General features: G+C 62.7%; 49 protein-coding genes, 1 tRNA gene and 1 riboswitch. Of the genes, 25 read left to right on the forward strand and 25 right to left on the reverse strand.

Annotation, left to right across the window (positions count from 1 at the left end; genetic code table 11):
• Positions 1-73 precede the first annotated feature (73 nt).
• From FJ548_RS26300 to phaC, 8 genes are all read right to left on the reverse strand, one after another.
• Complete coding sequence (locus FJ548_RS26300) at positions 74-316, reverse strand: hypothetical protein (protein ID WP_140610163.1); 243 nt, start codon at positions 314-316, stop codon at positions 74-76.
• A 415-nt stretch (positions 317-731) separates the two neighbouring features.
• Complete coding sequence (locus tag FJ548_RS26305; protein WP_140779397.1) at positions 732-1,181, reverse strand: GNAT family N-acetyltransferase; 450 nt, start codon at positions 1,179-1,181, stop codon at positions 732-734.
• Positions 1,182-1,418: 237 nt separating this feature from the next.
• Complete coding sequence (locus FJ548_RS26310) at positions 1,419-1,736, reverse strand: hypothetical protein (protein WP_140610161.1); 318 nt, start codon at positions 1,734-1,736, stop codon at positions 1,419-1,421.
• Positions 1,733-1,972: a helix-turn-helix transcriptional regulator gene (locus tag FJ548_RS26315; protein WP_246678774.1), complete on the reverse strand. Its 240-nt coding sequence runs from the start codon at positions 1,970-1,972 to the stop codon at positions 1,733-1,735. The genes FJ548_RS26310 and FJ548_RS26315 overlap by 4 nt, the downstream gene beginning before the upstream one ends.
• A 779-nt stretch (positions 1,973-2,751) precedes the next feature.
• The gene (locus tag FJ548_RS26320) at positions 2,752-3,045 is read right to left on the reverse strand and encodes an adenylate cyclase (protein WP_140610160.1); all 294 of its coding nucleotides are present in this window, start codon (positions 3,043-3,045) and stop codon (positions 2,752-2,754) included.
• A 190-nt stretch (positions 3,046-3,235) separates the two neighbouring features.
• A tRNA-Glu gene (locus FJ548_RS26325) sits at positions 3,236-3,310 on the reverse strand.
• A gap of 248 nt (positions 3,311-3,558) precedes the next feature.
• On the reverse strand, positions 3,559-4,803 hold the full coding sequence (locus tag FJ548_RS26330; protein WP_140779398.1) for a YcbK family protein: 1,245 nt from the start codon (positions 4,801-4,803) through the stop codon (positions 3,559-3,561).
• A 215-nt stretch (positions 4,804-5,018) separates the two neighbouring features.
• Positions 5,019-6,854, reverse strand: a complete 1,836-nt coding sequence (phaC, locus tag FJ548_RS26335; protein ID WP_140610158.1) for a class I poly(R)-hydroxyalkanoic acid synthase — start codon at positions 6,852-6,854, stop codon at positions 5,019-5,021.
• Between the two features lie 98 nt (positions 6,855-6,952).
• Here phaC and FJ548_RS26340 point away from each other — a divergent pair, with 98 nt between their 5' ends.
• From FJ548_RS26340 to recJ, 7 genes are all read left to right on the forward strand, one after another.
• Positions 6,953-7,345: a hypothetical protein gene (locus FJ548_RS26340; RefSeq protein ID WP_140610157.1), complete on the forward strand. Its 393-nt coding sequence runs from the start codon at positions 6,953-6,955 to the stop codon at positions 7,343-7,345.
• A gap of 60 nt (positions 7,346-7,405) precedes the next feature.
• Positions 7,406-8,623, forward strand: coding sequence for an LL-diaminopimelate aminotransferase (locus FJ548_RS26345; protein ID WP_140610156.1), 1,218 nt, complete (start codon positions 7,406-7,408; stop codon positions 8,621-8,623).
• A 42-nt stretch (positions 8,624-8,665) separates the two neighbouring features.
• On the forward strand, positions 8,666-9,979 hold the full coding sequence (locus FJ548_RS26350; protein WP_140610155.1) for a homoserine dehydrogenase: 1,314 nt from the start codon (positions 8,666-8,668) through the stop codon (positions 9,977-9,979).
• A 116-nt stretch (positions 9,980-10,095) separates the two neighbouring features.
• Positions 10,096-10,452, forward strand: coding sequence for a hypothetical protein (locus FJ548_RS26355; RefSeq protein WP_140610154.1), 357 nt, complete (start codon positions 10,096-10,098; stop codon positions 10,450-10,452).
• Positions 10,453-10,518: 66 nt separating this feature from the next.
• Positions 10,519-10,686 (forward strand): Thivi_2564 family membrane protein, encoded by a 168-nt coding sequence (locus FJ548_RS26360; protein WP_140610153.1) that lies wholly within the window; start codon positions 10,519-10,521, stop codon positions 10,684-10,686.
• 190 nt (positions 10,687-10,876) lie between these two features.
• On the forward strand, positions 10,877-11,860 hold the full coding sequence (gene glpX, locus FJ548_RS26365; RefSeq protein ID WP_140779399.1) for a class II fructose-bisphosphatase: 984 nt from the start codon (positions 10,877-10,879) through the stop codon (positions 11,858-11,860).
• 210 nt (positions 11,861-12,070) lie between these two features.
• Positions 12,071-13,852, forward strand: a complete 1,782-nt coding sequence (gene recJ / locus FJ548_RS26370; protein ID WP_140779400.1) for a single-stranded-DNA-specific exonuclease RecJ — start codon at positions 12,071-12,073, stop codon at positions 13,850-13,852.
• 133 nt (positions 13,853-13,985) lie between these two features.
• Here the strand turns inward: recJ and FJ548_RS26375 are convergent, their stop codons facing one another.
• The 3 genes from FJ548_RS26375 to folE all read right to left on the reverse strand — a co-directional run bounded on the left by FJ548_RS26375 (position 13,986) and on the right by folE (position 16,229).
• Positions 13,986-14,960, reverse strand: a complete 975-nt coding sequence (locus tag FJ548_RS26375; RefSeq protein ID WP_181168913.1) for a patatin family protein — start codon at positions 14,958-14,960, stop codon at positions 13,986-13,988.
• Positions 14,961-15,047: 87 nt separating this feature from the next.
• Positions 15,048-15,503 (reverse strand): phosphoribosyl-AMP cyclohydrolase, encoded by a 456-nt coding sequence (gene hisI / locus FJ548_RS26380; protein ID WP_140779416.1) that lies wholly within the window; start codon positions 15,501-15,503, stop codon positions 15,048-15,050.
• A 90-nt stretch (positions 15,504-15,593) separates the two neighbouring features.
• On the reverse strand, positions 15,594-16,229 hold the full coding sequence (gene folE, locus FJ548_RS26385; protein ID WP_140610150.1) for a GTP cyclohydrolase I FolE: 636 nt from the start codon (positions 16,227-16,229) through the stop codon (positions 15,594-15,596).
• A gap of 240 nt (positions 16,230-16,469) precedes the next feature.
• Between folE and FJ548_RS26390 the strand changes: the two genes are divergently transcribed.
• From FJ548_RS26390 to FJ548_RS26415, 6 genes are all read left to right on the forward strand, one after another.
• Entirely contained in the window at positions 16,470-16,916 is a 447-nt protein-coding gene (locus tag FJ548_RS26390) for an iron-sulfur cluster assembly scaffold protein (protein WP_140610149.1), read from the forward strand.
• Positions 16,917-17,180: 264 nt separating this feature from the next.
• Positions 17,181-17,558, forward strand: coding sequence for a membrane protein insertion efficiency factor YidD (gene yidD / locus FJ548_RS26395; protein ID WP_140779401.1), 378 nt, complete (start codon positions 17,181-17,183; stop codon positions 17,556-17,558).
• Between the two features lie 67 nt (positions 17,559-17,625).
• On the forward strand, positions 17,626-17,832 hold the full coding sequence (locus FJ548_RS26400; protein ID WP_140761919.1) for a hypothetical protein: 207 nt from the start codon (positions 17,626-17,628) through the stop codon (positions 17,830-17,832).
• Positions 17,833-17,955: 123 nt separating this feature from the next.
• Positions 17,956-18,774 (forward strand): class D beta-lactamase, encoded by an 819-nt coding sequence (gene blaOXA / locus FJ548_RS26405; protein ID WP_140779402.1) that lies wholly within the window; start codon positions 17,956-17,958, stop codon positions 18,772-18,774.
• A 148-nt stretch (positions 18,775-18,922) separates the two neighbouring features.
• Positions 18,923-20,899 (forward strand): threonine--tRNA ligase, encoded by a 1,977-nt coding sequence (gene thrS, locus FJ548_RS26410; RefSeq protein WP_140761913.1) that lies wholly within the window; start codon positions 18,923-18,925, stop codon positions 20,897-20,899.
• A gap of 85 nt (positions 20,900-20,984) precedes the next feature.
• Entirely contained in the window at positions 20,985-21,923 is a 939-nt protein-coding gene (locus FJ548_RS26415) for a GNAT family N-acetyltransferase (protein ID WP_140610145.1), read from the forward strand.
• A gap of 78 nt (positions 21,924-22,001) precedes the next feature.
• Here FJ548_RS26415 and FJ548_RS26420 read toward each other — a convergent pair whose 3' ends face one another.
• Complete coding sequence (locus tag FJ548_RS26420) at positions 22,002-22,964, reverse strand: hypothetical protein (RefSeq protein ID WP_140610144.1); 963 nt, start codon at positions 22,962-22,964, stop codon at positions 22,002-22,004.
• 154 nt (positions 22,965-23,118) lie between these two features.
• Between FJ548_RS26420 and FJ548_RS26425 the strand changes: the two genes are divergently transcribed.
• A complete protein-coding gene (locus FJ548_RS26425; RefSeq protein WP_140779403.1) occupies positions 23,119-23,703 on the forward strand; it encodes a nitroreductase in 585 nt (194 codons plus the stop codon).
• Positions 23,704-24,312 carry a flavin reductase family protein gene (locus FJ548_RS26430; RefSeq protein ID WP_140779404.1) on the forward strand — a complete coding sequence of 203 codons (609 nt, stop codon included), beginning with the start codon at positions 23,704-23,706 and terminating at the stop codon, positions 24,310-24,312.
• 86 nt (positions 24,313-24,398) lie between these two features.
• On the opposite strand, the gene FJ548_RS26435 is transcribed toward FJ548_RS26430, so the two are convergent.
• A complete protein-coding gene (locus tag FJ548_RS26435) occupies positions 24,399-25,280 on the reverse strand; it encodes a CoA ester lyase (protein WP_140779405.1) in 882 nt (293 codons plus the stop codon).
• A complete protein-coding gene (locus FJ548_RS26440; RefSeq protein WP_140610140.1) occupies positions 25,280-25,732 on the reverse strand; it encodes a MaoC family dehydratase in 453 nt (150 codons plus the stop codon). The genes FJ548_RS26435 and FJ548_RS26440 overlap by 1 nt, the downstream gene beginning before the upstream one ends.
• 151 nt (positions 25,733-25,883) lie before the next feature.
• Between FJ548_RS26440 and FJ548_RS26445 the strand changes: the two genes are divergently transcribed.
• Positions 25,884-27,008 (forward strand): DUF2336 domain-containing protein, encoded by a 1,125-nt coding sequence (locus FJ548_RS26445; RefSeq protein WP_140779406.1) that lies wholly within the window; start codon positions 25,884-25,886, stop codon positions 27,006-27,008.
• Positions 27,009-27,095: 87 nt separating this feature from the next.
• Here FJ548_RS26445 and FJ548_RS26450 read toward each other — a convergent pair whose 3' ends face one another.
• Positions 27,096-29,162 (reverse strand): FUSC family protein, encoded by a 2,067-nt coding sequence (locus FJ548_RS26450; RefSeq protein WP_140779407.1) that lies wholly within the window; start codon positions 29,160-29,162, stop codon positions 27,096-27,098.
• A gap of 45 nt (positions 29,163-29,207) precedes the next feature.
• The gene (gene parE / locus FJ548_RS26455) at positions 29,208-31,262 is read right to left on the reverse strand and encodes a DNA topoisomerase IV subunit B (protein WP_140779408.1); all 2,055 of its coding nucleotides are present in this window, start codon (positions 31,260-31,262) and stop codon (positions 29,208-29,210) included.
• A 237-nt stretch (positions 31,263-31,499) separates the two neighbouring features.
• Between parE and cpaB the strand changes: the two genes are divergently transcribed.
• From cpaB to FJ548_RS26490, 7 genes are all read left to right on the forward strand, one after another.
• A complete protein-coding gene (gene cpaB / locus FJ548_RS26460) occupies positions 31,500-32,426 on the forward strand; it encodes a Flp pilus assembly protein CpaB (RefSeq protein WP_246678775.1) in 927 nt (308 codons plus the stop codon).
• 30 nt (positions 32,427-32,456) lie between these two features.
• A complete protein-coding gene (locus FJ548_RS26465; RefSeq protein WP_140610136.1) occupies positions 32,457-33,896 on the forward strand; it encodes a type II and III secretion system protein family protein in 1,440 nt (479 codons plus the stop codon).
• A 4-nt stretch (positions 33,897-33,900) separates the two neighbouring features.
• Entirely contained in the window at positions 33,901-34,170 is a 270-nt protein-coding gene (locus tag FJ548_RS26470) for a hypothetical protein (RefSeq protein WP_140779409.1), read from the forward strand.
• A gap of 67 nt (positions 34,171-34,237) precedes the next feature.
• On the forward strand, positions 34,238-35,452 hold the full coding sequence (locus FJ548_RS26475) for a response regulator/pilus assembly protein (protein ID WP_140610134.1): 1,215 nt from the start codon (positions 34,238-34,240) through the stop codon (positions 35,450-35,452).
• Complete coding sequence (locus FJ548_RS26480) at positions 35,449-36,870, forward strand: CpaF family protein (protein WP_140610133.1); 1,422 nt, start codon at positions 35,449-35,451, stop codon at positions 36,868-36,870. Before FJ548_RS26475 ends, FJ548_RS26480 begins: the two co-directional genes overlap by 4 nt.
• 4 nt (positions 36,871-36,874) lie before the next feature.
• Positions 36,875-37,840, forward strand: a complete 966-nt coding sequence (locus FJ548_RS26485; protein WP_140610132.1) for a type II secretion system F family protein — start codon at positions 36,875-36,877, stop codon at positions 37,838-37,840.
• Position 37,841: 1 nt separating this feature from the next.
• Positions 37,842-38,810, forward strand: a complete 969-nt coding sequence (locus FJ548_RS26490; protein ID WP_140610131.1) for a type II secretion system F family protein — start codon at positions 37,842-37,844, stop codon at positions 38,808-38,810.
• A gap of 32 nt (positions 38,811-38,842) precedes the next feature.
• Here the strand turns inward: FJ548_RS26490 and FJ548_RS30055 are convergent, their stop codons facing one another.
• Positions 38,843-39,199, reverse strand: coding sequence for a hypothetical protein (locus FJ548_RS30055; protein ID WP_181168914.1), 357 nt, complete (start codon positions 39,197-39,199; stop codon positions 38,843-38,845).
• A 150-nt stretch (positions 39,200-39,349) separates the two neighbouring features.
• Between FJ548_RS30055 and FJ548_RS26500 the strand changes: the two genes are divergently transcribed.
• Positions 39,350-39,823 (forward strand): tetratricopeptide repeat protein, encoded by a 474-nt coding sequence (locus FJ548_RS26500; RefSeq protein WP_140696974.1) that lies wholly within the window; start codon positions 39,350-39,352, stop codon positions 39,821-39,823.
• A gap of 56 nt (positions 39,824-39,879) precedes the next feature.
• Here FJ548_RS26500 and gcvP read toward each other — a convergent pair whose 3' ends face one another.
• Genes gcvP through gcvT form a run of 3 tightly spaced genes read right to left on the reverse strand, consistent with a single transcriptional unit; the run spans position 39,880 to position 44,180 of the window.
• Entirely contained in the window at positions 39,880-42,690 is a 2,811-nt protein-coding gene (gene gcvP / locus FJ548_RS26505) for an aminomethyl-transferring glycine dehydrogenase (protein WP_140779410.1), read from the reverse strand.
• Positions 42,691-42,706: 16 nt separating this feature from the next.
• Positions 42,707-43,075 carry a glycine cleavage system protein GcvH gene (gcvH, locus tag FJ548_RS26510; RefSeq protein ID WP_140696981.1) on the reverse strand — a complete coding sequence of 123 codons (369 nt, stop codon included), beginning with the start codon at positions 43,073-43,075 and terminating at the stop codon, positions 42,707-42,709.
• Between the two features lie 4 nt (positions 43,076-43,079).
• Positions 43,080-44,180, reverse strand: coding sequence for a glycine cleavage system aminomethyltransferase GcvT (gcvT, locus tag FJ548_RS26515; protein WP_140696984.1), 1,101 nt, complete (start codon positions 44,178-44,180; stop codon positions 43,080-43,082).
• Between the two features lie 149 nt (positions 44,181-44,329).
• Positions 44,330-44,416: riboswitch (glycine riboswitch) on the reverse strand.
• A 217-nt stretch (positions 44,417-44,633) separates the two neighbouring features.
• Between gcvT and FJ548_RS26520 the strand changes: the two genes are divergently transcribed.
• Positions 44,634-45,635: a hypothetical protein gene (locus tag FJ548_RS26520; RefSeq protein WP_140779411.1), complete on the forward strand. Its 1,002-nt coding sequence runs from the start codon at positions 44,634-44,636 to the stop codon at positions 45,633-45,635.
• Between the two features lie 50 nt (positions 45,636-45,685).
• Here FJ548_RS26520 and FJ548_RS26525 read toward each other — a convergent pair whose 3' ends face one another.
• The 5 genes from FJ548_RS26525 to gfa all read right to left on the reverse strand — a co-directional run bounded on the left by FJ548_RS26525 (position 45,686) and on the right by gfa (position 49,368).
• Positions 45,686-46,477: a molybdopterin-binding protein gene (locus FJ548_RS26525; protein WP_140779412.1), complete on the reverse strand. Its 792-nt coding sequence runs from the start codon at positions 46,475-46,477 to the stop codon at positions 45,686-45,688.
• 1 nt (position 46,478) lies between these two features.
• Complete coding sequence (locus tag FJ548_RS26530) at positions 46,479-47,360, reverse strand: cytochrome b/b6 domain-containing protein (RefSeq protein ID WP_140610123.1); 882 nt, start codon at positions 47,358-47,360, stop codon at positions 46,479-46,481.
• A 98-nt stretch (positions 47,361-47,458) separates the two neighbouring features.
• Positions 47,459-48,139: a DUF1345 domain-containing protein gene (locus FJ548_RS26535; RefSeq protein WP_140610122.1), complete on the reverse strand. Its 681-nt coding sequence runs from the start codon at positions 48,137-48,139 to the stop codon at positions 47,459-47,461.
• Positions 48,140-48,270: 131 nt separating this feature from the next.
• Positions 48,271-48,738: a YaiI/YqxD family protein gene (locus FJ548_RS26540; RefSeq protein ID WP_140610121.1), complete on the reverse strand. Its 468-nt coding sequence runs from the start codon at positions 48,736-48,738 to the stop codon at positions 48,271-48,273.
• Positions 48,739-48,798: 60 nt separating this feature from the next.
• Positions 48,799-49,368: an S-(hydroxymethyl)glutathione synthase gene (gene gfa, locus FJ548_RS26545; RefSeq protein ID WP_140767499.1), complete on the reverse strand. Its 570-nt coding sequence runs from the start codon at positions 49,366-49,368 to the stop codon at positions 48,799-48,801.
• Between the last annotated feature and the right edge of the window lie 137 nt (positions 49,369-49,505).

A 49,505-nucleotide genomic window follows, 5' to 3' on the forward strand; every position in this document is an offset into this window, starting at 1 on the left:
TCCAGCAGACATGATGAATCAGATATTCTCGCCGATGGGAATCCCTCGCGATTCCGTCAGGTCAGATTATGCTCTAGAGCCCGAAAGAGAAAACCCAAGGGTTGGTTTCGTACCCCAGGCGCGGCTTGGGCTTGCTTGTGTCGGTCTGTGATGAAATGGCGGTGCCGGTTGCCGTACAATCCAATTTTGCTGCCTTTACCGCCTTGATCGACAGACCAGCACATGCATTGGCAGTGACCTTCGCCTTCTTTTCGTGCGCCACGGCGGCACTTGACGCGGCAAGGACAATAGCCGCGCACGCGATAGCAGTTTTCATTAAAATCTCCTATTTTAGGAAAAACTAATGAAAAGTTAACGTAACGTCAGATAGGCGTCAACGGATAGATCGACCCCGGCGGTGCCATCAAGTCCGCGGTCGGTGCACGTGATTTCGGGAACCGAATTGTGCCCCACTCGGTACAACTCGACCCGAGAGCCCTTGGGGCCTCCCAAAGCTTCAGTGCGCCAGATGCGGAGGGGAGGCGGCCCGGCTGCCGGGGGTTTTTCCTTTGGGGGACCAGCAGCCGAGCCATGCCGGAGTTCCTCCCGGCTGATCTGATCATGCCCCTATATTAGCAAGAACGCAAATGCGATTTGGAATCTGAAATGAGCGCTCCGGGAGGCGCCAGCGCGCGCCAGAGGCTTCGGCGATGTAGGACAGCGGCGGCGGGAAACGCATACAGGCGGGGCTGCTACGCTTGCAAATCCGTAAGATAGGTCTTCATCGCCCGATGCGGCATACCAGCTTCCTCGAACGCGTCGCCATAGGCTACGAAGCCGAGCTTCTCGTAGAACGAGATCTTGTCCGCCTGGGACGTGAGATAAAAGCGGCTCTCGCCACGCGACCGCGCGATCTTCATCCCCGCCTGCATCATCCGCGAGGCAATGCCCTTGCCCCGTGCATGGCGCAGCACGGCGACACGGCCGAACTTGGCGTGTTCGGGCAGGAAGACAATCCGCAGCGTGCCGACGACATCGCCGCCGTCGATGGCGACAAGGTGGATGGCCTCGGCGTCATAGGCATCCCGTTCCACCGTCTCGGGCACGTTCTGTTCGACAATGAACACCTTGCGCCGGACTTCGAGTGCGAGGGCACCTAGGTCAGAGGCAATGGAGACGGGGAGGATCGTGAGATCGGACATGGTGAAGTTCAACCATTGGAACGCGAATACGATCGCAGCCGGGATTCGGGATCAGCCCGCGATAGCGGGCCTTAGAGCGATTCCAAAAGTCGATCGCGAACCAAGGACCAAGTTCGCTGCCATCTTGGCGGCAAACGCGCTGTACGGGCTTCCCTGCCTCTTCTGAGGGGTTTTCAAGGCGCTGGCAAGATCATCGAAAGCGATGCAGGTTGAACCACTGTTTTCCCTCGCAGACAATCAGTCATAGATGATCTGGCTGCGCGATCCGTCCAACGTCATGAAGCCGATGTGCCGCCGATCCTGATAGAACTCGCACGAGGCGACCGACCGATGGGGGGCATGCGCCTTGTTGCGGATTTCAAATTCGATCGTCACCTTCAGCGGATCAACTTGCTCCGTGACGCTGATGCGCCTGTAGCTCTCGTGACTCTCACCATGCAGTTCGAAAAACCGCAGAAAGTTCTCACACCGTGCGATCGGAGTCAGCGCCGGCTCCGAGGCTGCCGGCGAAAGCATCAATGCGTAGGCGCACAACGCGGCCAGGATCGCGGTCATTTCCTCAACCTAACGCCGGCGCCGCCGTCGACCATCTGTCCGTCTTCGAGGAAGATAACGCCCGCTTCACGGAGGGCGCGCTCCAGGACTTCCAGTGTGACGTTGCGGGGGGTAGACATTCCGGTCTCGAAATTCTGGAGCGTCGCAACGCCGACCTTGGCCGCGTCGGCGAGGTTCTGCTGCGTCCATGATACGAGCGCGCGAGCGGCGCGGCACTGCGTCATCAATTCGATCATCCCCTTCGATCACCCCCTAGACACCTTCGTGCAAGGCGTTGGTCGCGTCGAGGGGCTTTCGAAAAAACCTCTGTCGCGTTTCGCACTTCGCCAACCAGCGCGGTTTCGACGGCAGCCAGGAATGCGTCTGCGTTGCCAAGTTCATCGTGACGTTCGAAACGATGCTGGCGACGTCGGCGGCGACGGTAAAGCACACCGAGATCAGCGATGAAGAGTTTTTCGGCCCGACTGGCGGGGCGACAGTCAATTAACTCGAAGACCGGCTATTTTTTGGCCCGGCGACTTCGGCTTCCGGATCTTTTGCATTCAACGGAACGAGATGCCGGGAAGCCGGTTAACTGGATATGCCAATCAAGGTCAAAGAACCTCCGGCGAGGCCGGACCCGAAGAAGCCACCTGTCCGTCGTCCCGACGAGGAAGAATCGCCACAGCCCAAACATGTCGATCCACCGCCGCGAGATGTGCGAGAGGCACCAGTACCAAATCCCAACGGCGACAAGAAATCCTAAGCGTTCCGCAAGCGAAAAAGGGCCCGGCTGCTTCGGGGGATGCTATGTCTGTGGCGGAAAAGTCACGCAACTCGAATATCCAGCACTTCAACTGGCGCGAGCTTACTATCCAGCTAAGCGAGGCGTACCGTTGTCCGCGGGTAAAAGGGGACACTCCTCCCGAACTAGCGCCCGCTGCGGAATAAGGTGGCGGGCGTTTTCTTTACCCCGAAAAGGCCCGGCGGCCACCGGCTTGCCAGGCCTTTCTTGTGCTTTGCAGGCTTGCGAGCATCACTTATGCGATTGCTGGAAGCCGGCCACGTCGTATTGAGATACGCTCTTCGGGTTCTTTGAGTTCTGCGGCTGCTCGCCGGCATAGTGTGTTCCCGCATTCCCATCGGGATTGAAGGCAGAACCCGGGGCAGAGCTGGCGTGGCCAGGGGTGGTGCTACCTGTTTCAGAGGTGCCGATCGTTTGGCTGGGCTGACCAGTCGTGCCTGTTACGGTATGGACGTTGGCAGCCAAAGCCGTGCTGGCGGAGGCTATGAACAAGCCGGCGATCATTGGCGTGAGGAGATGCTTCACGGTGTTCTCCTTTGCGTTTCAGGAAGGCGCTCGGGGTTAAGAGCACCCGGCATGAAGCACGAACGCTTTTCGGGCCCGCTTTTATTCCGGTGGCTTCGGCTTCCGGGCCTTTTTTGTTGGATGATTCTCGGCCCATACTGGCCAAATCTTGGACAGAGGCCGGTAAAAATTCACTAAGTGCTTGATTTTGTGGTACGCCCAAGGGGAATCGAACCCCTGTTACCGCCGTGAAAGGGCGGTGTCCTGACCGCTAGACGATGGGCGCGCTCAGATGAAAGCGGCTTATACTGACGTTGCACGCAACCGGCAACCCGTCTGTGGCCGCTCGCGACAACTTTTTTCCGACCTGTCGAAGCGATCGATTTGCGCGGCCTTGACACCAGTTTCCGGCCGCTGCCCAACAAGACGACCGCGTTGATTTGCGAACTCTTTCAGACGATTGCGAGCCACTTCGACATTGGATCGCCCTGCAACACCAGATTCTGCTTGGTGTCCGGCTGGCCCACTCCGAAATCAGCCCTCGTCACCGCCGCTGCGCCTCCGGCAGCGCCAGTTCCAGTCGCGCTCGGGACCGACATCGACGTGAACCGATTCGGTGTGGCAGTAGGTGCCGACGCCGCCACGTCCGGGCATCGTCCTGATATAGCTCGCCAACTCCCATTTGGACACGCCGGGCACCTGGATGTCGGCGGCGGCGCAATACATGTGCAGCGAGTTCTTGGCGCCGTTGGCGCGACGGTTGCGGGCAGGGTCGCGATAGCCCGAGGTGACGACCATCTTGCGGCCGTAATGGCCTTCGATCGTCTTCAGTACCCGCACCAGAGACGGCTTCAGGCAGGCCACATCGACGCTTTCGTTCTGCCTCAGCAGCCCGTTGGGCGCCAGGCGCGCCATGCCGGCGGCGGACGCAACCTGATAGGAGCCGCCTTCGTCCTCGTTGAGGTCGACGTCGCTTTCATCGTCGAGGCCGGATTTGCGCTTGATCTCGAACAGGGCCGTCTGGCGCACGCCAGGCAGGGCGTCGCTCCCCGTGATGTGACCGGCTTCATCACCGGTCGAAGCCAAGTGTATCGGCTTTGCCGTGGAATCGGCCGAGGCCAAAGTGATGATCGGCTTTGCCGCCGCCGGCGCTGGTTTGGCCTGCGCGGCCGGCTGTTCGCCCGATCGCGTGTTGACCAGCGGAGCAGGCGTCGCCGAGGCAGGCGTGGCGCCAAACATCGAGGCCAGGAAGCCTCTTTTCTTCGGCGGCTCGGCTTGCGGCATTTCACCCGCGGGCAAATAGACCGGATTGTTCATCACCGGCGCCGCGGCGGCCTTTGCCGCCGTCACGGCGGCATCGGCGGCGGCGATCTTCTGCGCGACCGCGTCGGTCTGCTGCGCCGTCTGCGCCGGCTGCTGGAAGGCCTGTGGCGTTTGTCCCGCGATCGTTTGAGCGCCGGCCGGCGTTATCAGCGGAAAGGCGGCTTCGGGCTTGGTCATCGGCACGTAGGCGACCGTTTCGGGCAGCGCCGTGTCACCTTCGCTCATCACGGTCGTTTGCGTGGCCGTCATCTGCGATGACGAATCGGCGGTGGCGACCGGCTTACTGGTGGTTGCCGCGTGGATGTCCGAAGAGGAGGTATTGTAGCCAGGCATCACGACCGACATTGTCGGGTCGCCGGCCGATGTGCAGGAGGCCAGGAGCACGGAGCAGAGCGCTGCCACGACGGCGCGGCGGTCTCCCTTTGCGAGGCTCCATCCTGCTGATTTCAAAGTCAATTCCCCCTCGATGTCCGGTCGGTTTGTCCTTGGCGCAACGCCTGGGCATCGGCGTCAAGGCAACCTTTGTCTCCGATCCGGAAACGAGACCTGTGTCAAATCAGCAAGCCTGGAAGTATTTTTGCAGTAATCGCCTAATTACGGCCGCTTGATGGTTGACGACACCATTTCGCCCGCTTTTGACGGTCCGTCAACTCACCACACATTACAGTCCGTTACACACGCACCTTCACATAGGTGCCGGGAGCATCGCCCAAGGTTTTCATATGCTTGCCGGGTTTGCGGGCAGGCACGCGGGTGTTGTCCTTGGCCTCTATCCAGTTCTGCCAATGCGGCCACCAGGATCCGGGATGCTCGGTTGCGTTGGCTATCCATTGGGCGAAGTCACCAGTCGGCGCACCGCTGGTCCAGTACTGGTATTTGTTGGATGCGGGCGGATTGACGACGCCGGCGATATGGCCCGATCCCGCCATCACATACTCGACCTCGCCGCCGAAAAATTTCGAGCCGAGGAAGACGGACAGCGCCGGCGCGATGTGATCTTCCCTGGAGGCGAGGTTGTAGATCGGAATGGTGACATCGCCGAGCGAGACCGTGTGCCCCGCCAGTTCCATCGTGCCGCGCGACAGGTTGTTCTCGAGATAGCAATTGCGCAGGTAGAAGGAGTGGTTGGCCGCCGCCATGCGGGTCGAATCGGCGTTCCAGTAGAGCAGGTCGAAGGGCAGGGGTTCCTTGCCGCGCATGTAGTTGTTGACGACATAGGGCCAGATCAGGTCGCCGGACCGCAGCATGTTGAAGGCGGTCGCCATCTTGGTGCCGTCGAGATAGCCCTTTTCATTCATCGATTTTTCCACCGCCGCGACCTGTTCCTCGTCAACGAACACTTTCAGGTCGCCGGCATAGGTGAAGTCGACTTGCGTGGTGAAAAAGGTCGCCGACTTGATGCGGTCGTCGCCTTCCTTGGCCATCAGCGCCAATGCCGCCGCCAGCAGCGTGCCGCCGACGCAGTAGCCGATCGCGTTGACGTCCCGTTCGCCTATGGCTTTCTCGATCGTGTCGAGGCCGTATTGCAATCCTTCCCTGATGTAGGCTTCCCAGTTCTTGGCACCGTGACGCTCGTCCGGATTGATCCAGGAAATGACGAAGACGGTATGGCCCTGCTCGATTGCCCAGCGGATGAAGGATTTCTGCGCGTTGAGGTCGAGTATGTAGAACTTGTTGATCCACGGCGGGCAGATCAGCAGCGGGCGTTTCAGCACCGTCTCGGTTGCCGCCTCATACTGGATGATCTCCGCGACATCGCTGCGGCCGACGACCTTGCCGGGCGTGGTGGCGATGTTCTTGCCGATCTCGAAGGGAGAATAATCGGCCTGGCGCAGCTTCAGGTCGCCCTTGCCAGCGGCGATGTCCTCGGCCAGCATCTTCATGCCGCGCACCAGGTTCTCGCCGTTGGAGGCCACGGTTTCGCGAAACAGTTCCGGGTTGGTCAGAATGAAATTCGACGGCGAGATGGCGTTGGACACCTGCTTGACGTAGAAGCTCGCCTTGTGGCGGGTGTGCTCGTCCAGACCTTCGGCGTGCTCGACCAATTCGGACGCCCAGCGCGAGGTGACGAGATAGGCCTGCTTGAGGAAATCGAAGAAGGCGTTGCGGCCCCATTCCGGATCCTGGAACCGCTTGTCGCCGCGCTCGGGCTTGACGGCATCGTCGGGACTCTCGGCGTTGGGGTTGACGCGCTGGATGGCGTTCGCCCATACGGTCATATAGCCGGCGAACAGCCGCGTCTGCGCTTCGAGCGCGCGCTGCGGGTCGGCAAGCCAGTATTCGCTGAGCTTGGAGAACGTCTTGACCATGTCGACAACCGGTTCGGCGACGTGATCGCGCACTTCGCCGCGTTCGCGCGGCTCGGCCCAAGCGGACGCCGCCTTGCCGGCCTGCTCGACCATCCGCGCCATATTCAACGCGAAGCGCTCCGGATCCTTCACCAGATATTGCTCGACGGTCGAAGGCTCGTCATCTTCCGCTTGGCCCGAATCGGGTGTCTTGGACATGGTTCGCGGGGTTCCTCCCGAAGCGTTTTCTTGACATATTAACATGGGACATCCGGCAGGGTCCAATCTCGCTCTACCCCGGCTGCCAAGGAAACAATATGACGATTAATATTGGCGAGACTGTTTTTTTTGGTGCCGCACGCTTTTGCCGCATCGGCACGGCGGTGATCCTGCTGGGGGTTGCTGGGTGTTCGAGCACGAATACCAGCGGTCCGGTGCCGATGGCCGAGGATGCGGGCCCGAAGGATACCGGCACCTTTCCGAATCTGAACATCCCACCGAAAGTGGCGAACAAACAGTTCACCGAAGCCGAGAGGAATGCGAAACTCGCCGAACTGAAGGCCGACGAGAATGCACAAGCGCCCAAAGGGGGCGCCCCAAAGGTCACCAATCAGGCGACGCTGACGGATCTGGCCAAGCAGCATGGCCCTCAGACGCTGAAGCAGATCGAAGGCAAATGCGACCCCGCCCTCGACCCTACCTGCAAATGAGTATATAGCGCGCGCCCAACGCCCCCGAGTGTCTGGGCTCTTTCGATGTCTGGAACCGCCATGGAAGAATTTCACAAGGTCCGCCGCCTTCCGCCCTATGTTTTCGAGCAGGTCAACCGGCTCAAGGCCAGCGCCCGTTCGCGCGGCGCCGATATCATCGACCTCGGCATGGGCAATCCGGACCTGCCGACGCCCAAGGCCATCGTCGACAAATTGTGCGAAGTGGTGCGCGATCCGCGCACGCATCGCTATTCCTCCTCGCGCGGCATTCCGGGACTGCGCCGGGCCCAAGCGGCCTACTATCAGCGCCGCTTCGGCGTGAAGCTCGACCCCGACACGCAGGTGGTGGCCACGCTTGGCTCGAAGGAAGGCTTCGCCAACATGGCGCAGGCGATCACCGCGCCCGGCGACGTCATCCTGTGCCCCAATCCGACCTATCCGATCCATGCCTTCGGCTTCATCATGTCGGGCGGCGTCATCCGTTCGCTGCAGGTCGAGCCCGATGACGGCTTCATTCCGGCGGTCGAGCGGGGTATCCGCCATTCGATCCCGAAGCCGCTGGCGCTGATCCTCAACTATCCGTCGAACCCGACCGCGCTGGTCGCTTCGCTCGATTTCTACAAGGACGTGGTGGCATTCGCGAAAAAGAACGACATCATCATCCTGTCCGACCTCGCCTATTCGGAGATCTATTTCGACGGCAATCCGCCGCCTTCGGTGCTGCAGGTGCCGGGCGCCATCGATATCTGCGTCGAGTTCACCTCGATGTCGAAGACCTTCTCCATGCCTGGCTGGCGCATGGGCTTTGCCGTCGGCAACGAGCGGCTGATCTCGGCGCTGACCCGGGTGAAGTCCTATCTCGATTACGGCGCGTTCACGCCGATCCAGGTGGCGGCCGCACATGCGCTCAACGGCGACGGCGCCGACATCGCGGAGGTGCGTGAGGTCTACCACAAGCGCCGCGACGTGATGGTCGATGCCTTCGGCCGCGCCGGCTGGACCATTCCCGCCCCTGCGGCCTCGATGTTCGCCTGGGCGCCGATCCCCGAACCTTTCCGTCATCTCGGCTCGCTCGAATTCTCCAAGCTGCTCATCGAACACGCCGACGTGGCCGTGGCGCCCGGTGTCGGCTTCGGCGAACATGGCGACGATTTCGTACGCGTGGCGCTGGTGGAGAACGAGCACCGGATTCGACAGGCGGCGCGCAATATCAAGCGCTTCCTGTCGACCAGCGCCAAGCAGCCCAACAATGTGGTGCCGCTGTCCGCCCACCGGTAAGCCGTAAACAATTTCGATCTGACTTGAGGGACATCGCCTGCTATGGCTGAAGCACTGCGTGTTGGAATTGCCGGACTTGGCACGGTCGGTGCGTCGGTGGCGCGCGTGCTGCGCGACAAGGCAGCGGAACTGACCCGGCAATGCGGGCGCGACATCACCGTCACCGCGGTGTCGGCGCGCGACCGGAAGCGCGACCGCGGCGTCGATCTCTGTTCGGCGACATGGTTCGAAGACCCGGTCAAGATGGCGCAGACCGCCGACATCGACGTGTTCGTCGAGCTGATCGGTGGCGATGAGGGGCCGGCGCGCTCGTCGGTGAAGGCGGCGCTCGAAGCCGGCCGTCACGTCGTCACCGCCAACAAGGCGCTGCTCGCCAAACATGGCGTGGCGCTTGCCGAAATCGCCGAGAAGAAGGGTGTGCTGCTCAACTATGAGGCGGCGGTGGCAGGCGGCATTCCTGTCATCAAGGCGATGCGCGAGGCGATGGCCGGCAATTCGGTCACCCGCGTGTTCGGCATCCTCAACGGCACCTGCAACTATATCCTGACGCGCATGGAGGCCGAAGGCATCTCGTTCGACGCCTGCCTGAAGGACGCACAGCGGCTCGGCTACGCCGAAGCCGATCCGACCTTCGACATCGAGGGCCACGACACCGCGCACAAGCTGTCGATCCTGACCAGCCTTGCCTTCGGCACGAAGATCGCCGCCAACGACATCTACATGGAAGGCATTTCCAACATCACCCAGGCCGATATCCGGGCGGCGGGCGATCTCGGCTACCGGATCAAGCTGCTCGGCGTCGCGCAGCGCACCGAAAGCGGCATCGAGCAGCGCGTCCACCCGACCATGGTGCCGACTGCCTCCGTCATCGCGCAGGTGCATGGCGTCACCAATGCGGTGGCGATCGAGACCGACATCCTCGGCGAACTGTTGCTTTCAGGTCCCGGCGCTGGTGGCAATGCCACCGCCTCGGCCGTCATCGGCGACGTCGCCGACATCGCCAAGAGCCGCCCAGGCTTCCAGCACGGCCCTGTCTTCGGCCGGCCGGCGAAGGAGCTGAAACCCTACAAGAAAGCGCAGATGCGCAGCCATGAGGGCGGCTACTTCATCCGGCTGACCGTCCATGACCGCATCGGTGTGTTTGCCGCAATCGCCAAGCGCATGGCCGACAACGATATTTCTCTGGAATCGATCGTCCAGCATGCGGTCAGCGGCGAGGCGGCGGCGCAGAAGACGGTCATCCTCGTGACCCACGAGACCACCGAGGCCGCCGTTCGCAAGGCCGTCGACGGCATCACCAAGGACGGCCACCTGACCGACAAGCCGCAGGTCATCCGCATCGAGCGGGCAGGGTAGCGCCCGGGCGCCGTCGGGCGGGGCCTCGCCGGTGTCACTTCGCAGATAGCCGTGATCGGCCGGAACGAAACCGCGCCGGCGCCGTTCTCTTGGTCAACAACCAAGGGAGCCGTTTGATGGCCGACACCAACAAGTCCGACAGCCCGAACATCGACGACATCCAGAAGACGCTGGAAAAGCAGATTGCCGAACTGCGCAAGGAGATCACCAAGATCAACGAGAGCATTTCGGCGCGCGGCGCGGAAATGCTGAACGATGCCAGCGAGCAGGCTTCGGACTTCTACGATACGGCCGCGACCCGTGCGTCGCGAACAGCACAGCAGTTGCGCAGCCAAGCCCAGGCGGTTTCAGACGTCGCACGCGAAAACCCGGGCACGACGACCGCTGTTGTCGGCATGATCGGGCTGCTCGGCTTTCTGGCCGGGCTTGCTGTTGGCCAGTCGATGAACGACACGTCGCGCCGCTGGTATTGACCAACACCGAGCCGACGTCGCCGGCTCGGTTTCCGATTTCAGGAATTGATTTCAAGGAGGGGCACCATGGCGTCATCCGTGTTGATCGGCATACTGATCACGTTCCTGGTCATCATTCTGGTCCTCTATTTGGTTCAGCGCCTGCCGCTCGATGCCAGGATGAGACAAATCGTCCAGATTATCGTCATCATCATCGGCATCGTTTCGCTGCTCAGATATCTCGCGGTTTTCTAAGCGGCAATTCGCGTTTCAGGCTGCGCCGATTCCTCGGGAACAGGCCAGCATCGTTTTAAGAATGCGGTTTAATCGATTGATATCGCAGGCCTTTCGATAAAACTCCCGGCAGGTCTTGCCGTTGTCATGCTCGTTTGACAAAACAGGCGCGCCTCCGGCGGGAGGTGGCATGCAAACGAGGATTTCCCCAATGAATGTGGCCCAGAACATCGTCGCCGGTCTTGACCGGATTCTCACCATGGAGTTGGTGCGCGTCACCGAACGGGCCGCGGTCGCGGCTGCAAGGCTGCGTGGCCGCGGCGACGAGAAGGCCGCCGACCAGGTCGCCGTCGATGCCATGCGCCAGGAACTCAACCGCCTCGCCATCAAGGGCACTGTAGTGATCGGGGAAGGCGAGCGGGATGAGGCGCCGATGCTGTACATCGGCGAGGAGGTCGGCACCGGCAAAGGCCCGGCGGTCGATATCGCGCTCGATCCGCTCGAAGGCACGACGATCTGCGCCAAGAACCTGCCGAACGCGCTCGCCGTCATCGCCATTGCCGAGAAGGGCAGCCTTCTATTTGCCCCTGACGTCTACATGGACAAGATCGCCATTGGCCCGGGCTATGCGGAAGGCGTCATCGACATCGATGCCTCGCCGGCCGAGAACATCGCCAGCCTGGCCAGGGCCAAGAGCGTCACGGTGTCTGACATCACGGCCTGTATCCTCGACCGGCCGCGCCACGCCAGGCTGATCGACGCCGTGCGCGCCACGGGAGCCGCGATCCGGCTGATCGGCGATGGCGATGTCGCCGGCGTCATCCACACCACCGATCCCGATGAGACCGGCATCGATATCTATCTCGGCACCGGCGGTGCGCCGGAAGGCGTGCTGGCGGCCGCCGCACTGCGCTGCACCGGCGGCCAGATGCAGGGCCGGCTGATCCTCGACACGCCGGAGAAAATCGCACGTGCCGCCAAGATGGGCATTTCGGATCCGAAGCGGGTCTACCGGGCGGAGGACATGGCGCGCGGCGATGTGCTGTTCGCGGCCACCGGCGTCACCGACGGCAACATGCTGGCGGGGGTCAAGTTCGGCCGCACCTACATCACCACCCATACGATCGTGCTGCGCTCGTCATCGCGGACCGTGCGGGAGATCAAGGCCCGGCATCAGGATCTGGATAAGTTCTAGACCCGCTTGCGAAGCCGCATCGCAGTTGTTAGCCATTCGGTTGCTGCTGACGGTGGCGAGTGGTGCGGTCGGCCAATGATTTCGGTGCGCGGCTGAAAGGCGGAAAGCGTAGTTCTTCTTGAGATCTCCCGCGACGGCGTACCATCCTGAACCGCTTGGCTTCGCCCGCCTTTGGCCTATCCTGCGACCAATCATGAGTCGGCAAAGCGCATGACGGGCGAAAGCCGCCTTTTCCTCGATGTCAGACAGTCGGCTACCGGTCTCTCCTGGGAGCACCGGCTGACCGAACGGCAGGACATGATCGCGCTTGCCATCGCGCAGGGCCATGGCGTGCCCGACATTGTCGCGCGCGTCCTGGCCGGGCGTGGCGTGACAGCAGAGCAGACCGAGCGGTTCATTGATCCGACGATCCGCGACCTGTTGCCCGATCCGGCCTCGCTGACCGACATGGACAGAGCCGCCATCCGCATCGCGGCCGCGGTGATGGCGCGGGAAAAGGTCGCGATCTTCGGCGATTACGATGTCGATGGCGCCGCCTCGTCGGCCTTGCTGAAGCGGTTCCTGACGCATTTCTCCGTGCCGTCGGAAATCTATATCCCGGATCGTATCTTCGAGGGCTATGGTCCTAATCCCGAGGCCATGCGCGAACTCGTCTCGCGTGGCGCGACGCTGATCGTCACCGTCGATTGCGGCACCAACAGTGCCGTTTCTGTCGATGCAGCCAATGCGGCCGGCGCCGATGTCGTGGTGCTCGACCACCATCAGGTCGGCGGCGCCTTGCCAGCCGCAATTGCGGTCGTCAATCCGAACCGCGACGACGACCTTTCCGGGCAGGGCCATCTCTGTGCCGCGGGCGTGGTCTTCCTGGCCCTGGTGCAGACGGCAAGGGTGCTGCGCGGCCTGACTGACGCCACCCCGCCGGATCTGCTTTCGCTGCTCGATCTCGTCGCGCTTGCCACCGTCTGCGATGTGGTGCCGCTCACCGGCGTCAACCGCGCTTTCGTCGTCAAGGGATTGCAAGTGGCGCGCCAGCAGAAAAATGAAGGGCTGGCCGCATTGGCACGGGTTTCGCGGATCGGCGAACCGGTCAGTACATTCCATTTGGCCTACCTGATCGGCCCTCGCATCAATGCCGGCGGCCGCATCGGCGACGCGGCGCTCGGCAGCCGGCTGCTTGCGACAGACGACCCGGTCGAGGCGCGGACCATCGCCGAAACGCTCGACCGGCTCAACCAGGAGCGGCAGCTGATGGAGCAGGAGATGCTGGCCGCGGCGCGCGCCGAGGCCGACGCCGAGCTTGCGGGAGGAAGCGGGCCGGCGATCGTCGTCACCGCCAGCAACAACTGGCATCCCGGCATCGTCGGCCTGCTTGCCTCGCGGCTGAAGGATCATGCGCGCCGGCCAGCCTTCGCCATCGCTTTCAATGCCAACGGCACCGGTACCGGGTCGGGCCGTTCGGTTTCGGGATTCGATCTGGGGAGATTGGTTCGCGAAGCCGCCGACGCCGGGCTGATCGTCAAGGGCGGCGGCCATGGCATGGCGGCCGGCATCACCGTTGAGCGTGTCAGGCTTGGCGAACTCAGGGCTTTTTTCGAGGAACGGGCGGCAGCCGACGTGTTTCGGCTGCAGGGCGAGGAAAGCCTTGCGATCGACGGCGCGCTTGCGGCGGAAGGTGCGACGCTCAGCCTGCTCGAAGCGCTGGAAAGTGCGGGGCCTTTCGGCGCCGGGCATGTCGCGCCGGTTTTCGCGCTGCCGCGCCATCGACTGGCCGATGCCAGGCCGGTCGGCACCAACCATATCCGCGCGGAGCTGCAGTCGGAAAGTGGCGGACGCCTCCAGGCGATCGCCTTTCGCGCCGTCGACACAGCACTTGGCGAATTCCTGTTCAAGAACCGAGGCAAGACAATCCACGTCGCCGGATCGCTGTCGGGCAATTACTGGAACGGCAGCCGCACGGTGCAATTTCGCATTGTCGACGCGGCGCGGGCGTAACCCCTGAGCCGCGTTACTCAGCTGGGCGGCGCATAGCGGAGCAGCGTCACCTGCGCAGACCAGCATAACCAATTGGGGGCGCGGCATCGCTCCGTCAATTGAACGGCACAGCAGGCTTCTGAAGGGGATAGCTCTAGGCCAGAACCGACTGCAGCCTAGTCAGTTCGCCTATCTGCGCCATGGTCGCCTGGTAGCCGAGCTGGATCGCCTCGTCGGCGCGATGGAACTCGGTCAAGCCGATATGGCTGAGCTTGGGCTGCAGCGACATGTCGGGCGGATCGCCGGCAAGCCTGGCGCGCGAGATGCGGTCCTGGATGATGTTGAAGGCCTCGACCATGACACCGGTGATACCGAGGCGCGTCTGATGCGACTGGTGGTCCGGATCCAAGTGGCCGGCGCGGGGGGCGTCCTTCTCGACAACCAGCTCGCCGGCGCTGTGCTTTATCACGGCAGCGCGGCCGAACAGGTCGTAGTGGAGGTTGACCGCAACGACCAAAGGCTGCTCATAGGCACGGCAGACCGATACCGGCACGGGATTGACCAACGCTCCGTCGACCAGCACTCGGCCGTTGCAATTCACCGGCTCGAACACGCCAGGCAGTGCATAGGATGCGCGCATGGCCGTGATCAGCGAACCGCTCGACAGCCAGATTTCGTGGCCGGTGCGGATTTCCGATGTGACACAGACGAATGGCTTGGGCAGGTCTTCGAAGCGAACGCCCGCCACATGCTCGCGCAGACGCGCATCCAGTTTCATGCCGCCGAAGAGGCCGCTGCCGCGCAGATTGAGATCGAGGAGGCCGAAGATGCGCCGCCTGGTAAGGCTACGGGCGAACTCTTCCAACTCATCCAGTTTGCCGGCGAGATAACAGCCCCCGACCAGCGCGCCGATCGAGGTGCCGGCGATCATCGAGACTTCGATGCCCGCCTCATCGAGCGCGCGCAGCACGCCGATATGGGCCCAGCCCCTGGCGCAACCACCGCCGAGGGCCAGAGAAATTCCTGTTTTCCTGGGAGATTTCGTTTCGGATGCGCCGCCGGGAGAGGACAGGCCATTGGCCTCCCTGACATCTGGTCTGTTACGCAATGACGCCCACTCGAGCATCATGATCTCCCTTGTCCCAAGGCTAATATACGGACGGGCCGTATCGAAATGATGAATCTGTGTGGTTGGTATGAGGCAGAAGGTTCAAGCTCAGGTCTTTCGATACGTGGTTTGCGCATCGAACAGCGGTTTGCTGCCATCGTCGGCAAGCGTCCCCTTGCCGTCGACCAGCCCCACCGTCCGATAAAAGCATGAACGCCGGCCGGTGTGACAGGTTGCGTCGTGGCCCAACACTTTCACGCGGAGCCACAATGCATCCTGGTCGCAGTCGGTGCGCATCTCGATGACATGCTGGAAATTGCCCGAGGTTTCGCCCTTTTTCCAAAGCGTATTGCGCGAGCGCGACCAATAGTGGGCGACGCCACTCTCCAGGGTCAGCGCCAATGCCTGTGCGTTCATGTGTGCGACCATCAGCAGCATCCCGTCTTCGGCATCGGTGACGACGACGGTAACAAGGCCGGCAGTGTCGAAGCGCGGTGAAAACACCGCGCCTTCCTCCAGAGCCTTCTTGTCTGACGGAGCTTCGGGAAATTCCAGTGCCGACATCGCCGATGTATTTTCCTGTTTGACCATGATCTTATCCGAAAACCGGTTCCCACGTTTCGGGATCATGGTCTAGCGATATCGGCCTAGGCGTTATGCCCGGCCGCCACGCACCATGGTGACAAAACGAACCTGCTCCTCGGGCGTGTCCTTGAAGACGCCGGTGAAGGTGGAGGTGAGTGTGGTGGAGCCCTGCTTGCGGATGCCGCGCATGGCCATGCACATGTGCTCGGCCTCGATCATGACGGCGACGCCGCGAGGGTTGAGCACATCCTGGATAACGCCGGCGATCTGCGCGGTCAGCGCCTCCTGCGTCTGCAGGCGATGGGCAAAGATATCGACGACGCGCGCGATCTTCGACAGGCCGACGACCTTGCCATCCGGCAGATAGCCGACATGCGCCTTGCCGATGATCGGCACCATGTGGTGCTCGCAATGCGAATGGAACTGGATGTCCTTTACGATGACGAGGTCATCATAGCCGGCGACTTCCTCGAACGTACGGCCGAGTTCCTCTGCCGGGCACATATCATAGCCACCGAACATCTCGCGGAAGGCCTTGGCCACGCGTTTGGGCGTGTCGATCAGCCCCTCGCGGTTCGGATTGTCGCCGGTCCAGCGCAGCAGGGTGCGAACGGCGGCCTCGACCTCGGCTTCACTCGGCCGGTCGGTGACCGGCTTTTCCATGTAGGCGGACTGGGGCATGAGTTTCTTGATGACGGCATCCATAAAGGCGTCTCCCGTAGTTCCTCTCTCAGGAGGAACGAGTTGAACGGACCACGACCTTTCGGTGTCGGAAACTCGCCCCGTTTCCAGCCCCGTAAGCGGCGTGAACTTCCCGGCCAGGACAGCGGGCATGCGTCGCCTTGTCGTTACCGGACTGCCAGCATTATATAAGACCGTAGCGAGCGAAAGGAAGACGCGGCAGCGGCAATCGCTGTTCGCTTGGCGGCGACGGATTGGAAAATAATGATCAATGACGTCTATAACGCGAAAATTCTCGGTTTTGCCGGAAACATCGCCCGCATCGGCCGGCTCGATCATCCTGACGCAACCGCAAAGGCGCATTCCAAGCTGTGCGGTTCGACGGTTACCGTCGACCTCAAGATGGCGGACGGCGTGGTTACAGACTTCGCCCATGACGTGAAGGCCTGCGCACTTGGCCAGGCATCGTCCTCGATCATGGCGCAGCATGTTGTCGGCGCGAGTGCCGAGGAGTTGCGCGCGGTGCGCGATACGATGCTGAAGATGCTGAAGGAAAATGGCGAACCGCCGGAAGGGCGCTTCGCCGACCTCAAATATCTGGAGCCGGTGCGCGACTACAAGGCACGGCATGCCTCGACCATGCTGACCTTCGACGCCGTGGTCGACGCGATCGGTCAGATCGAAAAGAAGCGCGCCGAAGAAGCGGCTTGAGTTTGGAATGTCGCGGTATGGTGCACCAGCTTCGCGGCCGGACTGGCCGTGGGCTGCTATTTGCCTGGAGCCTTGCCGTCGCATTTGCGTCGAGCGGCGGACGTCGCAGCGACGAGCCGGCCAGCCCTGAGCGATGGACATCTCCGGTCGACAGACAGCCATTTCGCTGCTCGCGCCCATGACAGCACGGGGGTAGAGGCGGGGATTGCGTTCTCGCGACGAAGCTCACATCTATCGCGGAGAAACGCGATACGGAGAACAGCGGTGGATCCGCATGGACATGGGGATAGCGCCGGACCGGCAAGGCATGGCCGCAACTGGCCCGGCCCGTGGCGCAAGACGCCCGGCCGTCTCCTGGGCACGTCGCTCGTGTGCCTCTACCAGCTGACGCTGTCCGGCTTCATCGGCAATTCCTGCCGGCATCTGCCGACCTGTTCCGAATACGCGCATGAGGCGATCGCCCGCCACGGCCTGTGGGCCGGCGGCTGGATGGGATTTTTCCGCGTGCTGCGCTGCGGGCCATTCGGCACGCACGGGATCGACCTGGTTCCGGAAGTGCTGGCGGACCGTTATGTTTGGTTCATGCCTTGGCGCTATTGGCGGATCGGCAGAAAAGGCGGCAAAGCTAGCAGCAGAGGATAGTCCGGAAACGGGTGGCGACGCCTGCGGGCCGAGGTGACTCTGAGACCTCCAGGATATGAGGTTTGCCATGATGTCGCTGTTTCTTGCCATTCACATCCACGCTGCAAAACGGGGCGATGGATTGCTGCCCGAATTTCTCGGAGCAAGGCCGCAGCCCCGCGACCTGCCGAAAGCCATGAATGAAAACCCGACCAGCTCCGCTCCAGTCGTCAAAGGTGCTTCAAAACCTGATCCGCATCTGCGCAAGGCCGTTCGAAAGCCGGTCATCCTTTAGGCTGCGTTTACGATCCGGTAGGGTTAACGCGAACCTGCATAAAGACTGCGCATTTGAGACAAAATCGAGACAAGAGACCTCGTTAAGCCGCTTCCCGAACCCCCTTCTGGAGCGAGCAGAAAAATGCGCAATGTCGATCGTCTTCCTTTTATCCTGGCCGGAGTCCTCTTCCTGCTCGCCTGGCTGCTGGGGTTTCCGATGCGCGCGCAGTCGGCGCCGCTGGAGGATGTGCAATGCACGCTGATCGCCGACGCCGCGACGGGCAAGACGCTCTACCAGGACGGGGTATGCGACCAACGGTTCAGTCCCGCCTCGACGTTCAAGGTGCCGCTTTCGCTGATCGGCTATGATGCCGGGATCCTGAGCGATGAGCATACGCCAACCTGGAACTACAAGCCGGAATTCAATGCGGTGAAACGGGACCAGAAGGCCGTCGATCCGGCGATTTGGGAACGCGATTCGGTTCTCTGGTATTCGCGCGAGATCACGCGCCGGCTCGGCAACGAAAAGTTTGCCGGTTATGTCTCCAGGTTCAATTATGGCAACGGCGACGTTTCCGGCAATCCCGGTAAGGATGATGGGCTCACCCGTTCCTGGGTCAACTCCTCGCTGCAGATCACGCCGGTCGAACAGGTCGCCTTCCTGCGCCAGGTGCTCGCCGGCAAGATGCCGGTGTCGGCGAAGGCGCATGAAATGACACGCGCCATCATGCCGAGCTTCAAGGCTGGCGATTGGGCCGTTCAGGGCAAGACCGGCAGCACCCGGCTCGGCGAGGGTGGCAAGGGCAGGCGCTCGCTCGGCTGGTTTGTCGGCTGGGCGCAGAAAGACGGCCGTCAGGTCGTGTTCGCCCGGCTCGTCGTCGATGCCAAACGGACTGACATGCCGAAGGGGTTGGCGACACGGGCCGCATTCCTGAAGGACCTGCCGCAACTGATCCAGTGAGCCGGGCTTTACGGCGGCGGCATCTGCTCATAAAAGACTGCCGCCGCCGGACGCCTCCGGCTAACCTGATGCACGCCGCAGGCCCGAACCGCTGTCGACGTGCATTTTACCACCCGCGCTCGTTTGCGGGACTGGATAGGAGATTTCAATGCTGAATTCCGTTTCCCTGACATTTCCCGATGGCTCCGTCCGCGAATACGACGCGGCGATGACCGGTGCCGGTCTCGCCGAATCGATCTCGAAGTCGCTGGCCAAGAAGGCGGTCGCCTATGCCATCGACGGCACCGTGCGCGACCTCAGCGATCCGCTCGGCAAGTCTGGCAAGGTCGAGATCATCACCCGCGACGACCCGCGCGCGCTGGAACTCATCCGTCACGACACCGCGCACGTGCTGGCGGAAGCCGTGCAGGAGATATGGCCGGGAACGCAGGTGACCATCGGGCCGGTGATCGAGAACGGATTCTACTACGACTTCGCTCGCAACGAGCCGTTCACCCCGGACGATTTTCCGGTGATCGAGAAGAAGATGCGCGAGATCATCGCGCGCAACAAACCGTTCACCAAAGAAGTCTGGTCGCGCGAGAAGGCGAAGAAAGTCTTTGCCGAGAAGGGCGAGCGCTACAAGCTTGAACTGATCGATGCCATTCCCGAGGACCAGGACCTCAAGATCTATGCGCAGGGCGACTGGTTCGATCTCTGCCGTGGCCCGCACATGGCCTCGACCGGCCAGATCGGCAACGCCTTCAAGCTGATGAAGGTGGCCGGCGCCTATTGGCGCGGTGACTCTAACAACCCGATGCTGACGCGCATCTACGGCACGGCCTGGGCCGACCAGGCGCAGCTCGAAGCCTATCAGACGATGCTGGAGGAGGCCGAGAAGCGCGACCATCGCAAGCTCGGCCGCGAGATGGACCTGTTCCATTTCCAGGAAGAGGGGCCGGGCGTCGTCTTCTGGCACGCCAAGGGCTGGAAGATGTTCCAGAACCTGGTCAACTACATGCGCCGCCGGCTCGACGAACAGGGCTACCAGGAGGTCAACGCGCCGCAGGTGCTCGATAAAAGCCTTTGGGAGACGTCAGGCCACTGGGGCTGGTATCGCGACGCCATGTTCAAGGTGACGGTCGCCGGCGACGACACCGATGACGACCGCATCTTCGCGCTGAAGCCGATGAATTGCCCGGGCCATGTGCAGATTTTCAAGCATGGGTTGAAATCATATCGCGATCTGCCCGTAAAGCTTGCGGAATTCGGAAATGTGCATCGCTACGAGCCGTCGGGCGCGTTGCACGGGCTGATGCGCGTGCGCGGCTTCACGCAGGACGATGCGCATATCTTCTGCACGGAGGAGCAACTGGCGTCGGAGTGCCTGCGCATCAACGACCTGATCCTGTCGACCTATGCGGATTTCGGTTTCGACGAAATCAGCGTGAAGCTGTCGACGCGGCCGGACAAGCGTGTCGGCACCGACGAAGCCTGGGACCATGCCGAGGCGATCATGGGCAGCGTGCTTGAGACGATCAGGTCGAGGTCCGGCAACCGGATCAAGACCTCGATCAATCCGGGCGAGGGCGCCTTCTACGGGCCGAAGTTCGAATATGTGTTGAAGGATGCCATCGGTCGTGAATGGCAGTGCGGCACGACGCAGGTCGATTTCAACCTGCCGGAACGCTTTGGCGCCTTCTACATCGGCTCGGATTCGGAGAAGAAGCAGCCTGTCATGGTGCATCGCGCCATCTGCGGTTCGATGGAGCGCTTCCTCGGCATCCTGATCGAGAACTATTCCGGCCATTTCCCGCTGTGGTTCGCTCCGTTGCAGGTGGTGGTGGCAACGATCACGTCGGACGCCGACCAGTATGCGACCGAAGTGGTGGCAAAGCTCAAGGCCGCCGGCTTGTCTGTGGAAGCGGACCTGCGCAACGAGAAGATCAACTACAAGGTCCGCGAGCACAGCCTGGCCAAGGTGCCGGTCATCCTCGTCTGCGGCAAACGCGAAGCGGAAGAGCAGACGGTCAACATGCGCCGCCTGGGTTCGCGCGACCAGGAGTCGCTCGGCCTTGCCCAGGCGATCGCACAACTGAGCGAAGAAGCCATCACACCCGATCGCCGGCGCAAGCGCGCTGCCTGAACGAAAACGGATTCGATCGAATGGCGGTGGAGCGATCCACCGCCATTTTCACATCCCTGTCACGCCGATCTAGTAACGAGCCCCTATGCTCAAGCTGAAATTGCGCCAACGACCCTTTCCCGAGCTTTCCTACGCCAATCCGCGCCAGCCGGCATTGGCGCGCTGGTTCATTCACTCCGTCGAAGGCCTTTCAGGCCGCGATCGTTTCGCGGTGCTCTATGATTTCTGGCGCCGCCAGGTGGTGCCGAGCGGCGAGCGCATCTTCAGCCGCATGCTCGAGCTGATCGACGTGCGGATGCAAATAGCCGGCCAATGGCCGCCGAAAGACCTGCCCGAAACGCCGCTGGTGATCGTCGCCAATCATCCATTCGGCATCGGCGACGGCATCGCCGCGCTCTCGCTGGCCGAGCAGTTGGGGCGGCCGTTCCGGGTGATGATCCACAAGGATCTGCTCAAGATCCGCGAGATGGAACCCTATTCGCTGCCGATCGATTTTTCCGAAACCAAGGAAGCGTTGAAGAACAATCTGGCGGTGCGTCATGAGGCGGTGCGGCTGCTGAGGGAAGGCGTCACCATCGTCGTGTTTCCGGCCGGCGGCGTCGCCACTGCGCCGAAGGGTTTCGGCCGGGCAATCGACCTGCCATGGAAGATGTTCCCGGCCAAGCTGATCCAGGACGCCAAGGCTTCAGTGGTCCCGATGCATTTCTCAGGACAGAACGGCCGACTGTTCCACCTCGTCAGCGGCCCGATGAACATGGCCGAGCGCGACGGGCGCGTGGCAAAGTTCGTCGGCAAAACATCGCTGACATTGCGCACCTCGCTGCTCATCCACGAATTCGCGCGGCTCTCCGGCCGGTCGATCGAGGTGCGTGTCGGCGATGTGCTGACCTGGAATGATCTGCAGTTCTTGCGCGACCGCAAGGCGCTGCTCGAGCGGCTTTATCGCGGCGTCTTCGACCTGGCGCCGCCTTTACCGCGCCGCCGGATTCCATTTTTGCCCGCACGGACCAAACTGGCCGCTTAGCAACGTTTCGCCTTGATATATCACTAATATATCATGCGGACGACCGGATGGTCGCGGCCAGGCCGATTCCGGCGCCCCCTAATCCGCGCCTTCCTCGGGATCCATCGCCGCGGCTTCGGTGGCCAGAACCTCGATCTCCTGGTTCTGCCCTCCCACGACCGTGAAATCCTTTTGATAAATACGGTCGCGGTTCTTGGCGATGATGGTGTAGTCGCCCTCGGCAAGCACCATCGAGGCGAAGGCGCCGACGGTCTCCTTGATCGGATCGCCGGATTCATTGAGCAGCGACCACGACGTATCGGCGATGGCTTCACCGCCGGCTTCGCGTACCAGCTTCATCGTGATTTCGGCGGCGTGATGCTCGACGGTGGCCTCGGTCAGCTTGCCGGCCTCGACGCGGATGTCGGAGCGGATGACCGCATTGACCGCGCCATAGGTCGAGACGACGTGATAGATGCCGGCATTGAGCCGCACGACGCTGTTGGGCTCGACATCGGGAATGATCAGCGCGCGGTCGCCATTGGGTGCGGCATGGCCCTCGTAGATCGAGAAGCGCAGCTTCTTCGGCGGTATGCGCACGCCACCGGACAGAACCGCGTCGAGCTTCAGGCCGCCGGCATCGAGCACGAGGCTTTCCCGCTTGGCGTCCTTGCCGACCGTGATGCGTTTGGTGGCGCCGGCGCGGCCATAGGAGGCATGAACCAGGTAGCTGCCGGGCTCGAGCTGGAAGACGGCGTTGCCGCCATGGGCGGAAGCCACCATCGGCAATTTGCCATTGACGGCTTCAGGCTTGAAGACGCGCCAGACGAGGCCCCGGGTGATGTCGGCGCCCTTGTCGGTCAGCTGGGCGGAAAGCGTGATCGAGCCGCCGCCGCCCAGCGCGAGCGGCGTTTCGCTTTTGGGCGTCGCATAGCTCGAAATTCCGGGAAGTTTGAGGTCGCTTATGCCGTCCTTTTCCTGCGCAACGGCCATGGCGACCGGCAGCAAGAACAGCACGGCACAGAGCCGAAGCAGGAAAAGTCGCAGTCGCCCCTCAAACATGCCTTGCGTTGAAGCCCATGGCGGTGGCAATTTCAAGGCTTAAGAGTCCGATCCGCGACTCTTCAGTCCGGCGCTCGCGCGCCTTTGCCCGAGCCACCCGAATTCCCGATGGTGCGCTTCAGCTCAAAACAGAGTGTCCAGGAGACTTGCGCCCATGGCGTCGCCTATCATCGACTTCCTGCTGACCCGAAATTCAGCGCCGATTCCCAACCTCAAGGAGCCTGCGCCCAGCGATGCCGATATCGCGACGATGATCGCCGCCGCGACGCGCGTACCCGATCATGGCCGGCTGGAACCCTGGCGCTTCATCCTCTATCGCGGCGATGCTCGTGTCGAGATCGGCAGGAAGCTGGCGGAACTTGCCGAACAGCGGGAAGGGCCGCTGCCCGAGGGCCGCCGCAATCAGGAATTGGCGCGCTTCTCGCGCGCGCCGCTGGTGATCGGCGTGGTGTCGGTGCCGAAAGAGAATCCCAAAATACCGCAATGGGAGATGTTCCTGTCCGGCGGCATGGCGGCGATGAACCTGATGATATCAGCCAACGCGCTGGGCTACGGCACCAACATGATCAGCAACTGGTATTCCGATGTGCCGGAGGGCAGGGCGATCCTTGGACTGGCGCCGCGGGAGCGCATCGTCGGTTTCATCCATATCGGCTCTTATGCCGGCCCCGCGCCGGAGCGGCCACGGCCTGATCCGGCAAAGCTCTACGCCGACTACACCGGGCCTTGGGCGGGCTGAATGTTCTACGAGCCGTCCAAGGGGCATGGGCTGCCGCACGATCCGTCGAAGGCGATCGTGGCGCCACGCCCGATCCGCTGGATATCGACCCTGAACAAGGCTGGCGAGATCAATCTCGCGCCGTACTCCTTCTTCAACGCCATTTCGACGCGGCCCTTCATCGTCTGGTTCTCCTCCGAGGGCGAGAAGGACAGCGCCTCCTTCGCCGAGGAGACCGGTGAGTTCGTCGCCAACCTGGTCGGCCGCGATCTGGCGGAGAAGATGAATTACACGTCCGTCAATGCGCCGCGTGGCGTCAATGAGTTCGTCTATGCCGATCTCGCCATGGCGCTTTCGCGTCTCGTCAGGCCGCCACGTGTGGCGGTAGCGCCTGCCGCGCTCGAATGCCGGGTGACTGAGATCTTTCGCCCGAAGGCGCTGAATGGGGCGCCGACGAGCGCCGTCGTCGTCGCCGGCGAAGTGGTGGGCGTGCACATCGACGATGCTTTTCTGAAAGACGGCCTGTTCGACGTCACCAAGGCTGGCAACGTGGCTCGCCTCGGCTACATGGACTATGCCAGCGTCAACGAAATCTTTTCGATGCGCCGGCCGCGCTGGGGCAAGGAATAGATTCCAGGCTTTGGCAAATCACAGCGCGTTGACGGCATTCGGTCGCCGAGCTGTCAAGGCGGCGCGCATGGTAGCGATTGGCGCGTCTAGGCGGAAATCCCTGCCGCCCTCGCGCGTGCCAGAAGCCGCTCGGCGAGCCGCAGATGCGGTCGGTCGTACATTTTGCCATCGATGCCGACGACCCCTGGATTTCCGGCCGCCGCGAACGCCGCGACGATCGCCGCCGACTGTTTCACCGCCTCGGGCGATGGCGTGAAGGCGGCATTGATGACGGGCACCTGATCGGGGTGGATCGCCATCTTTCCCGTAAAGCCGTCATGTTCGGCTTCGGCGCATTCCGCGGCGAAGGCTGCCATGTCGCGAAAATTCGGGAAAACGGTGTCGATCGCCGCGACTTCCGCGGCGCCGGCCGCCAGGATGGTCGTCAGGCGGGCGTGGCGGAACACGTCGGTGTAGCGGCCGTGCCCGTCGCGGGCTGAGCGAGCGCCGATCGCCGCCGAGAGGTCTTCCGCGCCCCAGGTGAGGCCGGCGAGCCGCGCGCTCGCGCCGGCATAAGTCGCCGCGGCAAGCACGCTAGCCGGGGTTTCGGTGATGATCGGCAGGATCTTGATGGAGCCGTCGGGCAGGCCGTTCTCCGCCTCGCGAACCCTGAGCTTTGCCGAGAGCTGCTGGACGTCCTGCCCGCTGTTGGACTTGGGCAGCATGATGCCGTCCGGTCGCGCCGGGATGAGCGCGCCAAGATCATCATCCGTCAGTGCGCTCGCCAGATCGTTGACCCTGATATAGATCGCCGAGCCGGTTTGCCCCCGGCGTTCGGCGACAAAGCGCGCCGCGACCTCTCGCGCCGTTGCCTTGTTGTGCGGGGCCACGGAGTCCTCGAGATCGATGATCACCACATCGGCGTCGGCGCCAAATCCCTTTTCCAGCTTGCGCTCGGAATCACCGGGGACAAACAGCAGCGAGCGCATCAGGTGGTCTTCTTCAGCATCATCGCCTGCCTGGCGCATTTGGCGACCAGATCACCATGCTGATTATAGGCGCGGTGTTCGAATTCGACGATGCCGCGATCGGGCTTCGACTTGGACTCGCGTACCGAGACAACCGTTGTCTCGACGCGGATGGTGTCGCCATGGAAGACCGGATGCGGAAACACGGTTTCCTTCATGCCGAGATTGGCGACCGTCGTGCCGACCGTGATGTCGTTGACCGAGATGCCGATCATCAGACCGAGCGTGAACAGCGAGTTGACCAGCGGCTTGCCCCATTCGCTCTTCGCGGCGAAATCGAAGTCGATATGCAACGGTTGCGGGTTCAACGTCATCACCGAAAACAGCATGTTGTCGCTCTCGGTCACGGTCTTGCGCAGCGTGTGCTGGAAGACGTGGCCGACGACAAACTCTTCGAGGTATAGTCCGGCCATTCTCCGTCTCCTGCGCTGTCTGACGGTTGATAGGCGCTGCATCCGGCGCTCGCAAGCCAGTTAATGAACATGGTGAACGGTTCGTAAACCATTTCTGCCTACCGTCTGCACGGGGCTGGAAACCTTCCGGCAAAGGGCGTTGGCAGGCGGCATGGTTGTTGTTTCGCATTTCCTGAAATGGATCTACACGGCCAGGGTGTCGGAGCGTGCCGCGGCGGCCAATGCGTTGGCCCGGGCCTATGTCAATTCCGAATTGCCGTTCGAGGACCGCTGCGCCGCCGAAGCGGCGCTGACGCTGCTGCTCGACGATGCCTCGTCGAAAGTGCGGCTGGCAATGGCCGAAGCGCTTTCGATGAGCCACCACGCGCCGCTGCAGATCATCAGTGCGCTGGCGTCCGACCAGCCGGAGGTGGCCGGCGTCGTGCTGGCGCGCTCACCGCTGCTCACCGACGACGATCTGATCAACCGCGTCGCGGCGAGCCCGAAGGCAACGCAGAAGCTGATCGCCGACCGCCCGCTCGTCTCGATGGCGCTGGCGGCGGCCATCGCCGAGATCGGCGAGGCGGAAGCCTGCGCTGTCCTGCTGGCCAACAGCGGCGCTGAGATTGCTTCGCTGAGCTTCCGCCGCATGGCCGAACGCCACGGGCATCTCCCACGGGTGCGAGAAGCGCTGATATCGGATGCCCGCCTGCCTGCCGACTGCCGGCACATGCTGCTCGTCAAGCTCGGCGAGACATTGAAGACGTCGCCGCTGGTCATGGCCCTGATGGGCGCCGCGCGTGCCGACCGCGTCATGCGCGATGCCTGCGTCAAGGCCTCGGTAACGCTGATCGAGGGCACGCGGCAGGAAGAGCACGCCGCGCTGATCGAACATCTCAGGCTGCGTGGCGATCTCACGGCGAGCTTCCTCATCCGCACCATCGCGCATGGCAAGGTCGATTTCTTCGGTTCCACGCTGGTCGCGCTCGGCCAGCAGCCCGAGCAGCGGGTGAGGGCGCTGCTGGCAGGCGGGCATGATGTGGCTTTACACGCGTTGTTCCGTAGCGCCGGCCTCGCCGTCTCCACGCATGCGATTATCCTGCGTGCGCTGAAAATCTGGCGGGAGGTCGCCAATGGCAAGCGCATTGCCGGCGTGCAGGAAGTCAGCTGGCTGATGCTCAAGGAATTGGGCGGGCAATCCGCGGAAGGCGATCTTGCCGCCCTGGTCAAGTCGATCCATCTCAACGCGCTGCGCGAGAACGCACGCGGCCATGCGCTGGCGATCGCGGCGGCTTAGGGCGGTTCAGATGGAATCGTTGACCCCGCTCTAATTCTTTTTTCTGCGCAATTCAGGAAAACCGCTGCGCACTCTTCCTGAATTGCTCTAGCCTCGGTCTTTCGCGAAGAAATCCGGAAAATCCTCGATCGCGGCGGCGATGATGCGCAGCGAGGCTGCGATCTGCAGCATTTCACCGGCGCTGCTTCGCTGTGTGATCATAGCCGCATACTGTCTGGCGACGGTCACGGTTGAAGTCTGCGGCTCGCCTGGCCGCCGGAACAACAGCTCGCGCGCCAGTCCGCGCAGAAAATTCGAGATCGAGAGGGTCGTTTCGGCTGCCAAGGTGGAACTTTGCAGCGCGTGGCGCAGGCGCAGGATTTCGACGCCAACGGTGACACCGGCTATGCTGCCGTCCAGAACCGCATCGCCTTTTTTTCCAATGCGCTGCGTCTGCGACATCAGTTGATTGACCCGATCATAGGCGAGACTCTCGAAAGCGGTACGTCTTGGCACACGCTCATGCAAGCAGAGGCGCGCCAGGTCTTCGCGCATCACACGCACGATGCGGTTGACGAAGATCCACGGATCGGAGGGCAACACAACGATGAAAACACCGATTGCCAGCAGGATGCCAACCAGGATCGATGCGCAACCCGCCAGGAAAGGGCCGGGATCATAGGTCATCGCCTGATGCGGGCTGAGGAAAGCCAGAAAATTGATGGCAAAGGCCGTCGCCACGCCAACATAGCGCGGATTGGCCATCGCCAGCGCGGCAGGCACCAGGATCGGCACGACGAAGATCGTGAACCAGCCGAAGCCGGGCAAGGCGGGCAAGGCGATCTGACCGACAACGAAGGCAAAGGGCAGGGCCAGCAAGGTGCCCTTGAAAAAGCCCCAGGCCACTTGCACGGGATCGGGGCGGGCGGCGAACAGGCTGGAGACGACGGAGACCAGGATGACCGTGCCCGCGGCTTCCGACCATTTCGTCGTCAGCCAGAAGGCCGCGACCAGCAAGGTGGCGAGTGCCGCGCGCACAGCGTTGCGCGAGGCCGCATGGTAGTCGCGGTGTACCACCAGCGCCGGCTGCTTGCGCACACGGGCGGCGCGCGGGGCTGGCGCACGCAACGCGTCGAGGCCGCGCAGCACCTGCTTCAAGGCTTCCGCGAAATCGGCGGCGATGGTCAGGCGAGTGATGGTGCCGAGCCTCTCATCACCTTGCCCATCCGGCATGTCCGGCATCTGCCGTGCCTTGGCGGCGATGGTATCGAGCCGCACCACCCACGGCGTGGTGTCCTCGAGAGCGCCTGGTTTGCCTGCGAGTTCCCTGACCAGGGTATGCAGGTCGGCGCGCACGGGAATGAGCGCCGCGTTCTTTGGCGCGGCATGGGCATGCAGTGCGCGCGCGGCCGACAGAGCGGACAGAAGCTGGCCGATGGTGCGCCGGACCGGATGCGCGCGGGTCGCCAGGCTCGGCGCCTCCAGCCTTGCATAGACGCGCATTTCACCAAGTATCTCCGCTTCGGCGATCAGCTTTCGGTGAAGATCGGCCAAGACCGCGCTGTCGCGGCCGGAAAATGCACCGCCCGCATAAATGGCAAGGTCGAGAATGGAGCGCTTCAGCCTTTCGATGATGGCATCGCCCGCCAGCTTCGGCAGGATCAGCCGGCTGGTCACGCCGGCGCAGACTATGCCCAGCACGATTTCAGCGCAGCGTGCGACCGCCAGATCGACCACGAGATGGGGTTGGCCGAAAGCCGGCAGGCCAATGATCATCGCGGTGTAGCCGGCAAGCGCCGCGCCATAGGCCTCGGGATTGCGCAGCAGCGACGAGACGAAGGTGCTGATGCCGATCCAGACGGCAAGCACGGTCACCAGCAGCCACGGATTGGAGCCGAAGACCGTGGTGATGGCGATTGCCGCTAATCCGCCCGCCAATGTGCCGAGCAGGCGGTAGAAGCCTTTGGCCAGCACCATGCCCGCGACCGGCTGGGCAACGATGAACACCGTCATCATCGCCCACTGCGGATGGTCGAGCTTGAGGGCGTAGGCGGCCAGCAGCGCGATCAGGCCGGCCGAAACGGTTCTAAGGGCGAAGATCCAGTCCGAGCGCGTGGGTCGCGTCAGGTCGGCGAACCGTGTCCCGAGATAATCTTTCAGCCGCGCCCCGATCACATGTTCGACTCCGTACCCGCACGGACAAGGTAGAGCAGGGGGCGCTCAGATATCCAGCACTTCCGTTTCGGCGAATTCGGCACGTTCCTGGATGAAGCGGAAGCGAGCCTCCGGCTTGGTGCCCATCAGCGCGTCGACCGCGTCCTTGGTCGCCGCCTCGGCATCGATCACATCGACCCGCAGAAGCGTGCGCTTCCTCGGATCCATGGTGGTGTCCTTGAGCTGCGAGGCCATCATTTCACCCAGGCCCTTGAAACGGCCGAGCTCGACCTTGCCGCGTCCGGTGAATTCAGTGCGCAGGAGCTCGTCCTTGTGCGCGTCGTTGCGGGCATAGGCCACCTTGCCACCTTGCCTGATCGAGTAAAGCGGCGGCACCGCCAGATAGAGGTGACCGCCACGCACCAGCGCCGGCATCTCCTGATAGAAGAAGGTGATCAGCAGAGAGGCGATGTGGGCGCCGTCGACGTCGGCGTCGGTCATGATGATGACGCGGTCGTAGCGCAAATCCTCGTCGCGATACTTGGAGCGCGTGCCGCAGCCGAGCGCTTGGATCAGGTCCGATATCTGCTGGTTGGCGGCCAGCTTGTCATTGCCGGCGCTGGCGACGTTGAGGATCTTGCCGCGCAACGGCAGCACTGCCTGGCTGGCCCGGTCGCGCGCCTGCTTGGCCGAGCCACCGGCGGAATCGCCTTCGACGATGAAGAGTTCCGCACCGGCGGCGGCGTTCTGCGTGCAGTCGGCGAGTTTGCCCGGCAGCCGCAGCTTGCGCACCGCGCTCTTGCGCGACACTTCCTTTTCCTGGCGGCGGCGTACGCGCTCGTCGGCGCGAGCGATCACCCATTCGAGCAGCTTCGAGGCTTCCTGCGGATTGTCGGCCAGCCAATGGTCGAAGGGATCGCGGATCGCGGTCTCGACGATCCGGATCGCCTCGATCGTCGCCAGCCTGTCCTTGGTCTGGCCAACGAATTCCGGTTCGCGGATGAACACCGAAAGCATGCCCGCCGCCGAGATCATCACGTCTTCCGAGGTGACGATCGAGGCGCGTTTGTTACCGACAAGATCGGCATAGGCGCGCAGGCCGCGCGTCAGCACGTTACGGAAGCCGGCCTCGTGGGTGCCGCCTTCGCCGGTAGGGATGGTGTTGCAGTAGGAATTGATGAAGCCGTCGCCGCCGAACCAGGTCACCGCCCATTCGAGCGAGCCATGGCCTCCTTGCCTGTCGCTCTTGCCAGAGAAGATTTCCCGCGTCACCTGAAATTCGTCGCCGAGCGACGCCTTGAGGTAGTCCTTGAGGCCGCCAGGGAAATGGAATTCCGCCTTGGCCGGCGTCTGATCCTTTTCCTTGATCAGCGAGGGGTCACAGGTCCAGCGGATCTCTACACCGCCAAACAAATAGGCTTTCGAACGCGTCATGCGGTAGAGCCGCGCCGGTTCGAACGCCGCGCCCTTGCCGAAGATCTGCTCGTCGGGATGGAAGCGGATCCTGGTGCCGCGCCGGTTGTGCACTTCACCGAGATGCTCAAGGCCACTCACCGGAATGCCGCGCGAAAAGCGCTGGCGGTAGAGCTGCCGGCCACGCGCGACCTCGACCTCGAGATGGTCCGACAGCGCGTTGACGACGGAAACGCCGACGCCATGCAGGCCGCCTGACGTCTCATAGACCTTCGAGTCGAACTTGCCGCCCGAATGCAGCGTCGTCATGATCACTTCGAGCGCGGGCTTCTTGTATTTCGGGTGCGGGTCGACCGGGATGCCGCGGCCATTGTCGGTGACGGTGAGAAAGCCATCGGCCGAGAGTTCGACATCGATGAAGGTGGCGTGGCCGGCAACCGCCTCGTCCATTGAGTTGTCGATGACTTCGGCGAACAGGTGGTGCATGGCCTTGTCGTCGGTGCCGCCAATATACATGCCTGGCCGACGACGCACCGGCTCCAGACCTTCCAGCACCTCGATATCGGCGGCGCTGTAGCCCTCGCTGCCGTCCTTGGACGCCGCCGGGCGTTTTGCCGCCTGCACCAGCGGATCCGCCGGGCGCGCGGACGCCCGAACCGGCTGCGGCTGCTTGTCCATATTGGCGAAGAGATCGTTGTTTTCGTCCATGCCTGCCATAGAGTCCGATGCTGCGAATCACCCGTCGATACTGCCACGCTTTTCAGCGCCAAGCGATGGAGGTTCCTGTTACGTTCGGGGGTCTGGCCCCTCTTATCCTAAAACCATTCGATAACCAAGCGGCCGGAAATAGATCAAATGCGGCCGTGCGGGATACCTGATTCTTTAACAATGCCGCCTAGCGTGAGCCCAACATAACAAGAAACTGCGGGCATCAGGGGTTTCGGTGTGAAGGGCAAGGCCATAACGATGATCGGCATCGCCGCCGTTTTCGGCGCGATCTCGATCTTTGCCGCGGATTTCTGGGTCAAGAGCCAGGCCAAGGCTGATGCCGGGGAAAAGACGGCATCGATCGCCGCTCCAGCCACGCCCAGGATCGAATTCAAGACCATCGTCGTGGCGAACGCGCCGTTGCGTTACGGCATGGAGATCGACCGCGCCAAGCTCAGCGAAATTCCGTGGCCGCAGGATTCCCTGCCGCAGGGCGCCTTTGCCACCGTCGACGGATTGCTCGGCGAAGGCGGCCGCGTGGTGCTGTCACCGATCGAGGTCAACGAGCCGGTGCTGCTGGCCAAGCTGTCGGGACCAAACGGCCGTGCGACGCTCTCCAACATGCTTGCGCCCGGAATGCGGGCGGTCACCATCCGGACCGACGAGATCGCCGGCGTCGGTGGCTTCGTCACGCCGGGCGACCGGGTCGATGTCGTGCTGACACGCGATACCGGCGCAATCCAGGAAGTGGCCAAGAATGCCCAAGGGGCTGCAGGTTCGACCGTCACCTCCGAAATCGTCGTCGCCGATGCCAAGGTGCTCAGCGTCGGCCAGGGCGCCGACGAGCGTCAGACGACGCCGCAGGTGGCCAATTCCGTGACCATCCAGGTGACGACCGATGGCGCGCAAAAAGTGGCGCTTGCCCGCACCGTCGGCACGTTGTCGCTGTCGCTGCGGTCGGCCAGCGAAGGCGGTGACGGCAATGGCGGCGTCACCACCATTTCCTCCTTCGGCGGATCGGTGGCGTCCAAGACCGAGGCGGCGGCCGGCTCGCTGTTCGACGCGGTGGCCAAGGAGCCTGAGAAGCCGACATTCAAGACGGTCATCGTCACACGCGGCACACAGGCCGAAGAATATCAGGTTCCTTCGCGGGACCAGAAATAAAGGCCGGTGGGGACCGGACGGGACGGGACAATGTTGATGCGTACGCTATATCGAATGACGGCTCGGCGGCACTTCGTGCGCGCCTTGGCGATGGTCGCCTCGCTGGCCGCGAGCGGAGTGCTCGCTTTACCCGGCGCCGCCAGGGCGGACAACGATGTCGTCTACGTCTCGTCGACCAGGAATGCATCGATCAAGGTCGCCAAGGGCAAGCCCAAGACGATCATGACGAGTGCTGCCTTCTACCAGATCGTGATCGGTGATCCGGAGATCGCCAACGTCAATCCACTGACCGACAAGTCTTTCTATGTGCTCGGCAACAATCTCGGCACCACCGGTATCGCGCTGTTCGACGACAAGAAGCAGCTGGTCGGCACCATCGACATCGAGGTGACGCTCGACACCGACCAGCTGGCGAGCACGATCCGCGCCAGCGTGCCGGATGCCAAGATCAAGGTCGGCTCGGCCAATGGCCGTGTCGTGCTGTCGGGCGAGGCGGATGACGCGGTTGCCGCCGAAAAGGCAAACAAGATCGCCACCCGCTTCTCCGGCAAGGAAGAAGTGATCAATTCGGTCAACATCTCATCGTCGCAGCAGGTCCAGCTCAACGTCCGCTTCGTCGAGATCAACCGCCAGGCAGGCCAGGATCTCGGCGCCAAATACAGCGCCAACTTTGCCTACGGCTTTGGTGGACGCGATGTTTCGCTTGACCCCGGGGCGGTGCCGGCGGCAGGAACCGGTGAAGCCATCGGCCGGCTGCTGTCCAACGGCGTCTCGATCGACATCGCCATCAAGGCCCTGGAAGAGCGCGGCCTTGCTCGACGCCTCGCGGAACCAAACCTTATTGCCCGGTCCGGCGAGACGGCGAGCTTCCTGGCCGGCGGCGAATTTCCGATCCCGGTTTCGGAGGACAATGGCAAGATCTCGGTCAGCTACAAGAAATACGGCGTCAGCCTCGACTTCACGCCGACCGTGCTCAAGGACGGGCTGGTGAGCCTCGACATCGCGCCGGAAGTATCCTCCATCGATGCGTCGGCCTCCTACAATATCGGCAACATTTCGGTGCCCGGTTTCATCGTTCGCCGCGCCAAGACGTCGGTCGACCTGAAGAACGGCCAGAGCTTCATGATCGCGGGACTGCTGCAGTCGCAGAACGACATCACCACCTCGCGCATTCCAGGCCTCGGCAAGATGCCGGTGCTCGGACCGCTGTTCTCGTCTAAATCGTATCAGCGGCGCGAGACAGACCTCGTCATCATCGTCACGCCCTACCTGGTCAAGCCCGTCGATCCGTCGAAGAAGATGGCCGGGCCGACGGACGGCACTCAACCGGCCAGCAACGTCGACTACTTTCTCAACAACACCGAGGAGGTGAAGGGGGCGAACAACGGCCGTGCGCTGGCGTTGGCCGATGGCAGCGCCGCGCGGACGGCCACCACGGTCGGTCATTTCCTCGACCTGCCGAAGGATTGAAGCCATGCGTGTGATCCTGAGAGCAAGCATCGCGTTGCTTCTTGCCGGCATCGCCGCCGGCTGCACCAGCGACGACTATGTGCGCAGCGAAGGTCCGACGACAGGCGCCGGCGAAGCGCAGGCCGGCAACACGGTCATGCAGATGGTCGATCCGTGGAAGTACGGTGTCCAGAACACCAGACTCCTCGTGCCGGCCAAGCGCGGTGATGCCGCGCCCGTCACATCCGATCAGGCGGCTGGCGCGAAGACGGCGCAGACAAGCACAAGTGACTGATTCAGGCGGGCAACTGATTCAGGCGGGCAACTGATCCAGGCGGCGATCGACTTCACAGGCGGCGAGAATGGCAAACGGCATCAAGACCAAGAAGATCCTGCTCGTATCGACGGACAGCACCTTCGTGCAGGACACACGCACCGCATTCGCCGCCTCCGAGGTCATCCAGCTCTCGACGGTGGAAAAGAATGTCACCGAACTGCGCGGCGAGATCCAGGAAACCGACTTCGGCGCCATCATCGTCGATATGGACGCGGCGAAGCTGGAGGAGATCGAATCGCTGCAGCGCGTCATGCGCAGGCTGGAGGGCAAGGCCCCGGTGGTCGTCGTCACCCAGGAGTTCAACGCCGCCGCCGTCCGCATCCTGGTGCAGCTCAAGGTCGCGGACTTTCTCGTCAAGCCGATCACCACGGCCGACCTGGTGCGATCGGTCGTGCGGGCCCTGCAAGGGCCGGGGCGCGAGGAAAACACCGAGTCGCAGATCTACACCTTCATGCCGGCCGCGGGCGGTGTCGGCACCACGACGTTGGCGCTGCAGACGGCGTTCCAGCTGCATCACTCGGTGACGCGCGGCGCCTCGACCTGCGTGGTCGACCTCAATTTCCAGCAGGGCGCCTGCGCGGAATATCTCGACCTCGAGCCGCGTTTCGACATCACCGAGATCGAGAACCAGCCCGAACGCCTCGACCGGCAACTCCTCGACGTGATGCTCTCGAAACACGCCAGCGGACTTTGCGTGCTGGCGGCGCCGACGCACCCATCGGAGATGCGTTCCTTCAAGACCGATGTCGTGGTGCGCATGCTGGACCTCGTTTCGGCCTATTTCGACAATGTCGTCATTGACATGCCGCGCACCTGGTTTCCGTGGACGGAAACGGTGCTGCTCGGCTCCAACAAGCTCTACATCGTCGCCGAAATGACGGTGCCGTGCCTGCGCCACACGCAAAGACTGATCCAGGCCGTCTACGAGACCGCCGGCAAGGAGGTGAAGCCCAACGTCATCGTCAATCGCTTCGAGCAGAAGATGTTCGACAATGGCATCAAGCAGGCGGATGTCCAGGAAATCCTCGGCGAGCATTTCGTCGGCGGCATCGCCAACAACTACCGGCTGGTGCGCGAGGCGGTCGACCGTGGCGTGCCGTTGCACGAGATTGACGCCAATGCCAACGTTGTCAATGACTTGAAGAAGATCATCCTGCCGGAGGAGGCAGTCGCGACCGCCAGCAAGTCGAAGTCGCTCTTCGGTCTCGGCAGGGGCCTTTTGAAGAGGAGGGCCGGATGACCAGCCGTTTTTCCACCCTGCAGAACCGCGATGCGCGGCCGCAGCGTTCGTCCGAAACAACGCCGGTCGCGCATCACGCGGTGGTGATCCCGACAAGCCGAAAAGCTTTACCGGTAAAACCCGAGGTCGCCCCGGCAAAGAACGCCAACAGGGTGCTCGATGCCCGCATACGCATTCATCGGATGCTGCTCGAGGAAATCAACCTTGTCGCCCTGGAGCGCTTGCCGAAGGAGGAAATGCGGCGGCAGGTGCATGATTTCGTGTCGGAAAAAACCCGCCAGGAGCGGATGGCGATCAACACCGCCGAACTTGACGCGCTGGTCGACGACATCGTCGACGAGATGGTTGGCCTGGGCCCGCTGGAGCCGCTGCTCAAGGATCCCGACATCAACGACATCCTGATCAACGGCCACCAGAACTGTTTCGTCGAGAAGAAGGGCAAGCTGCAGCAGGTGCACATTCCGTTCAAGGATGAGGCGCATCTGCTTAGAATCATTAACAAGATCGTCGCGGCCGTCGGCCGTCGCGTCGACGAATCGCAGCCGATGGTCGATGCCCGCATGCTGGATGGGTCGCGTTTCAACGCTGCCATCCGCCCGGTTGGCGTCGACGGGCCGCTGGTGTCGATCCGCAAATTCTCCAAGAACAAGCTTGGCCTGCACAAGCTGGTCGAATTCGGCGCCATCACACAGAACATGGCCGAAGTGCTGGCCGCGGCGGTCCATGCCCGCAAGACGACGATCATTTCCGGCGGCACCGGCACCGGCAAGACAACGATGCTCAATGCACTGTCGGCCTTCATCCCGGAAGACGAGCGGCTGATCACCATCGAGGATGCCGCCGAGCTTCAGCTGCAGCAGCCGCATGTCGCTCGCATGGAGACGCGACCTGCCAACATCGAGGGCCATGGCGAACTGAAGCAACGCGATCTCGTCAAAAACGCGCTGCGCATGCGTCCTGACCGCGTCATCCTCGGCGAGTGCCGCGGCGAGGAGGCGTTCGACATGTTGCAGGCGATGAACACCGGCCATGAAGGATCGATGGCGACAATCCATGCCAACACGCCGCGCGATGCCATTTCGCGCCTCGAACAGATGCTGGGCATGACCGGCATGCCGATGACGGTCCAGTCGATCCGCAGTCAGATCGCCAGCGCCATCGATATCATCGTGCAGTTGACCCGGCTTTCCGACGGCAAGCGCAAGGTGACAAGCGTTGCGGAAGTGACCGGCATGGAAGGCGACGTCATCCAGATGCAGGAGATCTTCCGCTTCGTGCGCACCGGCATGGATGCCGACGGCGGAATTCTCGGCTATTTCGAAGCGACCGGCATCCGGCCGCGCTTCCTCGAGGACCTGCGCGCCATGGGCATCGAATTTCCCGGACGCTATTTCGAACCCGGCCGGCCGCAGGAGTAGCCAGGTGTTCGACGGATTCAGCGCGATCTACGTCGTCTATGCCGGAGCCGCACTGACCGGCATCCTGATCGCTGAGGCCTGCTATCTTCTTTACGCTGGCCGCAGCGACAAGCGCGCCGCCATCAACCGGCGCATGAAGCTGCAGGAAAACAAGATCAGCCAGGAACAGGTGCTGATCCAGCTGCGCAAGGAGCGCGGCCTCGATGCCGGCACGTCGCTGTTCTCGCCGGACCGATTCCGTGCCCTGCGCACACAGTCGGGCATGATTATGCCGCTGTCGAAATTCCTGACGATCACCTGCGGCGTGGCGATGGCCGCGGCCCTGGTCGCCATCTGGTATGGGTTGCCGCCGCTCATGGGGCTCATCCTGTTCTTCGTGCTGGCGCCTCTGCTGCCGGTGGTCGCGATGCGCTTCATGCGTAAACGGCGGCACAAACGTTTCGGCATGCAGCTGCCGGAGGCGCTGGAGCTGATCACGCGTGGCCTCAAGGCCGGCCATCCGGTGCCGGTGGCCATCGCCATGGTGTCGCGCGAGATGCCCGATCCGATCGGCACCGAGTTCGGTGTCGTTGCTGATGAGGTGACCTACGGCTCCGATCTGGTTTCGGCGTTGAACAACCTGTTCGATCGCGTGGGGCACGAAGACCTGCCGCTGTTCGTCACCGCCGTCTCGATCCAGTCCAGTTCGGGCGGCAATCTGCGTGAAATCCTCGACGGCCTGTCGTTGACAATACGCGAGCGCGGCAAGCTGCGACGCAAGGTGCGCGCCATTTCGACCGAAGGCCGCCTGTCCGCCTACATCCTGACGGCGATACCGGCGCTTTTGTTTGCCGCCATCATGGCGTTGATGCCGGGGTTCTACAGGGACGTCTGGGGGGTGCCGAAAACCTGGTACATGCTTGGCGGGTCGGTTACCTGGCTGATGCTGGGCAATCTGATCATGTTCAAGATGTCGAATTTCAGGTTCTGACATGCGCGGTTTCATCGAATTCCTGGCCTCGCTTGCGCCGACCTCCTTGATCCCGGTGGCCGTTGCGCTTCTGGCCGTGGGTGTTGTCGCGGTCGCCTGGCCGATGGTGGTTGCCAAGGGTGATCGCAATGACGTGAAGCGCCGCCTCAAGGTTGACGACAGTCGCGCGGCCGCGAAGCCCGAGCCGGTGCAGAAGAAGAACGCCGGCGTCGTGCGCGAGAAGGCGGTGAAACGGGCACAGGAATTCTACGCCAAGAGCGATCCGGAAAATGTTGCCCGGCTGCGCATGAAGCTGATCCAGGCGGGCTACATGGAGCCGCGCGCCGTCGGCATGTTCTTCCTCATTCGCTTCGCGGCACTGGTGGGTGCCGCGACGGGAGCCTTTGTGATCAACCGCTGGATGGCCAGCGCCGACGCGACGATGGCCAGCCGCTGGGCGTTCGTCATCCTGACGGGCGTGGCTGGCTACTTCCTGCCCGGCCTGGTGCTGAGCCAGAAAGTGCGGGAGAAGATGCGCGAATACCGCAACGGCTTTCCTGACTTCATGGACCTGTTGATCGTCTGCTCGGATGCGGGCATGAGCATGGAGGCGGGCGTCGAGCGCGTTTCGAAGGAACTCGCCAAGACCTATCCCGCGCTCAGCCAGAATCTGCAGCTGGTGTCGCTGGAATTGAGGGCCGGCCGCAGCCTCGACGACGCGCTGAAGGCGCTCGCCGATCGCCTCAGCCTGGACGAGGTGCGTTCTTTCGCGACGCTGCTGCAGCAGTCGAAGGAACTCGGCACCAGCCTGTCGGGAGCGCTTCGGGTCTTCTCCGACGAAATGCGTCATAAGCGCATGTCGCTGGCTGAGGAGAAGGCACATGCCTTGCCGGCCAAGATGTCGGTGCCGGTCACGGTGTGCATTCTGCCGGTGGTGCTGATGATCGCGATCATTCCGATCATCGTCAAATTGACGGGCGGGCACTATTAGATGTGTCGGCTTGAGTTCAGGTCGGCCTGAACTCAATCCAGCGTGTCCGCGGAGCAATCCACAAGCATGGCGTTCGCGATCAAGGCCAAAATTGCCAACCCCGGCGCGACGACATTCGCCTTCGCCGCGCGAAAGACGATGTATGGCGGCAAGCATGTCGCCGAGGGCGATGCGATTTTCCTATTCGCCGGCGAGAATGAGGCGGCCAGGGCCTTGTCGCGCGCGGCATCGTCACATCCGTCGAAGCGGTCGCGCCAAAGCCCGGCATTGCCCGGCAGACGCCGCGCGTAAGCCTGGCCATCGAACGAATCGCGCAGGCGAAGCGACCGCTGGGCCGAGCCGAACTCAAACGTCTCACCAACTGGAATGACGGTCAGCCGGGTTGCCACCGTCCCGTTGTTTGGCCGGCACCTGGTGGTGGTTAATGGCCGGTTTTTCGGAGACCGAATCTTAGCTGCATTTCGGCACCGAAGCTTAACCGCTGTGCTGTAGTGTCCTTGCTGAAGAACGACCCGACAAATCGGGCGACGGGGCAGGGCATGCGTCAGGGAAATTTTGCGGCGGCGGCCACCATGGCGGTCGTCCTTATGATCACCGGGTGTACGACGAACAACAACGTCGACACGACCAAGACTACGGCCATTCAGCCCGCGGCAAAAAACATCGACACCTCCGATCTGGCACAGGGCAAAGCGCAGTTTCGCGACGCCAATTATGGTCTGGCCGAACAGCATTTCCGCAAGGCCGTCGAATTGAAGGCCGACAGTGCGGAGGCCTGGATGGGGCTTGCCGCATCCTATGACGAGCTCGGCCGCTTCGACTTCGCCGACCGCGCCTACGACCAGCTCCTGAAAGTCGCCGGCCGCCGGCCGCAGATCGTCAACAATATGGGCTATTCGCAACTATTGCGCGGCAACAAGAAGAAAGCCAGGGCGCTGCTGCTCGAGGCCAAGGCCGGCATGGCCGATCCGACGGTTGTCAACGCAAATCTCGCCTTGCTGAACAAGGGCTGATGGGCAAGGCCGAGCCGGTCAAGCCGGCCTTGCGTTCGGCTTAGGCCGAGAGACTACTATTCGGCCGCACCCAGATAGTCCGACAGCGGCGGGCAGGAGCAGACGAGATTGCGGTCGCCCGCGACATTGTCGATGCGCGACACCGGCGGCCAGTATTTTGCGGCGGTATCCACGTTGCCCGCGGGATAGACCGCCTCCAGCCGCGAATAGGGATGGGTCCACGTGCCGGCCAGCGCCTCGGCGGCAGTGTGCGGCGCGTTGACCAGCGGGTTGTCGGCCAAGGGCCATTCGCCCTTTGCTACCTTCGCCGCTTCGCCGGCGATCGCGATCATGGCCTCGCAGAAGCGATCGAGTTCACCTTTCGGCTCGGATTCCGTCGGCTCGACCATCAGCGTGCCGGCGACCGGGAACGACATGGTCGGTGCATGGAAGCCATAGTCGATCAGCCGTTTGGCGATGTCATCGACGCTGATGCCCGCGCTCTCCTTGAGCACGCGGGTGTCGAGGATGCATTCATGAGCGATACGATCGCTCCTGCCCTTGTAAAGAAGCGGGAAGTACGACGCGAGCCGCGTCGCCACATAATTGGCCGAGATTATGGCGGTCTCCGTCGCCTGCCTGAGACCGGAAGCGCCCATCATGCGGATGTACATCCAGGTGATCGGCAGGATGGAAGCACTGCCGAACGGTGCGGCCGACACGGCATGGCCTGAGCCTTCGGTAATATGGCCCGGCAGATAGGGTTTCAGATGCGCCTTGACGCCGATCGGGCCGACGCCGGGACCGCCGCCGCCATGCGGGATGCAGAACGTCTTGTGCAGGTTCATGTGGCAGACGTCGGCGCCGATGTCGCCGGGGCGGGCGAGGCCGACCAGGGCGTTGAGGTTGGCTCCATCGAAATAGACCTGGGCACCATGCTCGTGGATAAGGGCGCAGAGGTGGCGCGCGCCTTCCTCGTAGACGCCATGCGTCGAGGGATAGGTGAACATCAGCGCCGCGAGATTCCTGGAATGCTCGTTGGCCTTGGCCCTGAGATCGTCCATGTCGATATTGCCGTCCTCGGTGCAGCGCACCACGACAACGCTCATGCCCGCCATCGCCGCGCTGGCAGGATTGGTGCCATGCGCGGAGGACGGGATCAGGCAGACCGTGCGATGGCCTTCGCCACGCGAGCGGTGATAGGCGCGGATGGCCAGCAGCCCGGCATATTCGCCTTGGCTGCCGGCATTGGGCTGCAGGCTTACCGCGTCGAAGCCGGTGATCTCCGACAGCCAGTTCTCAAGATCGCCGACCATGGCGCGATAGCCCGCCGAATGGCTGGCCGGCGCGAAAGGGTGCAAATTGGCGACGCTTGGCCAGCTCACCGGCATCATCTCGGCCGCGGCATTGAGCTTCATGGTGCAGGAGCCGAGCGGGATCATGGCGCGATCGAGCGCAAGATCCTTGTCGGCCAACCGGCGCAGAAAGCGCATCATTTCGGTTTCCGAATGATTTTCGTGGAACACCGGCTGGGTGAGAAACTCCTTGCCGCGTCCTTTTCCAGGCATGCTGCCGTCGACAGCGCCGGCTGCCTTGGCGCCGAACAGCGCGGCGATCGCCTCCAGATCGGCTTCGGTCGAGGTTTCGTCGAAGTTGATGCCGACATGGTCGGCGTCGATGACGCGCAGCAGCCGGCCGGTTTCTTCGGCGGCCGTGGCGATCGCTTTCGCCTTGCCCTTCATCTCAACCGTCACCGTGTCGAAGCGGCTTGTGCCGAGCACGGGCAGGCCAGCGGCCTTCAGGCCCGCTGCAAGGCGGTTGGCGAGCCCATGGATGCGGCCGGCAATCGCCTGCAGCCCGGCGGGGCCGTGCCAGATCGCGTAGGCGGTCGCCATGTTGGCGAGCAGTGCCTGTGCGGTGCAGATGTTGGACGTCGCCTTGTCGCGGCGGATGTGCTGTTCGCGTGTCTGCAAGGCAAGCCGATAGCCGGGCCGGCCCTTGCTGTCGGTCGACTGGCCGACGAGGCGGCCGGGCATCAGCCGCGTCAGTCTGTCGGAAACGGCGCAGTAGGCGGCATGGGGGCCGCCAAAGCCCATCGGCACACCAAAGCGCTGCATGGGGCCGACGGCAATGTCGGCGCCGAGTTTCGCCGGCGCGTCGGTGAGCGTCAGGCCAAGCGGATCGGCGATGAACACGACAACTGCGCCGGTCGCGCGGGCCTTCTCGATCGCGGCCTTATGGTCGCCATAGACGCCGAACGTATCCGGCCAGGAGACGAGCAGGGCGGCGGTGTTGTCGTCGATCGTCTCGCCGTCGACCTCGATGCCGAGCGGCTCGGCGCGCGTGCGCACAACATCCAGCGTCTGCGGATGCGGTGTGCCAGCAAGCGCCACCTTGGTGCGCTTGTCGCGATGGTGGCGCAAGGCAATACCGACGGCTTCGGCCACCGCCGTTGCCTCATCGAGCAGCGAGGCTGACGCGACCGGCAGGCCGGTCAGCTCGGTGACCAAGGTCTGGAAATTGAACAGCATCTCCAGCCGGCCCTGGCTGATCTCCGCCTGGTAAGGGGTATAGGCCGTGTACCAGGCCGGGTTCTCGAGCAGATTGCGCTGGATGACCGGCGGCACGTGGACGCCATGGTAGCCGGCGCCAATGAAGCTCTTCAGCACCGTGTTCCTGGCCATGGTCGCCGACAATTCGGCCAGCGCTTCGGCTTCGCTGGCCGGCGCGGGCAGGGCCAGCGGCTGGTCGAGGCGGATCGATCTTGGCACGGCCTGGCTGATCAGCGTTTCCACGGAAGGAACGCCGATGACGGCCAGCATGGCTCTGACGTCATTGATGCCGGGGCCGATATGGCGGGCGAAAAAGGGGGTAGGTGCTGCGGTCATTTTTATCGTCCTGCTATCAGCCGATATGGGCTTTGTAGGCGGTCTCGTCCATGAGGCCGGCAAGTTGGCTTTCATCGGCGAGCCTCATCTTCCACAGCCAGCCGGCGCCGGTGGCCGCCGAATTGACTAGCGACGGGTCGGACGACAGCGTGCCGTTGGCCTCGGTGATTTCGCCGTCGACCGGCGCGTACACGTCGGAGGCGGCCTTGACGGATTCGACCACGACCGCGGTATCGCCCTTGGCAAGCTTCCGGCCGGTCTCGGGCAGTTCGACGAAAACGAGGTCACCGAGCTGCTCCTGCGCGTAGTCGGTGATGCCGACGGTGGCGATGCCACCCTCGACGCTGAGCCATTCGTGATCGGCGGTGAAATAGGTCTTTGCCATGAGATTATCCTTTGCGGTAGCGATGAGGCGTGAAGGGCAGGGAACTGACGTCGACAGGGATTTTCGTGCCGCGCACGTCGGCGAAAATCCGTGTTCCGGGCTTTGCCAGCGGCGCCACGACATAGCCCATGGCGACCGGATGGCTGGCCGAGGGGCCGAAGCCGCCCGACGTCACATGGCCGGCAGGATGGCCGTCGGCGTCAAACAGCGCCGCGCCGGCGCGCACCGGCTGGCGTCCTTCCGGCTTCAGCCCGACGCGCTTTTGCGCCGGGCCGCGTTCCACGGCGGCGCGCAAGGCATCGGCGCCGATAAAGGCGCCGGAAGCCCTGATCTCCTTCGGAATAGCCCACATCAGCGCCGCCGCGGCGGGGTCTGTCTCCGGTGTGATGTCCTGGCCATGCAGGCAAAGTCCGGCTTCCAGCCGCAGGCTGTCGCGCGCGGCAAGACCGATCCAGAGCACGCGCTCATCTTCCAACAGCTTCGCGACGAGGTCGCGCGCGTCGGGCTCCGGCAGGCCGATCTCGAAACCATCCTCGCCGGTATAGCCGGACCGGCTCATGAACCAGTTCTTCCTGGGTTCGACACCGTGCATGAACAGCAATGAGCCGGTTTCGATCCCGGCACGGGACAGCGCTGCCCAGGCCTCGGGCCCCTGGATGGCCAGGAAGACGCGGTCGAGCGGCTCGACCATGGCGTCGAAACCGGCTGCAAGTTCGCGCAGGTGCTTTTCGTCAGCGACGGCGTTGCCGGCATTGGCGACCACCATGAAGCGATCGGCGCCGAGCCGGGTAACGATCAGGTCGTCGAGAATGCCGCCGGCTTCGTTGAGGAAGAACGTCAGTTTGGATTGCGAAATTTCGAGCGCGCCGGCATCCAGCGGGCAGGCGCGGTCGAGCAGCGCAACGGCTTGCGGCCCACTGACCTCGAACAGTTTCATGTGCGAGATGTCGAAGAGACCCGCGTGCTCGCGGGTATGCAGATGTTCCTTCATGACGCCGGCCGGGTAGGTCAGCGGCATCGACCAGCCTGCAAAGGCGCCGAAGCGCGCGCCTGCGGCCGTGTGGATATCCTCAAGGGGGAGGTGTTTATCGTTGTCGCCCGTCATGTCGTCTCCAGAGTCGCACGCAATCGGCCGCGAATGGCGACCAGTCCGTGCCCCTCTGTCTGAAGCCTGAGAGACTCGCGCAGCCGGAACTCTGTCAGCGGCGCTTACACCTTCGGCGCGGGGGCAAGCCCCGACTTTCCAGAGTGTCTTTCCCGTCCACGGTTCTTTTGCCTGAGAGATTTCGGGCGATTTCCCCTTCGGCGGCAGCTCTCGCTGCTCTCTCCCGCAAACAGGTAGGACTCAAAGCCTGAGTCCTCGACGCGCCATCCATAGCCCGTCGGCGACACCTTGTCACCTCCCAGCGACATCTAAAGCGCGAAGCGCTGAACGGGTTTGGGCGATGCGCTTCGGGTATTTGTTCCGATGCGGCAAGCCTTCGCTAACCACACCGTTTGCCGGTTTTTCAAGACACTCCTGATATAGCAGGCTGATGTGAGGCGGATGGGGCGACGAATGGGCGGATCAATCATGAGCGCGCCGGTGGCGGGGCTGACATCAAAGATTAGCATTACTCCACAGGATGTCGTGATGCTGCGCCGCGACGTGTTCGCCGATGGTGTGGTCACGCGCGGCGAGGCCGAGGCCTTGTTCGCGCTCGACCAGACGGCGCGGGACAAATGCGCGGAGTGGGCGCCATTCTTTGTCGAGGCGGTGACCGATTACATCGTCCATCAGGAAAGGCCAGAGGGCTACATCTCGCAGGACAACGCCGACTGGCTGATCCGCACGATCTCGCGAGACGGCATGGTCGACAGCCGGACCGAACTCGAATTGCTGGTCCATGTGCTGGAAGAGGCGAAATCATCGCCGGACCGGCTTTGCGTTTATGCCCTGGAGCAGGTCGCCCACGCCGTTGTCGACGGCAAGGGGCCGCTGATGCTGGGCGGTGCGCTGGTCCCCGGACTGGTCGCCAAGGCGGAAGTCGACCTGCTGCGCCGCATCCTCTATGCCCATGGCGGTGACGGCAACATCGCCATTACCCGCGGCGAGGCCGAGGTGCTGTTCAGGATCAATGAACAGACCGCCCAAGCCAACAACGATCCTTCCTGGAACGAGTTGTTCGTCAAGGCAATCGCCAACTTCGTCATGTGCTCGGCCGGCTATGAAGCGCCGACTCGTGACGTGGCTTTGCGCCAGGAAACTTTCCTTGAGCATGCGGATGTGGAAATCGGCGGCTTCTTCAACCGCATGGTCTCCGGTGGCCTTGCCGGCATCATCGAGGCCTACCGGTCCCCGGATGACATCGAAGCCGAATGGGAGGCGAAGAACAGGGCAGCGGAGGCCTTGGCCCGGCGCGCCGAAACGATCGATGCCGGCGAAGCCAAATGGCTGGTCGAGCATATCGGGCTGAATCGGCCCCTTTACGAAAACGAGCGCGCATTGCTGACCCTGATCAAGCATGCCTCGCCGGAGATTCATCCAGCTCTAAAGCCGCTGCTCGAAAAGGTTGCTTGAGTATTGGCTGTTAAGCCGTCGATGTCAGGCCACTATTCTCTCTCTGACTGTCAAATACCACCATACCAGTCGTAGCCATTGTCTTCCCAATAGCCGCCGCGGCCGCCCCCGACGCCGGCGAAACCGTCGACCAGTTCGATCCTGGAGAGATATTTCGGCATCTTGTAGCCAAGCTGGCGCTCGACGCGGACGCGCAGCGGCGCGCCATTCTCGACCGGCAAGGGTTTGCCATTCAGGCCGTAGGCAAGGATCGTCTGCGGATGGCGAGCGTCGATCAGATCAATCGTGCCGTAATATTTCACGTCGCCGGACAGGCCGCGGTCGATCGTGTCGAGGCAATGGAACATCACGTAGCGCGCCTGCGGCTTGACGACGGCCTGGTCCAGCACCAGCGACAATGGTGTGCCGGTCCATTTGGCGATGCAGCTCCAGCCCTCGACGCAGTCGTGACGCGTGATCTGGGTGCGGCTCGGCATGTTCTGCAACTGCTCACGGCTGAGCGACAGCGGCTTCTCAACAAGGCCTGAAACCTCCAATCGCCAGTCGGCGAAATTGTTGGCGAGAAGGCCCTTGTAGATATCGTCATCCGGCGCGGTGACACCGTTCGGCCGCTGCGGCTGGCGGATGTCGGCTTCCGTGAATTCCGGCGCCAGCCTATCGCGCCCGGCGAGCAGGCGTTGCGCGCGGTACGTCAGGCCATTTGCGTTCTCGAGGAAACTGCGCAGGCCCCCCCCTATGCCGAGCTGGCTGTCAAAGGCGTCGCAACCCGACAGCATGATGCCGGAGGCGCCAAGGCTGGCGGCGGTCAGAAACTTGCGGCGGCTGATTTCGAATTTTGTCATGTCACGCACTCCTCTCGGCGGGCTTGTCGTCATGCGCTGGGGGATCAGTGCGGTACCAGCCTGTGATGATGGAACGCAGCTCGTTGATCGGTCCGGCGGCGAGGATCATCAGGATGTGGATAACGAAGAAGGCAACCAGCAGCACCATGACGGTGAAATGGATGGTGCGCGCCGTCTGCCGGCCGCCGAGCAGGTCGTTGAGGAACGGCAGCACCGAATTCATGCTGGGCGACATGGCAAGGCCGGTGATGACCATCAGCGGCAGCAGAACAAAGAGGACGCCGCCATAGGCCATCTTCTGCAGAGTGTTGTATTCGCGCGTGTGGTGGAACTTCAGCCTGGCATGATCGACGATGTCCTGTGGCAAGCGCTTGAGGTCGTCGAGGCGCGGGGTGAGATCCCGCCGGATATGGCCGTTGATCAGGCTGGCGACCAGCCAGACGATCAAGGTCGTCGTCAGGATCCAGGCGAAGAAGAAATGCACCACGCGGGCCGTGCCGAGATCATAGTAGGAAGGGATGGTCGCCCAGGATGGGAAACCGCGCGCCGTCTCGTTGCCCGACGGACCCGACCAGCCAAGCACGCCTGTCGTGTCGAAGCGGTGCCCGAAGATCGCGGTGTAGCCGCGTGGGCCAGCATTGGTGTTCTCGGCGCCGATCTGGAAGATAGTGTTGTTGTAGCCGAAGCCGGATTGCTTGCCGATATAGAGCTGCGGCCGGGCGTTGAAGATCTGCAGGCCGGAAAGCAGCATAAAGAACAGCGAGATAGCCCAGATCCAGTGCGTCAGCCGCGTCCAGCGTGACTGACGGTAGATCAGCGTCTTGTCACCCGAAGCGGGAACGCCCGTTCCGATTTCTGGTTGGCTTCTGGCAAGGGATTCCATCTTGTCTCATCTCCCGGCCCTTTGGGCGCGACCTGCGTGTCCATTGTCCTCCTGATACGTCGCGATCCAAACCGATGTTTCATCCGATCACGGATTTATTACGGACCGCCCAGGCTGACGGCGAGGTTGACGGCCGCCGCGACGATGACGGTGTTGAAAAAGAACGACAGGATCGAGTGGACAAGCACGACCCGGCGCATATGCGTCGTCGAGATGTTGGTGTCGGCGGTCTGCGCGGTCATGCCGATGACGGTGGAGAAATAGAGGAAATCCCAGCCTTCAGGCCTCTTGTCGCCCGGGAACAGCAGGCCCCCGACGGGAATTTTCTTCTTGGTTCCGGCATCGACCTCTTCGCCGTCCATCCAGTAGACGTGGGCATAGTGGAGCGCGGCCATGGCATGGATGGTGAACCAGCCGAGCGGTATCGACAGCAGCGCGAAGCCGAGTTCGATGGGATGGCCTTTGTCCTTCTGGTTGATCAACAGGAACAATGAGATGACGGCGAGGCCGACGACGACGAGCGTGACCGCGAAGATGACCAGCACCGGCTGATCGGTGGCGCGCGCATTCTTGCTAAGATAGGTGCCGGTGAGCTTGGGCATCTGGGCGACGACCAGTATGACGTAGGCGGCAAAGAAGGCGTTGGCACCGATCGAATAGGCAAGCGGGGCATGAAGGAGCAACGCCACGAGGAGCGCAAAGACACCGATGCACGCCGACAGCACAAACAGCATGTGCCGCTGCACCGGCTTCTTGATTGGAGGGGTTTCGGCGGCCATGGCGGTCTCCACCTTGAATGGCGCTCTGCTTCTAGGCCAGTTCACCGTTTTCAAGGAAATGGCAAACCGCTAATTCTTGGTTTGACGCAATTCCGGACGGAAAACCGCTATGCACTTTTCCTGGAATTGCTTTAGCTGGGTGTGGCGGATTTCAGCGCGCGCCGCAAGATACGGTCGAGCTCGCCAAGGAACCGGGACCGATCCTGGGGCGCAAAGCTTGCATTGTAGCCCTTGCTTTCGCCTGTCTCGCGCAAATGCTGCTTGAGGTCGCGCATGGCAACCGCCATGCCGATCGTTTCCGGCGTGAAGGGACGTCCGGTGGGCCCAAGCACATGCGCACCAAGCGCTACCGAGCGGGCGGCAAGCGGAATATCCCCAGTCACCACAATATCGTTGGGCTTTGCGTTCTCGACGATCCAGTCATCGGCGGCGTCGGCGCCCTTCGACACCACGACGTTGCGGATCATCGGGTCGCGTGATGGACGCAGGCCGCCATTGGAGACATGGGTGACGACGATGCCATGGCGGTCGGCGACTTTCTCGACCTCGGCCTTGACCGGGCATGCGTCGGCATCGACGTAGATGGCGGGTGCGGACATTGTCACTCCAGGACGTGCGGGGCCGGAAACATATCGGGCCCCGCACGGAACTTCACAGAATCATGCCGGCAGGGCGCCAGACCTTTTGGCCGTCCAGGTGGCCATGTAGTCCATCAGCCCGGGATTGAGGCAATCATAGGGTTCGAGCCCGATCGACTTCAGTTGGCCGCGAATGCCGTCCATACGACCCGGATCGACACCGGATTCGATGATCGAGGAGACAAAGGCGGTGAAGCCCGGCGGCGACCAGCCATCCTCCTCGAAGCGCTCGGGGTGGATGAAGGTCAGGCCCTTGAACGGATGATCGCGCTCGACCGGCCCGTGCATGTGGACGCCGCAGCCGGTGCAGGCATGTCGCTGGATGAGCGCTGCCGGGTCGACCACCTTGAGCTTGTCGCCGTTCTCGGTGACGGTGACATCGCCAGTGCCGGCAACCGCAACCACCGAGAATACGGCACCTTCCGGCTTCCAGCATTTGGTGCAGCCGCAGGCGTGGTTGTGGGCGATCTGACCCTTGACCTTCACCTTCACCGGATTGCTGGTGCAAAGGCAGACCAGCGTGCCGCCGGCGAAGCTCGCGCTCTCCTTTGGCAGCCCATTGTCGATTTTCGGATGCAGTTTCTCCGCCATTTCTTTTCCTCCCAGGTTTTCGCCACAGAGGTCGCTGGCCGGTTGGCTGGCGGCGTGTGACTGTCTTCAGTAAACGACGACGCTTCGGATCGATTTGCCCTCATGCATGAGGTCGAACCCCTTGTTGATGTCCTCGA

This window comes from Mesorhizobium sp. B2-4-17, from assembly GCF_006441275.1.
In the GTDB taxonomy this organism is placed as follows: domain Bacteria; phylum Pseudomonadota; class Alphaproteobacteria; order Rhizobiales; family Rhizobiaceae; genus Mesorhizobium.

Excerpts from the sequence above, each read along its gene's own strand:
- parE (WP_140779408.1), bottom strand. The coding sequence starts at position 31,262 with ATGGACGAAAACAACGATCTCTTCGCCAATATGGACAAGCAGCCGCAG.
- FJ548_RS26300 (WP_140610163.1), bottom strand. The coding sequence starts at position 316 with ATGAAAACTGCTATCGCGTGCGCGGCTATTGTCCTTGCCGCGTCAAGT.
- gcvT (WP_140696984.1), bottom strand. The coding sequence starts at position 44,180 with ATGACGGGCGACAACGATAAACACCTCCCCCTTGAGGATATCCACACG.
- FJ548_RS26500 (WP_140696974.1), top strand. The coding sequence starts at position 39,350 with ATGCGTCAGGGAAATTTTGCGGCGGCGGCCACCATGGCGGTCGTCCTT.
- FJ548_RS26435 (WP_140779405.1), bottom strand. The coding sequence starts at position 25,280 with ATGCGCTCGCTGCTGTTTGTCCCCGGTGATTCCGAGCGCAAGCTGGAA.
- FJ548_RS26425 (WP_140779403.1), top strand. The coding sequence starts at position 23,119 with ATGGCGTCGCCTATCATCGACTTCCTGCTGACCCGAAATTCAGCGCCG.
- phaC (WP_140610158.1), bottom strand. The coding sequence starts at position 6,854 with ATGTCCAAGACACCCGATTCGGGCCAAGCGGAAGATGACGAGCCTTCG.
- glpX (WP_140779399.1), top strand. The coding sequence starts at position 10,877 with ATGAATGTGGCCCAGAACATCGTCGCCGGTCTTGACCGGATTCTCACC.
- FJ548_RS26530 (WP_140610123.1), bottom strand. The coding sequence starts at position 47,360 with ATGGAATCCCTTGCCAGAAGCCAACCAGAAATCGGAACGGGCGTTCCC.
- FJ548_RS26520 (WP_140779411.1), top strand. The coding sequence starts at position 44,634 with ATGGGCGGATCAATCATGAGCGCGCCGGTGGCGGGGCTGACATCAAAG.
- FJ548_RS26480 (WP_140610133.1), top strand. The coding sequence starts at position 35,449 with ATGACCAGCCGTTTTTCCACCCTGCAGAACCGCGATGCGCGGCCGCAG.
- FJ548_RS26465 (WP_140610136.1), top strand. The coding sequence starts at position 32,457 with ATGTTGATGCGTACGCTATATCGAATGACGGCTCGGCGGCACTTCGTG.
- thrS (WP_140761913.1), top strand. The coding sequence starts at position 18,923 with ATGCTGAATTCCGTTTCCCTGACATTTCCCGATGGCTCCGTCCGCGAA.
- FJ548_RS26345 (WP_140610156.1), top strand. The coding sequence starts at position 7,406 with ATGGAAGAATTTCACAAGGTCCGCCGCCTTCCGCCCTATGTTTTCGAG.
- FJ548_RS26375 (WP_181168913.1), bottom strand. The coding sequence starts at position 14,960 with ATGATGCTCGAGTGGGCGTCATTGCGTAACAGACCAGATGTCAGGGAG.
- FJ548_RS26415 (WP_140610145.1), top strand. The coding sequence starts at position 20,985 with ATGCTCAAGCTGAAATTGCGCCAACGACCCTTTCCCGAGCTTTCCTAC.
- FJ548_RS26535 (WP_140610122.1), bottom strand. The coding sequence starts at position 48,139 with ATGGCCGCCGAAACCCCTCCAATCAAGAAGCCGGTGCAGCGGCACATG.
- FJ548_RS26305 (WP_140779397.1), bottom strand. The coding sequence starts at position 1,181 with ATGTCCGATCTCACGATCCTCCCCGTCTCCATTGCCTCTGACCTAGGT.
- FJ548_RS26470 (WP_140779409.1), top strand. The coding sequence starts at position 33,901 with ATGCGTGTGATCCTGAGAGCAAGCATCGCGTTGCTTCTTGCCGGCATC.
- FJ548_RS26540 (WP_140610121.1), bottom strand. The coding sequence starts at position 48,738 with ATGTCCGCACCCGCCATCTACGTCGATGCCGACGCATGCCCGGTCAAG.
- folE (WP_140610150.1), bottom strand. The coding sequence starts at position 16,229 with ATGGATGCCGTCATCAAGAAACTCATGCCCCAGTCCGCCTACATGGAA.
- gfa (WP_140767499.1), bottom strand. The coding sequence starts at position 49,368 with ATGGCGGAGAAACTGCATCCGAAAATCGACAATGGGCTGCCAAAGGAG.
- FJ548_RS26440 (WP_140610140.1), bottom strand. The coding sequence starts at position 25,732 with ATGGCCGGACTATACCTCGAAGAGTTTGTCGTCGGCCACGTCTTCCAG.
- FJ548_RS26445 (WP_140779406.1), top strand. The coding sequence starts at position 25,884 with ATGGTTGTTGTTTCGCATTTCCTGAAATGGATCTACACGGCCAGGGTG.
- FJ548_RS26400 (WP_140761919.1), top strand. The coding sequence starts at position 17,626 with ATGATGTCGCTGTTTCTTGCCATTCACATCCACGCTGCAAAACGGGGC.
- FJ548_RS26390 (WP_140610149.1), top strand. The coding sequence starts at position 16,470 with ATGATCAATGACGTCTATAACGCGAAAATTCTCGGTTTTGCCGGAAAC.
- FJ548_RS26525 (WP_140779412.1), bottom strand. The coding sequence starts at position 46,477 with ATGACAAAATTCGAAATCAGCCGCCGCAAGTTTCTGACCGCCGCCAGC.
- FJ548_RS26420 (WP_140610144.1), bottom strand. The coding sequence starts at position 22,964 with ATGTTTGAGGGGCGACTGCGACTTTTCCTGCTTCGGCTCTGTGCCGTG.
- FJ548_RS26360 (WP_140610153.1), top strand. The coding sequence starts at position 10,519 with ATGGCGTCATCCGTGTTGATCGGCATACTGATCACGTTCCTGGTCATC.
- FJ548_RS26315 (WP_246678774.1), bottom strand. The coding sequence starts at position 1,972 with ATGATCGAATTGATGACGCAGTGCCGCGCCGCTCGCGCGCTCGTATCA.
- gcvP (WP_140779410.1), bottom strand. The coding sequence starts at position 42,690 with ATGACCGCAGCACCTACCCCCTTTTTCGCCCGCCATATCGGCCCCGGC.
- FJ548_RS26310 (WP_140610161.1), bottom strand. The coding sequence starts at position 1,736 with ATGACCGCGATCCTGGCCGCGTTGTGCGCCTACGCATTGATGCTTTCG.
- FJ548_RS26340 (WP_140610157.1), top strand. The coding sequence starts at position 6,953 with ATGACGATTAATATTGGCGAGACTGTTTTTTTTGGTGCCGCACGCTTT.
- FJ548_RS26350 (WP_140610155.1), top strand. The coding sequence starts at position 8,666 with ATGGCTGAAGCACTGCGTGTTGGAATTGCCGGACTTGGCACGGTCGGT.
- gcvH (WP_140696981.1), bottom strand. The coding sequence starts at position 43,075 with ATGGCAAAGACCTATTTCACCGCCGATCACGAATGGCTCAGCGTCGAG.
- FJ548_RS26490 (WP_140610131.1), top strand. The coding sequence starts at position 37,842 with ATGCGCGGTTTCATCGAATTCCTGGCCTCGCTTGCGCCGACCTCCTTG.
- FJ548_RS26355 (WP_140610154.1), top strand. The coding sequence starts at position 10,096 with ATGGCCGACACCAACAAGTCCGACAGCCCGAACATCGACGACATCCAG.
- blaOXA (WP_140779402.1), top strand. The coding sequence starts at position 17,956 with ATGCGCAATGTCGATCGTCTTCCTTTTATCCTGGCCGGAGTCCTCTTC.
- FJ548_RS26430 (WP_140779404.1), top strand. The coding sequence starts at position 23,704 with ATGTTCTACGAGCCGTCCAAGGGGCATGGGCTGCCGCACGATCCGTCG.
- recJ (WP_140779400.1), top strand. The coding sequence starts at position 12,071 with ATGACGGGCGAAAGCCGCCTTTTCCTCGATGTCAGACAGTCGGCTACC.
- FJ548_RS26475 (WP_140610134.1), top strand. The coding sequence starts at position 34,238 with ATGGCAAACGGCATCAAGACCAAGAAGATCCTGCTCGTATCGACGGAC.
- hisI (WP_140779416.1), bottom strand. The coding sequence starts at position 15,503 with ATGTCGGCACTGGAATTTCCCGAAGCTCCGTCAGACAAGAAGGCTCTG.